Origin of the sequence: Sulfitobacter sediminis (assembly GCF_040811725.1) — a bacterium.
GTDB lineage: Bacteria > Pseudomonadota > Alphaproteobacteria > Rhodobacterales > Rhodobacteraceae > Sulfitobacter > Sulfitobacter sediminis.
In genome coordinates this window covers 443044-486107 of record NZ_JBFNXX010000001.1, presented here as the reverse complement: position 1 = coordinate 486107, position 43064 = coordinate 443044, and the positions used below count along the sequence as shown (strand labels likewise).

Here is a 43064-nt window from a genome sequence, read left to right as displayed (position 1 = left end):
GTCTTGCCGTGGTCAACGTGACCGATCGTGCCGATGTTCACGTGCGGCTTCGTGCGTTCAAACTTTGCTTTTGCCATGGTCGTAGCGCCCTTTGTAACTGAGGGGCCACCAAGGGCCCGGTCGTGGATATGGCGGGCCATGTATTGGGTCTGGTCGGTAAAATCAAGCGGGTTTCGGCACATTGCGTGCCGCAGCGCTACTCCGTCTCTTCAGCGCTGACCTCCGCGCTCGCGGCCCCGCCGTTGAACCAGCCTTCCTCGCGGTTTTTCTGCACCAGGAAGTTCTCGATCTGCTTGGCCGCGTTCTGCGCGAGGTTCTTGAGTTGTTCCTCGGCGGACTTGGTGTAGCCCGACCCGATCACAGGTCCCTGATCAAGGGACTCGAGCACCGTGATCTGGTGCGGCTTCGGAGTGAGCTTCTTGTTGGCCGCGTCGTCCCAGACCGTCAGGTTGATGATCAGGATCGACTTCGGGGCGAAGACAATCGGGATACCCGGCTGCGCCAGCACGTAGCCTTCGACGCTCATCCCGAAATGATAGCTGCGCGATCCGTCATAGCGACCGAAGCGCTCGGCGGTGGCATCGGTCAACGCCTTGGTAAGCTGCTCCTCGCTCACCTCGCGGCTGAGCGGGCCCTTTACCGCCTTCGGAGCAACGGCGATGTTGTGGACGAGCTTGAAATCGCCCAGCGGAACCGGCGGTTCGCCAAGGTCACGCGCACCGTTACAGGCGGCCAGCACCATTACGGACATCAGAACTGCGAGAAGACGGAGCTTTACCACGATCACCCTTTCCGGCTCGGATTATGCATCCGCGATACCCTACCCCCGCAGCAGGTGCAATCAACCGGGAACGGTGCGCTGGCGCGCGGGGAGGTGCAAGGGGCGTGACATCCCGCCGGATTTGGCGTCTCATCGTCTCATCGCCGAGCCCTTTATCCTCAGAGACGCAAGATGACCTCAGACCCGACCCAAGCCGACCTTGCCCGCGCCTGCTATCGCGTGCTTCTGGGACGCGAGCCCGAGAACGAGCGGGTCGTGGAGGAACGCACCGCGGCGGGGATGAGCCCCGAAGAGATGATGCTGTCCTTCATCCGCAGTGATGAGTACCGGAAGCATACGGCCGAGCAGATGATCCACGACTACCTAATGGCCAACCACGATTATGACAGCCTCGACATCGAGGTGGACGTGCCCGGGCAAACGCTTGCCCGCATGTTCGAGCGGATCAAGGCGGAATGGGCTGCCCTGGGTGAGACCGAGCCCTATTGGTCGGTCATCACAGCCGAGGAATTCCGGAGCGCGAACATCCGCAAGAACCTAGAGGTTTTCTTCCAGAGCGGGCAAACCAACATCCACTGGATGCAGAACCTCGCCCGGCGCAACGGGATCGAGACCGGCACCCACCAGACCTGTTTCGAGCTGGGCTGCGGCGTCGGGCGTCTGACCCTGCCGCTCAGCGAGCTTTTCGGCCATGTCACCGCCTTCGACATCTCGCCCGGCAACCTGCGGGAATGCGAGGCGCTGATCGCAGCGCGGGGACGGAACAACATCACGACGCGGCTGATGACCGAGATCGAGACGATTCACGAGGCACCGGAATTCGACGTGCTGTTTTCGATCATCGTTCTGCAGCACAATCCGCCACCGGTTCAGAAATACCTGCTCGACGTGCTGCTGTCCAAGATCAGGCCCGGCGGCATCGCTTATTTCCAGCTGCCCACCTACATCCCGCAGTACAGTTTCGCTGCTGAAGACTACCTTGCCTCGCCGCCCGGCGAGATGGAAATGCACGCCGTCCCGATGCGGCATGTGCTGGCGCTGCTGTCGCAGCATGGGTTCCGCCTGCTGGAGGTGCTGCAGGACCAGTTTACGGGCATGCCGGGTTCGCACTCGTTTCTCGCGGTCAGGGACGGCGCGGCCTAGTCACAGATCCTCAAAAGTGCGGCCCAGTCGGCGGCAGGCATTGAAGGGGAGTAGCTGGCCTCGGGGTCGACCTCGGCGCGGGCGGCCTCGATCCTTGTCCCAAGCGACGGATGGGTGAGGAAATGCGCAGTGACACCTTCGCTATCGCCGTATTTCTCCCGCATGCTGGCAAACATGTCGCCCAGTGCGCCGGGACTGATGCCAGCCTCGGCCAGTACCTCGTGGGCGAAGGCATCGGCGCCGGTCTCGGCCGCCTGCGAATACCGCGCCGAGATAAGTCGTTCGGTCAGAAAGAGCACCGCCGCCCCGCCCGCGAAATCGCCGAAAAGCAACCCCAACACTCCAATGGAGCCCGCCGAGCGGAGCGCATGGCGGGTGGGGTCGGCGCTGATCACATGGCCAATCTCGTGGGCGAGAACGGCGGCGACCTCGTCAGGACCATTCGCGGCCTCGATCAGCCCGCGAAAGAGGATCACGAAACCACCCGGCAGCGCAAATGCATTAACCATCTCGTGATCGAGAACGGAGACCGTGACCTGCTGGCCAAAGTCCCGCTCACCGCCCAGGCGCGCGATCAGCCGGTCGAGCGCCGCGACGCCCTCCGGCGCCTCGCAAATCGCGAGCGGGCTCATGCCCGTGTCGTCGAGCGCCTCACGGATCTGACCGAGGGTCGCCTCGCCGAGCGCGCGCTCGCCCTCGGGCGGGATGAACCCGGCAAGGTTGTCAGCCAGTAACGGCACCAGCACGAAGATCTGGAGGCCCACAGCTGCCACCGCCGCGACGGCCCAGGCCATCAGGCGGCCGCGCCCCTTGGGCGGGTTTCGCCGATTGCGCTGCGGCAGGTGATCCAGAAGGCTCAGGTCCGTCACGAAAAGCCGGGCCAGCGGATCGGAAACCCGGCGTAACACCGCCCCTTCCCGCCCCGCGACGTCGGGCAGTTGGCGCACCTCCTCGATCGGCCAGGACAGGCTGTCGCCCTCGGGGAACGAGAGGACCAGCGCGCCGCCACTGAGTGTCAGGCTGACACCCTGCGCTACCGGGCTGTCGCCATCGAAATAGGCACCCCTCATATCGCCGCTCCCAGATCAAGCGCCTCGGCAAAGCCTTCGGCCTCGGCGGCGGCATCCCGGCTGCGCTGGCTGATCAACGGGAGCCCGTCCGAAACAGGCAGACTGGTCGTGACCGCTATGTGGCGCATCAGCGGGAAGGTCACGAAGGTGTTGTAAAGCACACCCCAGAGCAGGAAGAACGTCAGATAGAGAAGCGCAAGCAGCAGCAGAGACGCCCAGCGGGGCAGTTGCGAGATCGTCTCGGTTCCGGGCAGGCCGGAGAGAAACCACAGATCGCCCGCGAACATGGTGATGGCAATCAGGACAAGGGCGACGATGCCCATAACCAGCGTCATGTAGGCGATGAAATTCCCCAGAACGTAGATCAGCGTGACCCGGAGCCCGCTGAGAACGGAGGCGAATCCGACACCCGGCGCGGTCTTGTGGTTCGCCATGATCCGCTTGGAAACCCAATTGTACCAGATCGCCCCAAAGAGCATCCCCGAGAGCGCCAGCGGGATCAGCAACAGCCGCTCGGGCGTCTTCCACGTTCCAAGGACACGCCCCCCATCGATCAGGATGTCAAGCGCGTCGGCGATTTCCTCTCCGCTGTCGATGCCTTCGGGAAAGACCGGGTCGAGCCGCAGCGTCCAGAGCAGCGCTGCGCCAAGCACCAGCAGGCTCAGCACGAAGGGCCAGGTGGCGGGCAGGAGCATCTTCCAGCTGCCCCCTTGTCGCAGGCGGGCCGAGCCGAAATAGGTCCGGTCGGTGCGGTACTTCTCAAGCAGGAAGGTCATGCGCGGCCAGAGCGTACCGAGGCTGATGATCGTCAGGAACCAGTACCACAGCGCACGCAGCGCGTAGCCCCAGGCCCCCTTTTCAAGACCAAAGCGCACCCCGCGCCAGCGTGTGCGCCCCAGCACGTAGCGCCGCGCGCGGTAGCGGGCATAGAACCATAGCGGCACCACCCCGGCAAAGCTGGCTAGATATCCGATGACGGAGGAATTGAAGACCGAAAAACTCACGAACATCAGCAAGAGGTTCACGATGCCGATGTAGAAGGTCAGGATCACGACCGCGATGAAAAAGCCCAGGAGCTTTTCGATTGGATCGCCCACGTATTCCATCGGATGCCCGCCGGGCCGGATCGCCGACCAGTACCAGCGCCTGAGCCGCGTCTTCATCCAAAAGCGGTAGAAACCCAGCGTCAGAACGGTTAAAGCCCCGGTCTTCAGCGCGAGCCAGAACAAAGCGGCCCGGTTTCCCGTAAACTCAACGGCCAGACCGTTTTTCGGCTCTGTCCCCGCGGGGACAGTTTCGGGCTGCGCGGTCTGACCCCATGGTCCGTTAACGATTGCTGTCTCACTCATCGGGACGCGCCCTAGGATGTGAACTTGTTGTCACGGGGGAACCCACGCGGAGCCATGCGGCCCGCCGAGGCCCGCTTGCCCGACCATTCGTCAAGTTCGGTTTCAGTCCGGGTGCGTCCCGCCGGATCGAGCCAGCTCAGACCTTCTTCCATATTGAAGGTGGTCGCATCGGACAGCCCGCCGTCCTTGTACTTCTGCAACCGCACGCCCTTGCCGCGTCCCATCTCGGGCAGTTCCTCGACCGGGAAAACCAGCACCTTGCGGTTCTCGCCCACCGTGGCCACCGTATCGCCCGCGACCGGCTTGCAGACCAGCGCCTGCACATCGCCGCGCACGTTCAGCACTTGCTTGCCTGCGCGCGTCTGGGCGACGACCTCATCCTCGGGCACGATAAACCCGTCGCCCGCGCTGGACGCGACCAGCAGCTTGCGGCCCGGCTGGTGGATAAACAGAGCTACGATCTGCGCCTCGTTTGGCAAGTCCACCATCAGGCGCAACGGCTCTCCCATCCCGCGCCCACCGGGCAGGTTAGACGCCGACAGGGTGTAGAACCGCCCGTTCGAGCCAAAGACCAGCAAGCGATCCGTGGTCTCGGCATGGAAGATAAAGCGCGGCCCGTCGCCGTCCTTGAACTTCAACTCGCGGCCGAGGTCGATATGACCGGTCATCGCCCTGATCCAGCCCATCTGCGAGCAGACCACGGTGATCGGTTCCCGGTCGATCATCGCCTCCAGCGGCACTTCCTCGATCTCGCCGGCTTCGGCAAAGGTCGTGCGCCGCGCGCCGCCTTCCCAATCCCTGCCGAACTGCTTCTTCGTGGCTTTCAGCTGATCGGTGATCGCCTGCCACTGTAGCTCTTCGCTTTCCAGAAGGTCCTCGAGCCCCGCGCGCTCTTCCATCAGCTCGGACTGCTCGCGCAGCAACTCCAGTTCTTCCAGCCGCCGCAAGGAGCGCAGGCGCATGTTGAGGATCGCATCGACCTGCAATTCGCTCAGCTCCCCCTCGCCCGGCGCAGGGCTGACGTAATCCTTCTCATCCGTCGCCCGCACATGGTCTTTCGACCAGTCCTCGCGCATCAGTGCCGCCTTGGGATCATCGTCATAACGGATGATGTCGATCACACGGTCGAGGTTGAGGAAAGCGACGATGAAGCCTTCCAGAACCTCCAGCCGATGGTCGATCTTTTCCATCCGGTGCGTCGAGCGGCGTTGTAGCACCTCGCGGCGGAAGTCGAGGAAGGCGCGCAGCACCTCCTTCATCGAGCAGACCTTCGGCGTCACTCCGTCGATCAGCACGTTCATGTTGAGCGAAAACCGCACTTCCAGATCGGTGTTGCGGTAAAGCATCCCCATCAGCACCTCGGGGTCCACGTTCTTGGAACGCGGTTCGAGGATCATGCGGATGTCGTCGGCGCTTTCGTCGCGCACATCTGCGAGGATCGGGATTTTCTTGGTCTGGATCGCCTCGGCGATCTTCTCGATCAGCTTGGATTTCTGGACCTGATAGGGAATCTCGGTGACGACAATCTGCCACTGACCCCGGCCCAGGTCCTCGACCTCGTACCGGCAGCGCAGGCGAAAGCCGCCCTTGCCGGTCCTGTAGGCCTGCGCGATATTCTCACCCGGCTCCACGATGATCCCGCCGGTCGGGAAATCCGGACCGGGTACGTAGTTCAGCAGCGTGTCGTCGCGCGCATCCGGCGTGCGGATCAGATGGATGCAGGCATCGCACAGCTCGGCGATGTTATGCGGCGGAATATTCGTGGCCATGCCCACAGCGATCCCGCTCGATCCATTGGCCAGAAGGTTCGGAAACTGCGCGGGCAGCACCACGGGTTCAGTCAGCGTGCCGTCGTAGTTGTCGCGGAAATCGACGGCGTTCTCGTTGAGCCCCTCCAGCATGGCCTCGGCCACCGCTGTCATCCGCGCCTCGGTATAGCGGGAGGCCGCCGGGTTATCCCCGTCGATGTTGCCGAAATTGCCCTGCCCGTCCACCAGCGGGTACCGGACGTTGAAATCCTGCGCCAGACGCGCCATCGCGTCGTAAATCGCGGCGTCCCCGTGGGGATGATAGTTGCCCATCACGTCGCCGGAAATCTTCGCCGACTTGCGGAAACCGCCCGTGGAATTCAACCGCAGCTCGCGCATGGCATAAAGGATGCGCCGGTGCACCGGCTTCAGCCCGTCGCGCGCATCGGGCAGCGCGCGGTGCATAATCGTCGACAGCGCATAGGTCAGATACCGCTCGCCCAGCGCGCGGCGAAGCGGTTCGGCGATGCTGTTCGGCTCGATCTCTGGCGGGTCGGTAACGTCGGACATGAAAGTGGTGTAGCCGCGCCGCGCGGGGGCGGCAAGCGGTCACTTCGGATGCATTTGCAATCATTGCGGCAGCCATGCCACGGGGAGCGGAAATCGGGATTTCCCCGCTCATATCCGCAATTAACCTTGATAATGGAACCAAGTCTGACTGTTTCATGTTAGGCTTGTAAGAATCGTACGGGGACGGGGATGACACGGTTTATTCTGATTTCTTTCGGCTTTCTGGGCTGGGCTTTCTACGAGATGAGCGGTGGGGCGGAATTCGACCCCAGCGACATCCGCGAGGCGCGCCTGGCTGTGTTGGAAGAGGAGAAACCCGCGTCCAAGCAGGCCACTCCGGCGCCGGAACAAATGCCCGTCGTCCTAGATAGCGCACCAAAGGTGATGGTGGACACCGATCCGCCCCGGCGGAACAGCACAGACGACAGCGAGGTGACACGCGTCTCGCTGAACCTGACCAGCCTGCAAAGCGTTCTCGAACCGGAATCAGACGAAGGCGCGGCGCCGGGTGCGGTATCGCAACCATCGGCAACTGCCGTGCCGCAAAATGCCCCGATCATCACCTCCTCCGCTGACACCCCGGCCATTATCCCCAGCCTCATCGCGCCGAACGACGGGCTTGTCATCGAAGCAAGCGAGCCGACCGAAGCCGAAGATATCCGGACCGTATCGGGCAACCGTGTGAATGTGCGCGGCGGTCCCGGCACGAACTTTGATGTCGTGGCCAGCCTTGTCCGCGGCGACGAGGTAATCGTTCTTGAAGACAACGGCGATGGCTGGGTGCGATTTGAATCGGTGGACGGCAACACGGGCGGCTGGCTTGCGGAGTTTCTTCTGGCGGGCGGTTAAACCCCAACGAGACCGGCGGTTGCCAAGACGCATGCAACACGCGATGTAGGGCCTCCGTTTCGGAGGCCTTTTTCATGTCTGCACCAACCCGGCCCAGAACCATCCTGATTACCGGCTGCTCAAGTGGTATCGGCTATGCAGCTGCCCATACGATGCGCGCTCGGGGCTGGCACGTCTTTGCCTCCTGCCGCACGGTAGAAGACTGTGAAAGACTGCGTGCGGAAGGGTTTGACGCCCCGCGGATCGACTACGCGGACGAGGACAGTATCGCAGATGGTCTGAGAGAAGTGCTTGCGGCGACGGGCGGGTCGCTGGATGCGCTTTTCAACAACGGGGCTTACGCCATTCCCGGCGCGGTCGAGGATCTGCCAAGCGATGCGCTGCGCGCGATCCTCGAGGCCAATCTGATCGGCTGGCACACACTGACCCGCGCAGTGCTCCCTGTGATGCGGGCACAGGGGCGCGGGCGCATCGTGCAGTGCTCCTCGGTCCTAGGACTGATCACTATGCCCTGGCGCGGCGCCTACAACGCGACGAAATTCGCGCTGGAAGGCCTGACCGACACGCTGAGGCAGGAAATGCGCGGCACGGGCATCGACGTGATCCTGATTGAGCCCGGCCCCATCACCTCGGACTTCCGGCGCAACTCGATCAAGCAGTTCGAGCGCTGGATCGATTGGCGTGCCTCGCCGCGCGCCGCGCAGTACGAGAGTGAATTGCGCCCGCGGCTTTACGATTCGGTCAAGAAGGCACGGTTCGAGCTGGGACCGGAGGCGGTGGTGACCAAGCTGATCCATGCGGTGGAGAGCCCCCGCCCCCGCGCGCGTTATTACGTCACGGCCCCCACCTATTTCGCGGGCCTGATGCGCCGCATCCTGCCCACACGCGTGCTCGACCAAGTCCTGGGCGGCTGAATGGGGTTGCCCCGCGGCCCTGAGCGGCTACATCTCGGCGTCAACGAAGGAAATACCGATGTTTGACGATCCACTTTTTACCTTTACCCTGCTTGCCGTTCTGGTCGTGCTGGTGATCCTGCTGATCGGGCTTGGCGGTTTCGCGGGCGGCGGGGCCTTTAACAAGAAACATGCCAACCGGCTGATGCGCTACCGGATCATCGCACAATTCATCGCGGTGATCCTGATCCTTGGCGTGGTATGGTGGCGGGGGAGCGGGAACTGATGGTTGTTCTGAACAAGATATACACGCGCACGGGCGATGCGGGCACGACGGCGCTTGGGAACGGTGAGCGGGTCGCCAAGCACGACGCCCGCGTCGAGGCCTACGGCACCGTGGACGAGCTTAACTGCTTCGTAGGCGTCGCGCGGCTGGAAGCGACCGGAGAGACGGATAAGGCGCTGTCGCGCATCCAGAACGATCTGTTCGATCTCGGTGCCGACCTTTGCCGTCCCGACATGGCCAAGGATGCCGATGCCGAGTATCCGCCCCTGCGCATGGCAACCGCGCAGGTCGAGCGGCTGGAAGCCGAGATCGACGTGATGAACGCTGCACTTGAACCCCTGCGCAGTTTCGTTCTGCCCGGTGGCGCAAAACTTGCCGCGCATCTCCACGTTTGCCGTACCGTGGCTCGCCGGGCTGAGCGGCTGGCGGTTTTGCTTGCAGGTTCGGAAGACGTGAACGAGGCGGCGGTGAAATATCTCAACCGGCTCAGCGATTGGTTCTTCGTCGCCGCGCGGGTCGCCAACAACAACGGCAAGGACGACGTCCTCTGGGTTCCGGGTGCCAACCGCTAGCGCGACACCGCCGATCTTTGCGCAGGTCCTGAGCGAAGCCTACGAGGTTTTCGCCTGTCCCGCCCCCTCAAATCTGAACGTCTGCACAAAGTGCTGCATGGACCTCGCGGATCACGACGCCATGCTGGCCTGTCATCCGTCACAAATAGAGGAAAAGCATCTCATCTCGTGGTTCAACGCGGCTTTCGTCTTGAGTGAATTCCCGCAAAGCGTCCGCACGTTCCTTGCCCCACGGATCATGGCGTTTGCAGCCGGGACGAACGACTATATCCATCACGAATTGATGTTCGAGCGGCTCCGGCTTGGGGATGCCCAGCTCTGGTCCGACGCCCAAAACGACGTGATCCGCGCGTATCACAGAACGTATTTCGACTGGTATCGGAGGCGGTCCGAGGACGATCCCTTCCTCGACGATATTCTGTGCACGTTCAGCCTCACCCATTTCCCCGCAGAAGACGGCATCGACTGCTTGAACCGCTGGCGCGATGAAGAACTGTTCGACCGCCTCTGGCTGGACAGCCAACATGCGGGAGGGGCCACACTTTGGCAATCGGTCTGGTGGGATTGGGATCCGGGCGGGATGCATCCATCCATTGCAGAGGCAAAACGGCAGATCGACGCGTGGTATTACGGACCGGTTCTGCGGGGACGGATCGACCGTTTCCTCGAAACCGCCGATCCAACGACCAACAGGTGGTCTCGCGCGGCGGAGCTTGAGGTTGCGCTGGCAAGAGGGCGCTAGTCGCTATGCGGCTCCCATAGCTCAATCGCATTCCCCTCGGGATCGTTGAGATGCGAGAACCTTCCGATACCCGGGACTTCGCCCAGTGAGCGTGTTTCAATGCCCGCGTTCTCAAGCTGGGCGCACATCGCGCCAAGGTCGGCGACGCGGAAATTCACCATGAACATCTTGCCCCGGGCGAAATAGTCTGTGTCAGCCTCGAAGGGTGCAAAAACCGTCGCACCGCCCTTGGCCATCCAGGGCTTGCCCGCCGAATCCGTCGGCACAAGATCGATACCCAGATGATCGCGATACCACTTGCCCAGGGCCTCGGGGTCCTTGGCACGAAAGAAGAAACCGCCGAATCCCAGAACCTTTTCCATTTGTCCCTCCCTTAATCACGCGCAAATGCACCCGGTTGGCGCTAACACCGACATGAACGTGACGTTCTACCGCGCAAATCGTGCGATTTTGCCCTGTTTCATAGCTTACGAAAGTTATATCACGCTCCAAGGTTTTTTGATTTGCCGGGTGCCCGGCGGAAGAAAGAAAATAGGAGAGTTACGCTCATGAAGGTGCTTGTACCTGTCAAACGCGTGATCGACTACAACGTGAAGGTCCGCGTCAAGGCGGACGGCAGCGGCGTCGATCTTGCCAACGTGAAAATGTCGATGAACCCCTTTGACGAGATTTCCGTCGAACAGGCGATCCGCCTGAAAGAAGCCGGTCAGGCAGACGAGGTCGTCGCGGTGTCCATCGGCGTGAAGCAGGCGCAGGAAACCCTGCGTACCGCGCTGGCGATGGGTGCCGACCGCGCGATCCTCGTGGTCGCAACCGACGACGTGCACAACGACATCGAGCCGCTGACGGTCGCCAAGATCCTCAAGGGCATTGTCGAGGAAGAGCAGCCGGGCCTCGTGCTCTGCGGCAAGCAGTCCATCGACAACGACATGAACGCCACCGGCCAGATGCTTGCGGCGCTTCTGGGCTGGTCCCAGGCGACCTTTGCCTCCGAAGTGGAGATCGCGGGCGACAAGGCCAAGGTCACGCGCGAAGTGGACGGCGGTCTGCAGACCATCGAGGTGGCGATGCCCACCGTCGTCACCGTGGACCTGCGCCTGAACGAGCCGCGCTATGCGTCCCTGCCCAACATCATGAAGGCCAAGAAAAAGCCGCTGGATGAAAAGACCCCTGCCGATTATGGCGTCGAGGTCGCGAACCGTCTGGAAATCATCAAGACCTCCGAGCCCGAAGAGCGCGCGGCAGGCGAGATGGTGCCGGACGTCGATACGCTGGTGGCGAAACTCAAAGAAAAGGGAGTTGTGTAATGGCTGTTCTTCTTCTTGCAGAGGTCACCGATGGCGAACTGTCCATGGACGCCACCGCCAAGGCCGTGACCGCCGCGAAACAACTGGGTGACGTGACCGTTCTGTGCGCCGGCGGCTCTGCCGCTGCCGCAGGCGAGGCCGCCGCGACCATCGACGGTGTCTCCAAGGTTTTGGTGGCCGAGGATGCCTCGCTGGGTCACCGCCTTGCGGAATCCACGGCGGCACTGATGGTGTCGCTGGCCGGTGACTACGAGCACATCGTCGCCCCTGCGACCACGGACGCCAAGAACGTGATGCCGCGTGTCGCGGCGCTTCTGGACGTGATGATCATCTCCGATGCCTCGGGCGTCGTTGACGGCAGCACCTTCGAGCGCCCGATCTATGCGGGCAACGCGATCCAGACCGTCAAATCCTCTGACAGCAAGAAGGTCGTGACCTTCCGGACCTCTACCTTCGACGCAGCGGGGACCGGCGGTTCGGCCCCGGTCGAGACCGTGAGCGCAGCAGCTGATCCGGGCCTGTCTTCCTGGGTCGAGGACAAGCTGGCCGCCAGCGACCGCCCCGAGCTGACCTCGGCCGGGATCGTCGTCTCCGGTGGTCGTGGCGTGGGGTCCGAAGAGGACTTTGCCCTGATCGAGAAGCTCGCCGACAAGCTGGGTGCCGCTGTCGGTGCCTCCCGCGCGGCGGTCGACTCGGGCTATGCGCCGAACGATTGGCAGGTGGGCCAGACCGGTAAGGTCGTGGCACCTGATCTCTATGTCGCCGTGGGCATCTCCGGCGCGATCCAGCACCTTGCCGGCATGAAGGACTCCAAGGTGATCGTGGCGATCAACAAAGACGAGGAAGCGCCGATCTTCCAGGTTGCGGATTATGGACTGGTGGCCGACCTTTTCGAGGCGGTACCGGAGCTGATGGAAAAGCTGGGCTAAGGTTCGCCCTAGCGCGCGTTTCATACAGGACGCGAAAGGCCCGCCCATCCGGCGGGCCTTTTTGCTTACATGATCTGCTTGATCACCTTCAACAACGCATCCGCAGCCTCCTGATGTGCCATCGGATTGAACATTTCCGCGGCGGCCGGCTCTTCCAGGTCGCTGAAATTCATGCCGTCGGTTCCGGCATCCAACGCTTCACGCGAAACAACGACCTCGACCACGGCGGTTGCCAGCGGGCTGATTTCCTCGATCATCTCGCGTGTCACGAAAAGCGGCTCGGTGCCGATCGTGTCGAAGAGAAACGGCAGCTCGTCTTCCGGAGCGTGATCGGAGAACCAAAGAAGCACGGATTTCCTCTGAATGCGTTTCAGCATTAGGCGCATCCGCGCCTTCCAGGCTTCCTGCAGTTCCCGCTGAACCGCCTCGAACCGGTCGGGTGACCTTTGCAGGAGCGTGCTCAGCATGTGCTTGTTGAAGTGGAAATTCGCGAAATCCACCTCTCGGTAGATGGTCTTGAGAAGGGTCGCTGCCTCGACGAAGCGGTCGTTCCGGCGCGGATGAACGGAATAGAACCGGTTGGTCATGTTATGAGCACCAAGGATCTGCACCACCGTCACCTCGGCCTGCGAGGCTGCCTCGAGCACGAAAGGGTCATAGGCAAAGGCATCAATGCCAGCGTTCATTTGCCCGAAGTTCACGCATGTCGTACCGATCACGTTCTCGATCAGATCCGGGAACGGTTTCGGAATGAACTTGCCGTAGGTCTCCGTCGATCCGATGAACGCGAGGTAGGGCTCATCAAGACTTTTCTTCGGCCCACGAAACATGAGCCGTGACGTGCCGTACCGGCACGGAAAATAGTCAAGCGCCCCGAGCGCCAGAATCTCCTGGAACATTTCACCCACCTTTTCACTACACCCGGACGGCACTATGGGCGGAACGACTTGCGGAATCGTTAACCCGCGAATTGGTGGAGATTTTTCATCGGCTCCCGCTCTTGCGGCATCCCCCTCGCTGGCCATATTGTGCGCGGGAATTGGGGAAAGGACGGGTGATGGACATCAAGACAATCGGCATCGTGGGCGCAGGACAGATGGGCAATGGCATCGCCCATGTGATGGCGCTGGCCGGCTACGATGTGAAGATGACCGATATCAGCGCCGAGGCGCTGGACAACGCCATGAAGACCATCGAGGCGAACATGGCGCGCCAGGCCGGGCGTGGCAAAATCAGCGACGATGAGATGACTGCAGCACTCAAGCGCATCGGGACAACCACCACGCTGACCGATCTTGGTCCCAGCGACCTGATCATCGAAGCCGCGACGGAGCGCGAGACGATCAAGCAAGCGATCTTTGAGGACCTGCTGCCGCATCTGAAGCCGGAGACGATCCTGACCTCGAACACCTCGTCGATCTCGATTACCCGGCTGGCCAGCCGTACGGACCGGCCCGAGAAATTCATGGGGTTCCATTTCATGAACCCCGTGCCCGTGATGCAACTGGTGGAACTGATCCGGGGCATCGCCACGAACGAAGAGACCTTTGCCGCCTGCAAGGACGTGGTCGACCGGCTGGGCAAGACCGCGGCGAGCGCGGAGGATTTCCCGGCCTTCATCGTCAACCGCATCCTGATGCCCATGATCAACGAAGCGGTCTATACGCTTTACGAAGGTGTCGGCAACGTGCAGTCCATCGACAGTTCGATGAAGCTGGGCGCGAACCATCCGATGGGGCCGCTGGAGCTTGCGGATTTCATCGGGCTCGACACCTGCCTTGCGATCATGAACGTGCTGCATGACGGGCTTGCGGATACCAAGTATCGGCCCTGTCCGTTGCTGACGAAGTACGTCGAGGCCGGGTGGCTGGGGCGCAAGACCCAGCGGGGGTTCTACGACTACCGTGGCGACACGCCGGTGCCCACGCGGTAGGCGTTGATCCAAACCGCAATTCCTGGCCGCGATGGCCGGATTTGAGTTGTATTGGAAAGATGAAGCCGGGCCTCAGTCCTTGAGGGCCAGCGTGTGTTCCCGCAGCCAGGCCATGAACTGACGCGGCTCGTCGGCGCGGGCCTCGATCTCGGACTGGGGGATTGGATGCCCGACCACCGGGGCCTGTGGCTTGTTGCAGGCCTTCACCACCTCGTGCAGCAAAAGTCCCTGGCGCAGCATCGGGCTGACCTGGTTGGCGATCTGGTAGGCGCGACTGTTCTGGCCCGGGAAACGCATCGGCACCACGGTCGCGCCGGAACGTCGGATGAGTTTGGCGGTGAAGACGTTCCATTCCGCCTCGACGGCGGGCCCCCACCATGTCTGCGAAGAAGCGACAACGCCCGACGGAAACAGAGCCACGACACCGCCTTCCTTGAGGTGCGTCATGGCGGCGGCACGCATTTCGACACCCTTGCGCTGCGCTTCGGGATCGTGCGGAAACGGCACGGGGATCATGAAACTGCCCGCCGCCTTGTCGATGTTCGTCAGCAGGGAGCGCGTGAGAATGCGGTAGTCGGGACGCACGCGACCGATCAGATCGGCAAAGATCATCCCGTCGACGAGCCCGTGGGGGTGGTTCGCCACAACGATCACCGGCCCGTCACTTGGAATGCGGTCCAGCTGCTCCTGCGGGGTGAGAAGGTCGATACCCATGGTGTCGAGCGCACCACGCCAGAAGGCCTGCCCCGTGGGCGCGCCCGCGCGTTCGAACTTTCGCACAAGGCGCAGGATGGTGAGTTTTCCGGTCAGCAGCTCTATGGCGCTGATCATCCGCGCCTTCCAGGGGTCCTCGAAGGTCGAGGCATACGAGAGACTGCTGCGATCGTACTTGAGCGGCGCGTCATCTGCGTCTGCCCCGCTGGCGCCGGAGATTGATTGTACGTCGTCCACCAAAAGGTTCTCCTCCCTCAGGTCGGCGGCGCGGGATCAGTTGCCCTCACCAAACTTGTCCGCCACGAGGGCGGTCAGGGCCTCGGCCAGCGCTTCCGCGTCCGGGCCAGAGGTTTCTATGTCAATAGTGCTTCCCCGGGCGGCTGCCAACATCAAAAGCCCCATAATGCTGTCGCCAGAGGCCGTCATGCCATCCTTGCTGACCTCGGCTCGGGCGTCAAACGCCTCGACCACCTCGACCAGCTTCGCCGAGGCCCGCGCATGCAGACCTTTCTCGTTCACGATCTTGAGGGAAATGCTGGTCATGTGAGGGGGCCTTTAGCTGACGCTGACGTTCTGGCTGTCGATGTACTTCTTACCGGCTTCCATCGCCGCGCGCACGGCGTCGGGCACATCCATCTTGCGGGATTTCGCCAGTTTGATCAGCATCGGAAGGTTCGCGCCATAGAGGATGCGGCGGTTTGCCGGTTGGCAAGCCATGAGAGAAAGGTTGGAAGGAGAGCCCCCGAAAAGATCGGTCACCACCACCACCCCGTCGCCCTGGTCGACCGCATCGGCGGCCGCGCAGATTTCGGCCTGCTTGGCGGCGCGGTCGTGGTCGGCTTGGATCGAGATGGCGCGAACGCCGTTTTGCGAGCCAACCACATGTTCGATGGCGGCGAGGTATTCCTTCGCCAGCCCGCCATGCGCGACTATCACGATCCCGATCACCTGCTCCCCTTACCCTTCGTTCCTGCGCCCAAGCTCGCGATGCCTAATTGACACCTGCCATCCCAGTTGCGCAAGGCGCAAAGCGTGGGCCTCCGCCATTGCGACAGAGCGGTGTTGCCCGCCGGTACAGCCGAAGGCGATCGTGAGGTTTGACTTGCCTTCCTCGCGGAAAGCCGGAAGCAGGAGTTTGCTGAGGTCAAGCACCTGTTCGGCAAAAGGCGCAAAGAGCGGATCCTCGGCGATGTAGGCAGCGACGCGGGCGTCGGTACCGTCCGCCTCGCGCAGCGTCGCGTCCCAGTGCGGGTTTCTCAGGAAACGACAGTCAAAGATCATGTCGACCGACCGGGGCAACCCGCGCTTGTAGGAGAAGGATTGCACCGACACGCTGAGGTGATGCTTGCCACCCGGGGCGAACCATCGTTCGACCTCGGCCCGCAGATCATGGACGTTGAGGCCGGTTGTGTCGATGAGCACATTCGCGCGCGCACGCAACGGCAGCAGCAGCCCCTGCTCCCGTTCGATGCCGGCGGAGGGCGGTCCGCCCTCGGCCATGGGGTGTCGCCGGCGTGTCTCCGAAAAGCGCCGCAAGAGAACCTCGGGTGCGCAATCAAGGTAGAGGAGTTCAGCAGCAAGATCGCTGCGCGCCTCAAGACGGTCGAGCAGGTCAAGCACACCGTTTGTGGAAAAATCCCGCGTCCGCGCGTCGATGCCGATGGCAAGTGACCGATCCGCCGCCTTGTCATCCAGAAGCGCCGGCAGAAGACGGAGCGGGAGGTTGTCAATCGCCTCGAACCCCGCATCCTCCAGCACGTTGAGCGCGGAGGAACGGCCAGCACCGGAAGGGCCGGTCACAAGCACGACACGATGACGTGTCGTGATCGGATTTTCTGCTGAATTCTGTTCGGGCACGTTCATTGCGCCGGACTTATGCTGCCCGTCAGAGATAGCAAGATGGCTGCGGCAAAATGCGGGCTCGGCGCGTTGAAAAGACACGGAAGCGTGATCCCCATCATCTCACGGCTATGCGGGTGCGGCAGGCGTTTTTCCTCGGAGCGTGCCAGATCGACGATAAGGGACACCGGGACGGGGCCCACCGGGTCGAGCCGGATAAGACCCACGCCGCGCGCTTCGATCAGCCCCGAGATGCTGCTTGGCGCTTGCGCCAAAAGAGCATCGTCTTCCAGACGCAGAAGTGTCCGGTCATCTGAAACGAGCCGTGCGCCGAGGGCGATCAGTTGGAGCGCAAGAGAAGATTTGCCCGATCCAGAGGGTCCAAGGATCAGCGCGGCCTTTTCCTGAACGGCGATGCAGGTGGCGTGCTGGGTCTGGGTATTCTCCGCCGCGCCCATGGCCGGGTCAGGTCGGCAGACCCACGACGAAACGTGCGCCCAGCGGTTCGGAAGTGATATCAGCCTCGGTCGGGCGAATGTTCTCGGCCCAGATCACGCCGCCATGGGCTTCGACGATCTGTTTGGAGATTGCCAGGCCAAGGCCGGAGTTGTTCCCGAAATGCTCTTCCGGGCGCTGGGAATAGAAGCGTTTGAAAATCTTCGAGAGCGCCTGTTCGGGGATGCCGGGACCGGTATCCTCGACCACCACGAGCACCCTGTTTTCACGCTTGCGCGCCCAGACCCGTATCGCATCGCCGTCCTCGCAAAAGGAAATGGCGTTGGTGATGAGATTGACGAAGACCTGCGCCAACCGCGCCTCGAGCCCGTGCACCAGGATCGGTTCGGCAGGCAGGTCGGTGATGAAGTCGATCCCTTTCTTCTCGGCGTCCTCGCCCAGGTACTGGCCGATATTGCCGACCATCTTCAGCAGGTCGAATTGCTCCTCTTCCTCTTTCACCAGCTCGGAATCGAGGCGCGAGGCATTGGAGATGTCGCTGACCAGACGGTCGAGCCGCCGCACGTCATGGTCGATCACGTCGAGCAGCTTCTCGCGCTGGTCTTCCCGGGTGACCATCCGCAGCGTGCCTACGGCGGACCGCAGCGAGGCTAGCGGGTTCTTGATTTCATGTGCGACGTCGGCAGCGAATTGTTCGTTACCGTCGATCCGGTTGTAGAGCGCCGAGACCATGCCGCGCAGTGCACCGGAAAGCCGACCGATTTCGTCGGGGCGGGCAGTGAGGTCGGGAATGCGGATGCGCCCCGGGTTCATCTTGCGATGGTTCTTGTCACGTCCCAGTTCGGCCGCGGCGGCAAGGTCTGCCAATGGATTGGCGATGGTAGAGGCGAGCACGAGGCTGAGACCGATGGACACCAGCGTGGCGATCACGAACATCTGCAGCACGCGCTCACGCTCGCTGCGGACGAGGCTGTCGATCTCGCCCTCGGCAGATGCGATGGCGACGACACCGACGGACGTGCCGTCCTGAACGATCGGGGTTAGCACGGTAAAGAGCGTGCCGCCGTCTGCGTCCACGGTGTTGTCGGTGCGGGTTCCATTGGCAAGCGTACCCGCGATCAGCGGGCGAAACTTGTCCTCAAGCGCGAGCGGTGGGTCTGCGTCGCCTGAACTGACCAGGCCGGAGAGCTTGTCATAGACCCAGTTAAGACCGTCGGTCAGGAGTGCGGGGCTCTCTCTTGTCCCTGTCCCTTCATCCTCGCCAAGGCGATTGCGGGACTGGCCGACTAGCGTCTCAGCAGGATCGAAGACGAAGACATCGATACCCCCACGCAGATCGATGGCGCCAAGCGTTGCGTTTACATCGATCCCATCACCCGTGGCGAGGCTCACGGGGGCGCCCGCGGGCAGCTTGGCCTCGATGACGTCAGCGATCAGTTCCGCCTCTGCCACGAGGGAAGCCGCACGCTGAACGGCAAGCGAATCCCGGGATGAATTCAGATAGAGAATGCCCGCGACAAGGATGTTGAGCGCGATCAGGTTGAAGGTGATGATCTTCCGCGTGAGCGGGGAGCCCCGCAGGGAAAAAAGGCCACGGCGCTCGCGATGGGCACGCAGTTCGCTCGACTCGGTTTTGTCCGGGGCGACCCAATCGTCGCCCAGAACAACATCGCCGTCGTGCGTGGATGTGCTCAGATCGCGCACAAAGTTCCTTTCGGCTATCGCCAACTTCTCGGCTTATTCTTCGTTATATCTGTAGCCGATCCCGTATAGCGTCTCAATCGCGGAGAATTCGTCGTCCGCCGTGCGCATCTTTTTGCGCAACCGCTTGATGTGGCTGTCGATGGTGCGGTCGTCGACATAGACCTGATCGTCGTAGGCCACGTCCATCAACTGATCGCGCGACTTCACAAAGCCGGGGCGTTGCGCCAGCGCCTGCAGCAGCAGGAATTCGGTCACCGTCAGGGACACGTCCTTGCCTTTCCAGGTCACCGCGTGGCGCAGCGGGTCCATCCGCAGATCGCCGCGCTCCATCACCTTGGTCTCTTCGGTGTCGCCTACCTCGCCCGATTCGACCGCGTCCTGACGGCGCAGCAGCGCGCGAATGCGCTCGACCAGCAGGCGCTGCGAGAAAGGTTTCTTGACGTAGTCGTCCGCGCCCATGCGCAGCCCCAGAACCTCGTCGATCTCGTCGTCCTTGGACGTCAGGAAGATGACCGGCATCGCGGTCTTCTGCCGAAGACGCTGCAGCAGGTCCATGCCGTCCATGCGCGGCATCTTGATATCCAGGACGGCCATGTCCGGGAGTTTCTTGTTGAAAGCGTCCAGCGCCGCCTGACCGTCGTTATAGGTTTCCACCTCGAAACCTTCGGCCTCGAGAGTCATCGACACCGACGTCAGGATGTTCCTGTCGTCGTCCACCAGTGCAATTTTTGACATTGCCCGTATCCTTCGTACTGCTCAATTATCGTTTTTGATTTTTTCGATATTGATCACCGTTTTGGCCCCTCGAATCAATCAATAAGTGCGAATCATCCGGATCCCTGGCCACATTTCCGCCATAATTTGGTTAGGAATGGCTAAAATGCCGCACTTTCCCGCGTCGGCGCGCATGCGTTTGGAACATGCGAAAACTGCTTCGCGGCCAAAGATTGCCATGATGGCGCTAACTGCGTCAAAGCCGCCTGTTCATCTGCGAAACCCTCGTGTTAAGAGGCGTTTTATGACCCGAAAAGGTCGTGACCGGATCGGTCGATTTCGTCAGCCTGCGCCCGAAACCGCGCGCTTACAGGAGAACATGGATGACATTTGGACGGGTAAACCCGCAGTTCCGCCTCGAAGATCAACAGATCAGCGGGCTGGGCAATGTCTATTACAACCTGATGGAGCCCGCGCTGATCGAAACCGCGCTGAAGCGCGGCGAAGGCACCCTTGGCAACGGTGGTGCCTTCCTGGTGACCACCGGCAAGTTCACCGGCCGATCACCGAAAGACAAGCACGTCGTCAAGACCGACAGCGTCGCCAGCAACATCTGGTGGGAAAACAACGCCGCCATGTCCCCCGAGGGGTTCGACGCGCTTTACGACGACATGGTTGCCCATATGCAGGGCAAGGACTATTTCGTCCAAGACCTCGTCGGTGGCGCGGACCCACGCCATTCGATCAACGTGCGCATGGTGACCGAGCTCGCCTGGCATGGCCTGTTCATCCGCCACATGCTCCGCCGCCCGGATCGTGCCGACCTGGACGAGTTCGTTGCCGATTTCACCGTGATCAACTGCCCCAGCTTCCAGGCGGACCCCAAGAAGCACGATTGTCGCTCCGAAACCGTGATCGCGATGAACTTCGACCGCAAGCTGATCCTGATCGGGGGCACCGAATACGCGGGCGAGAACAAGAAATCGGTCTTTACCCTGCTCAACTACCTGCTCCCCGAGAAAGGCATCATGCCGATGCACTGCTCGGCCAACCACGCCACGGGCAATCCGGTGGACACTGCCGTCTTCTTTGGCCTCTCGGGCACGGGCAAGACTACCCTGTCCGCAGATCCGGCGCGTACGTTGATCGGTGACGACGAACACGGGTGGTCGGATCACGGCACCTTCAACTTCGAAGGCGGCTGCTATGCCAAGACGATCAACCTCTCGCCCGAGGCAGAGCCGGAGATTTACGCCACGACCACGAAGTTCGCCACGGTCATCGAGAACATGATCTACGACGCGGAAACCTTCGAGCTGGATTTCGAGGATGACAGCCTGACGGCAAACATGCGCTGCGCCTATCCGCTGCACTACATCTCGAATGCCTCCAAGAAGGCGGTGGGCGGGCATCCCAAGAACATCATCATGCTGACCTGCGACGCCTTCGGCGTGCTGCCGCCCATCGCGCGGCTGACGCCCGCGCAGGCGATGTATCACTTCCTCTCCGGCTTCACTTCTAAGGTTGCCGGTACCGAGCGTGGTGTGACCGAGCCTGAGCCGACCTTCTCCACCTGTTTCGGCGCGCCCTTCATGCCGCGCCGTCCAGAGGTCTACGGCAACCTCCTCCGCGAGAAGATCGCCCAGCACGGGGCAACCTGCTGGCTGGTGAACACCGGCTGGACCGGCGGCGCCTATGGCACCGGAAGCCGGATGCCGATCAAGGCCACCCGCGCGCTGTTGACTGCCGCTTTGGAGGGCGATCTCGCAGATGTGGAATACCGGAAGGACGCGAATTTCGGTTTCGAAGTTCCGGTTTCCGTCGAGGGTGTGCCAGACATCCTGCTCGATCCCCGCCGCACCTGGGGCGATCCGGAAGGCTACGACCGACAGGCCGCCAAGTTGGTTGCGATGTTCTCGGAGAATTTCTCGCAGTATCTTCCGTTCATCGACGACGATGTGAAATCGGCCGCGATCGGCTGACAACCCGTATCAAACGCAAAAGGGCCGCAGAATTCTGCGGCCCTTCTTGTTTCTGCGCGGATCAGGCTGCCCGCTTGACCAGGTCTTCGACCGGGATATCGAGCAGGAACTTGGCATCCTCATCGCTCAGCCATGTCAGGAAGGCCTCGATCGGGTCCTCGCGCCCCGCGACCTGCCAATAGAGCGCACCTGGCTCGTTGTGGAAATAACCCATGCGCTCGGAAAAGCCCTTGAACGCCACCTGGCGCAGCATGAAACCGTAGATGAAGTCGGGGTTCCACCGACGCATGATTTCCAGAAGACCCGTACGCGCCAGCACGGTCGACAGGCCAGTGCCACGATAGGTGCCTTCCTCGGGGTGCATCCAGACCTCGCCGTGGTAGACGACATTACCCTTGATCCTGTGGGCGCCCGGTGTCGCACGGAATCGGGAGTTCTCGAGATCGACACCCGGAAGCGGGGGCGGGAACTTCTGGAAATTCGACATCAGGTGTGTGGCAAGATTGTCATCAGCCAGATGAATCTTTTTCGCCGCTTGCGAGTGAATCAGGTCACCGAATCTGTTTCTGCCGATCAGCCAGAAGGCATCAGCCTTGTTCAGTTCCTGCTTTTTGTAGTCAAAAGGCGCGCCCAGATTCTGAACCGTCCGTTCGGTGCGAATGATCTCGCTATATTCTTCAAAGTTACTACCTATGGTTAATTCAATCCCATGAGACCTCAAGATGTCGCGGCTCGTCGCAATGAATGGGGCGGCATCACGCGGGAATTGAATCGTCATCTGAAGTTCCTTTCACCAATCTTGGTAAAAGGTTAATACAAATGACAAAAAAACACCCGCCTTTTGACAAGTTCCTGCCCAGATTTTGCCGCAATCCTAATTCTGGTCGCTGATCATCCTCTCGAAACGGGCTTCTTCGGGGGGCAGTTCGATCACGTCGACGGGACCCAATTCGCTCATCTGACGCAGGTCGATGCCGGGGATATGTACCTCGTCCACGGGCACCACCAGCGACATGACAGCGGGCGATCTGTCGGGGAAAAATCCGCTCAGTATAAGACGTTGGTAGGCCACGGGCGTCAGCTCTCCCGCCTCGCCGCGGGGCATGCGGGTAAAGACGTGGTCGAGCCGCGCCATCTGCGCCGCCTGCACTTCTTCGAACGCCGCGTAGATCAGATGGGAGAATTCCTCGCCCGCCGGCATCTGGCTGATCGGACGCCCGATGCTGGAACGCGCGTAGTCCTGGCCGAACCAGTTCACGTAAACGGATTTCTGGCCGAACTCGACGCATATCCACCCCAGCTCGGACTGGCGATAGATGATCAGATAGGGACGCACATGGGCCAAGAGCGGACTTTCGATCTCGCCCCCCGCCATCGTCCAGGCACGAAAGGTCTCGCGCAGCAGAATCGAGGAATCCGTCCAGATATTTCCAAGCGGCTGCTGCTGCTGATAGAAATCCCAGTCCTGCACGCTGGCGTGAAGCTGCTGGAGGCCATTGAAAAAACGCGATTGCCCTCGCAGCCACAGCGCCCCCCGCGCCAGGATATCCTTGGCCGAGGGCAGCATGCTCTCTCCCAGCGCGCTCAGCTGATAGCGCCTGTCCTCGACCACGAACAGCGGCGCGCCCATGCATGCCTCAAGATGCGAGATGTGCCGCCGCACCGTCTGGCGTGTGCTGTTCAGTTCATGCACCGCATGACTGAGGTTCAGGGTTGAGGCAAGAGTCACGAACGACCGGATCATTTCGTAAAGCAGGGCGGGTGGCGCGTCGGTCGCGGCCACGGCAGCCATGTTTTCGATGTTCGTTGTTTGGTTCATCACAACCATTGGTAAACAAATCACCCATCAATGCAACAATTATCATCCATTTATGTGTGATTCGTTTCTCAAAATTGAAAAAATCTATGCAATTGAATGGAAACGGGAATCTGGCGATGAAGGTTTCATACACAACCAGAGGTTCTTTCCATGTCTCATCCCGTCGATCTGCACGTCGGACGTAAACTCAAGCAAATCCGTACCTTGCGTCGGCTGTCTCAGACCGACGTGGCACGCAAACTCAACCTGTCATTCCAGCAAATCCAGAAGTACGAGATCGGGTCGAACCGCGTCGCTGCCAGCCGCCTGTTCGAACTCGCCCAGGTACTCGACGTCGAACCCTCCTTCTTCTTCGAGGGCCTGCACGACAACGAAAACATGCCGCCCAAGAACGATGCCGGGCTTGAGATCGTGCATGCGCTTGCCGCGATCAAGGATGAGGATGTCAAATCCCGCATCGTCACCTTCATCGAAGACGTCTCGGGCATGACAGTGGCGCGCCGCGGCTGAAACCGACAGCTCAGAACAGGGACCGGCGGATGAGGTTGGCCCCTGCCACGGCCAGGACGATCAGGGTGGCGCGTCTGAACACCACCTGATCGATCCGGTTCACCACCTTCCCCCCGACCCACATGCCCAATACGGCCGGGGGAATAAGCAAAGCCGAGAATGGCGCCGTCTCGGCCCGAAGGACGCCCGACCCGACATGCGCCCCGACCAGCGCAACGGCTCCCATTCCGTAGATCACGCCCTGTACGCGCATCTGGTCATGTTTGGCGGTGTTCAATGCGGTGAGGTACATCACCGTCGGTGGCCCCCAGACACCAGCAAAGCCGCCCATCACACCGGCCAGCGCGCCCACCGCCGTTTCCAAGACGCGGTTCTGACTCGCAAGATGGAACCGCACCCCGCCAAGCTGCAGCGCAGCATAGCCAAGCGCAGGCACCCCGATCGCAAAAAGCAGCACCTCCTCTGGCACCACGCGCACCAGTTGCGCAGCAATCACCAGCGTGATGCCCCCCGCGATCAGGAAATAGCGGAATTGCGAGATGGATTGCCACGCCGCACGCGGCCCCTGCCCAAGGGCCTGCATGATGTTGGTGATCAGGGTGGGCAGGATCAGCCCGGCAAGTGCCAATTCGGGCGCCAGGAACAGCGTCAGCCCCGAAATGAGCACCAGCGGCATTGCAAAACCCACCACGCCTTTGACGAATCCCGAGCAAAAGGCGATACCCAGTGCAAGCAGCAGATAGACCGGTGATGAAAACGGCAGAAGAGCGTCCATGGCTCTTCTTAGCACCTCTGTTTCCGGGCGCACGGCCTAATTCGTCGCGCAATTTTCGAACAAATTGCCGCAGCAAAACGTATCTTTATTGTGCTGCACCTGCGAAGGCGCTATCTGCATGGCAGAGATTAAAAGGATGGATTCTATGGCACACGACGGTCAGGACATGACGATGGCGCAGGCCCCGGTGATACTGGACGATCTGCTTGGGTTGACCGCGGCTGCCGTGCCCCCGGTCGAGGCGATCCTTGAGAAGGCCAAGACATCCGTGCGCGGAATGGTCAGCGCCGATGGTCGCGTCTCCGCCGCATTGATCGAAGCGCACCAGACTGCCGCCCATGGTCTTGCCTGGCTTGCGACCTATGCGCAGTCGCTCAAGGAAATGCAGCGCTGGGCGCTGGCGCTCAATGAACAAGGCAAGTTCGGCGAGACCGAGCAACTGATCCACCAGATCGCCTTTGGTGAATACCTCTGGCAGATCTACGGCGGCATCCAGATGAACCAGGGCGAGATCCTGCGCCTTCAGGACCTTGGCATGTCGCAGGACGACATGCGCGGCATGATGGAGCCCGCGATCCAGACCCTGACACAGGGCGGCAACACGCAAGCGGCGCGCACCCGACTGGTCGAGTTGATGCAGGAGCATTCCGCCAACATCACCGTCGGCGCCTCCGGCCTAGACGAAGAGCTTGAGATGATCCGAGAGCAGTTCCGCCGCTACGCCGTGGAGAAGGTCGAGCCCTTCGCCCACGAGTGGCACCTCAAGGACGAACTGATCCCGATGGAGGTGATCAACGAACTGGCCGAGATGGGTGTGTTCGGCCTCACGATCCCCGAGGAATTCGGCGGCTTCGGCCTCTCCAAAGCCTCCATGTGCGTCGTCTCCGAGGAACTGTCGCGCGGCTATATCGGCGTCGGCTCGCTCGGCACCCGCTCCGAAATCGCCGCCGAACTGATCATCGCGGGCGGTACGGACGAGCAGAAAGCCAAGTGGCTGCCGCGCATCGCCTCTGCCGAAACCCTGCCCACGGCGGTTTTCACTGAACCCAACACCGGCTCCGACCTCGGCAGCTTGCGCACCCGCGCGGTCAAGGACGAGAACGGCGACTACAAGATCACCGGCAACAAGACATGGATCACCCATGCCGCGCGTACCCATGTGATGACCCTGCTGGCACGCACCGATCCGTCGACGACCGATTACAAGGGCCTGTCCATGTTCCTCGCCGAAAAGACCCCCGGCGATGATGCAAACCCCTTCCCCACCGAAGGCATGACCGGCGGCGAGATCGAGGTGCTGGGCTATCGCGGCATGAAGGAATACGAGCTGGGTTTCGACAACTTCCATGTGAAGGGCGAGAACCTCTTGGGCGGTGAAGAAGGCAAAGGCTTCAAGCAGCTCATGGAAACCTTCGAATCCGCCCGCATCCAGACCGCCGCCCGTGCCATTGGCGTGGCGCAATCCGCGCTCGATATCTCCATGCAATACGCGCAGGACCGCAAGCAGTTCGGCAAGGCGCTGATCAACTTCCCCCGCGTGTCGTCGAAACTCGCCATGATGGCGGTCGAGATCATGGTGGCGCGTCAGCTGACCTACTTCTCTGCCTTCGAAAAAGACGAAGGCCGCCGCTGCGACGTCGAGGCCGGCATGGCAAAGCTGCTCGGCGCCCGCGTGACTTGGGCTGCCGCAGACAACGGTCTGCAAATCCACGGCGGCAACGGTTTCGCGCTTGAGTACAAGATCAGCCGCGTTTTGTGCGACGCCCGCATCCTGAACATCTTCGAAGGTGCCGCCGAGATTCAGGCACAGGTCATCGCGCGGCGCATTCTGGGTTAACCGACGCCGGAAATTCGGGCACCACGAAACATGTGGTGCCTGCTCGGCTTCAATACGCTCAAATAACGCAGGGCGGCGCTTGCGCCCATGCCCGTGCGGGCAGTATCAGGCCTTATGCCACGCAACCGACTCTCGCCTGAGAAATGGATCGATGCTGGCCTCGACGCGCTTGCCGCCTCGGGGCCCGCCGCTCTCGCCGCCGAGCCGCTGGCCCGCAGGCTTGGCACGACCAAGGGGTCTTTCTACTGGCATTTCAAGGACGTGCCGGCATTTCAGTCGGCGTTGATCGACACCTGGCGCACACGCGCTGTGTCGTCGCTCGCGCAGGCCGTGGCAGGCAGTGACAGTCCCGATCAACGTCTCCGCACGCTTGGGCGCAAGGTTCTGCAGGACCGCCAGGAGGCCGCGCTGCGAATCTGGGCGCTCAGCAGCAAGGACGTGGCCGGCATGCTTTCCGAACTGGACACGGAACGGGTCACTTATATCTCGCTCCTGTTGCGCGAGCTTGGCCTCGGCAACCGTGACTTCGCTGTTGCGATGCAGGCCACGCTCGCCGGTTTGCCGCATCTTCCGGCGACAAAGACGCAGGCCCAGCTCGCCGTTTTCGACACGCTGGTCGATACTGTGCTGGCCCTGTCGGAATGAAGCGCGCGCGGTACCTGAGCCTTTGGCTGCCAGCCGCCTTGATGCTTGCCGCGTGCTTCGGGGATGAGACGCTCTATTCCTACGGGGCAGCAGGCAAGACTTGGCGGTTGGTCGAGTTGCGAGACGCGCCCTTTACGTCCGGCGCAACGCTGACCTTTCCGGAACCCGGCCGCATCAGCGGCCAGGCCCCCTGCAATCTTTTCAACGCCACGCAGGAGGCTCCCTACCCCTGGTTTGCTACCGGACCTATCGCCGCAACCCGCATGGCCTGCCCCGATCTGGAGGACGAGCGGGCGTTTCTCGACGCCCTTGCCGCGGCGAGTCTTTCCGAGGTTCTCGGGGATACGCTGATCCTGTCCAATGACGATGGCGTGCTGCTGACCTTCAAATCCGACGGCTGATCGCATCGACAAGACGCGCCCGCGCCTCGGGCAGCGGTTTGTCACCAAGGTTCGCGGCCAGATGTGCGCTCAGGAAATGCCCCGTGGTTTTCAGCGCCAGCGCGATCTCGGCATCTTCGGCGTCCCCCTCGCCCCGCAGCACGTCCGGCAGCGGCAGCAACCTGTCGGCCCATTCCCCCGCGCCTTCGGCCGAGACTGCCCGCCCCGATTTCGGCGAGACAAAGATCAGCCCCTCGGTCGCCCCGGTCACCGCGCAGGAGGACAGATCAAGGCCATAGCCCATCTCTTCCAGCAGCGCCTGTTCCCATTGCAGATAGGCCAGCGGCCAGATGTCCCCCTGCCCCAGAAGATCAAGCAACGCCTCGGTACGTGCATAAAGCGCCGGATGCGGCTCCCTTTCGGGCAGGCAAAAGGACAGGAGCGCCGTCACGGCGTTGAGCCCCGCCAAAGCAAGGCGATCGCCCATCGCGGCAGCAGCGCGGCTGCGCACGGGTTCAACGGTGAAACTGCCGATGTGATCCTCCAGCCGTGCCCGCCAGCTGACGTCCAGTTGTGCACCGGGCTGCAGCATCGGCGCGATCCTGCGGCTTGTCCCTCCCCGCACGACACCGACATGACGCCCCCGCGCGGGCGTGAACATCTCGATGATGGCGGAGGTCTCTCCATGTCGGCGCGTGGCCAGCAGGATGCCCTGATCCCGCCATTCCATCAGGCGAGGCCCTCTTCGTCCAAAAGATGCCTGCCATGCCTGTCCTCGACCTCGATGACCCAGAGATCGGGATCGAAACCGCGCTGGCGGTTGATAACCTCGTCCATATCCGGCTCCGCACCCCTGGCCAGTTCGACCCATCTGCGCTCCCCGCTCATCAGATCGAAGGAGCGCTGAAACACGACCGCCTGACCATCCAGCGTGGACAGCTTGACCAGGACCGCGCCGCCGGTGTCATCGCCATGCGCCACCACGAAGGCAGGGATACCCTGCAAGGACAGCCGGGCCAGATAGGCATCCACCCAGAACCGCGTCGTCAGTCTTGGCACAGCCCCTGCCCTTCATCTTTCCAATACAACTCCGGTCCGACGCCCCGAACAGGCGCCACGCCGGGGCGGCCCCTCACCCGTTCCCGTCGCGGAAATCCAGCCCCATCTCGGCATACCGCTCCGCCTCGTCGAGCCAGTTCGGCCGCACCTTGACCTGAAGGAACAGATGCACCCGTCGCCCCAGGAATTCTTCCAGCTCTTCCCGCGAGGCCTTGCTGATCGCCTTGATCGTCTCGCCGCCCTTACCCAGCACGATCCCCTTGTGCCCGTCGCGCACCACATAGATCACCTGGTCGATCCGCGCCGAGCCGTCCTTGCGCTCTTCCCAGTTCTCGGTCTCGACCGTCAGCTGGTAGGGAAGTTCCTTGTGGAGGCGCAGGGTGAGCTTTTCGCGGGTCATCTCGGCCGCGATCATCCGCATGGGGAGATCGGCGATCTGATCCTCGGGATAGAGCCACGGGCTCTCAGGCAATTCAGCCGCAAGCCACTTGCGCAGCGCATCGACGCCGTGGCCGCGCTCGGCAGAGATCATGAAGGTCTCCTCGAAGGGAAAGCGGTCGTTCAGATCCTTCGTCAACGCCAGCAATGCCGGCGCTTCGACCTTGTCGATCTTGTTGATCGCCAGCGCCACCCGGCGCCCCTGCGCCACGTCGCCCAGGCCCTCAAGGATGCGTTCAACCCCTTCGGTCACACCGCGATGCGCCTCGACCAGCAGGACGATGATATCGGCGTCCGCAGCTCCGCCCCATGCAGCCGCCACCATGGCGCGGTCCAGACGGCGGCGCGGTTGGAACAGGCCCGGTGTATCGACGAAAACGATCTGGCTGTCACCCTCTATCGCGACGCCCCGGATGCGTGCGCGGGTGGTCTGGACCTTATGCGTGACAATCGACACTTTCGCGCCAACCATAAGGTTCAGTAGTGTGGATTTGCCCGCGTTCGGCTCTCCGATCAGGGCCACGAAACCGGCGCGGGTGGTCATGCATCATTCTCCAGTTGCGCCAGCAATGTGCTGGCCGCCGCCTGTTCAGCGGCCCGTTTGGACGCCGCAGTCGCCTGCGCCTCTGTCCCGTTCTCCAACCGCGCGGCAATGGTGAACTGCGGTGCGTGATCCGGGCCCGTGCGTTTGATCTGAACGTACTTCGGCGGGTTCAGCTTGCGCGCCTGCGCCCATTCCTGCAAGGCCGTCTTGGCATCGCGTGCGTCGTCCTCGACCGATGCGATCCGTTTGCCCCATAGCCGCAGCACCAGCGCCCGCGCCGCTTCGAACCCGCCATCGAGATAGACCGCCGCGATCACCGCCTCGATGGCGTCGCCCAGCAGCGCCTGCTTGCGCCTGCCACCCGAAATCATCTCGGACCGGCCCAGTTTCAGGACCTTGCCGAGATCGATCTCGCGCGCCACGTCCGCGCAGGTTTCCTTGCGCACCAGCGCATTGAATCGCGGGGCAAGCTGACCTTCCGAGGCATCGGGATCGACCTCGATCAGCGCCTGCGCCATGACGAGGCCCAGGACCCGATCGCCCAGAAATTCAAGTAACTGGTTGTCGTCGCGGTTGGCAGAAGACATGGAGGCGTGGGTCACCGCGCGGCTCAGAAGCGCAGGGTCGGCAAAGCTGTGTCCGATGCGCCCTTCGAAGGCCTTGAGATCCGCGCTGAGCTTCATTCAACCGCTTTGAAGAAACGGTCGCCGCGCCACGTCCAGAAGAACAGCATAGAGCGCCCGGCAGAGCTGAACATGATCCGATCAGCCCGGCCAATGAGGTTTTCGTAAGGCACGAAACCGACGCCACCCACCTGCTGCGCAAGACGGCTGTCGGCGGAGTTGTCGCGGTTGTCCCCGATAAAGAAGTAATGACCTTCTGGTACCGTGTAGAGGCCGGTGTTGTCGGACTGCTGGTTGGCGATGTTGAGAATCGGGTAAGAGACGCCGTTGGGAAGCGTTTCGATCTGGCGCGACTTGATGCAGGTCCCGCCCTCACCCACCGGTCCGTTCTCGCACCTTGGCCGCAGACGTTGCGGGCCCTGCGCCGCCATCTCTTCTTCGAAAGTGCCGTCATCCTCGAGCCTGACCGCTTCCCCGTTTATATAGGTCACACCCTGCGTGACCTGCACGGTGTCGCCGGGCATCCCGATCAGCCGCTTGATGTAGTCACGGCCCGAAACGGGATGACGGAAGACGACGACATCGCCGCGCTCCGGTTCACCTCCCCAGAGGCGGGAATTGTCGCCATCGGCGAAACCGCAGATGTCCTTGGCATCGATCTCGATACCGATGCTGGGCAACATCAGGCTGGGACAGGAAGCATATGAATAGCCGTAGGCCATCTTGTTCACGAAAAGGAAATCCCCGATCAGCAAGGTTTCCTTCATCGACCCGGAAGGGATCCAGAAAGGCTGAAAGAACAGCGTACGGAAGATGCCCGCAATCAGCAGCGCGTAGACGATCGTCTTGATCGTCTCGATGAAGGCGTTGCCCGATTTTTCCTTGTCGGCCATGCGGCGTCCCTTCCGTGGAAATTTAAGCGTACATGCGGGTGGGGGGCGATACTGTCAAGGTGGGGAAGGCGATGGACGCTGCGCGGCTGCGGGGCAGACTGGCCTGGCACCAAGCGCCGAAAAGGGGATGTCTCTGCCCACTACCTGTAGGCCATGAATCTGCCATGATCCCTGTCATCATCCCAGCCCGATGGGTCGCGCCTCAATCAGAACAAATGCCTGCGCCCAGGGGTGATCGTCAGTCAGCGTGACGTGGATGATCGCCTCGTGCCCCGGCGGTGTCATCTGGTCCAGCCGCTCACGCGCCCATCCGGTAACCTCCATCACCGGCTGGCCCGTGCGAAGGTTGCTGACCGCCATGTCCTTCCAGGCGATGCCCATGCGCAGGCCGGTGCCCAGCGCCTTGGAGCAAGCCTCCTTGGCCGCCCAGCGCTTGGCATACGTCCCCGCCACATCGCGGCGCCGCTCGGCCTTCCGCTGCTCGACTTCGGTAAAGACGCGGTTTCGAAAGCGGTCGCCGAACCGGTCGAGGGTGTTCTGGATACGCTCGATATTGGCGAGGTCGGTGCCGATGCCGAGGATCATGATCGGCCTCTAAGTGACGTTTCTACATCCCGGCTTTGGTGCAACACGCCGATGACGTCTATGCCTCCGTCTCGCACCAAGAAGAAAACCGCGTGAGAGCCTTCGACGAAGCAGCGATATCCTGGGGTGATGTCATCTCTCTTTCTTCCCAAGTCCGGGTTCTCGGCAAGCCAGGTGAAACGCTCATCGATCTTTCTGAGGTAGACCTCCATCTGCATCTCGCCCCAAGCGTTCAATGTGTAAGCCGCTATCTCATCGAGATCGGCAGCGGCCCGGGAGGTGACGTTGTAAGACGACGTCATACGGGTGACTTGGCCCGGTCCTTCGCACGGGTAATGACATTTTCAATGGAGAAGTCCTCAACGAACGCCACAGCTTCTGCCTGCCTCTGACCTTCGGCGAGGTGATCGCGCAATGCCTGAAGCTTTTGCGCCTCATCCTCCATCCGGCGCAGCGCCTCGCGGACGACCTCGCTGGCCGAGCCGTAGCGGCCTGTCGCAACCTGCTGTTTGATGAATTCGTCCCAGTGCGGTCCGAGGCTGAAGCTGGTGGTGGCCATGTTGCGTTCTCGAGAAGTTATTCATTTTGAATATACGCCCTGACCGGCCCCGGTTCAATCGTCCAGCCGGTAGAGGTGGTTCACCATCTCGGCATGCACCCCGCCCGCGTAGTCGAAGGCCGCGCCGCAGGCGGCGTGGAACTGGGCGAGGCTCAGGTCGGGAAAGCGGAACATCTCGGCGTCGATGTCTTCTTTGCGGGCGGCAAAGATCACGCGGTCGATACCGGCCCAGCGCATCGCGGCAAGGCACATTTCGCAGGGCTGGCAGGAAGCCAGAAGCGTGCAGCCCGACAGGTCGCGACCGCCCAGCGCAGCACCGGCCTTGCCGATGGCGACAACCTCGGCATGGCGGGTGGCGTCCTGGTCCTGGCCCACGGTGTTGCGGCCGCGCACGATCTCGCGGTCGTCCCTGAGGATCGCGGCGGTGAAGGCGGGTTTACCTTCGGACGCGCCGATCTCGACGGCCCAGGCGTTGATTTCGGCGATGATCCGGCGCTCGGTCTCGGTCGGGGTGACCGTGCCGGTCACGCGCGGGCCTCGTCCATCAGGCGGCGCATCTCGCGGATCGCGGGCTTGAGGCCAAGGAAGATCGCCTCGCCGATGAGGAAGTGACCGATGTTCAGCTCGCGCACTTCCGGGAAGGCGGCAACGGGAGAGACGGTGTCGTAGGTCAGGCCGTGGCCCACGTGAACCTCAAGCCCCAGAGAATGGGCGTAGGCGGACATCTCACGCATTTTCTCCAGTTCAATATCCGCCTCGTTGAAGCGGCCCTCGGCGTAGGCGTCGCAATAGGCGCCGCTGTGCAGTTCGATGACCTGCGCGCCGATGCGATGTGCCGCGTCGATCTGGCGCTGATCTGCGGCGATGAAGATCGACACGCGGCTACCCGCCTCGCGCAGGGGGGCGATGAAATGGGCCAGCCGGTTTTCCTCGCGCGCGACCTCAAGCCCGCCTTCGGTGGTCTTTTCCTCTCGCTTTTCGGGCACGATGCAGACGGCGTGGGGTTTGTGGCGCAGCGCGATCTGCTGCATTTCCTCGGTCGCGGCCATCTCGAAGTTGAGCGGGACGGTCAGCATGTCGATCAGCCCTTCGATATCCGCATCCGAGATGTGGCGGCGGTCTTCGCGCAGATGCGCAGTGATGCCGTCGGCGCCCGCCTCTTCGGCCAGTTTGGCGGCGCGCAGGGGGTCGGGGTAGTCGCCGCCGCGCGCGTTGCGCACGGTGGCCACGTGGTCGATGTTCACACCAAGCCGAAGTTTGTCGGATGCAGACATGGCGTTCTCCTATTTGACTTTTTCCGCCTTGCGCTTGGCCTCGGCCTTGGCGGCGGTTTTCTGTTTCAGCGCCTCGAACTTGGCCTTGATCAGGCCCCGGCGGCGTTTCTGGTAGGCGTGCAGGATCGGCACCATCAGGTAATAGGCCGCGGTTGCGCAGATGACGCCAGGGATGATGCCGCCGATAAGGTAGGGGTAGAACACCTCGCGCGAGAAAATAGCGAGGCCGGACCAGTCCATCCGAGCATCGGTGAAGATGGCGATGAAATTGTGCCAAAGGTCGCTGCCGGCATCTGCGAACTTGCGGCTGAGCGCGCGCAGCTCGCCCTCCTCAAGTTCGGTGCCAAGGATCAGGTGACCTGTCTTGAGCGAGGCCAGGGCAATGAAGACAAACGTCAGCGGGTTGCCGACGAAGGTTGCCATGAGCGAGGCGAGGATATTGCCCTTCATCAGCCGGGCGAGGACGGCGGCGACGACAAAGTGCAGACCGAAGAGCGGGGTAAAGGTGACGAAGACACCAGCCCAGACACCGCGCGCGATGCGTTCGGGGCTGTCGGGGAGCCGCTTCATCCGGTGCTTCACGTAGTGAAACGCACGCGTCCAGCCGCCGCGGGGCCAAAGGAATTCGGCCACCGCACGCAGGGTCGGTTTCGGATCGCGGCGTTTGAAAATCAAGTCAGGCTTCCAGTGTTCGTCTCGTCTCGGCCTCAGGGGGCTTAGGCAATGTATCGGTCATCTCGCGGGCGATTGCGCGTCAATTTTGCGATACCTCGAGATGTCCGCCACGTCGCTTTCGGCCTCTAGCGTCAGCATCAGGGAATGAAGATGCGCAACATCCCGTAATGCGACATAGATCAAGAGCCTGTAAAAGTCAGGCTTGCGTTCCAAAAAATGCAAGTCTGAAATATTGGCGGAGGCTTCGCCGATCAAGGTGCAGATACGGCCCAGCACCCCGGCGCCATTGCCGATGGTCAGGTCAATCACCGATTCGTAGACGGCCGGGTGGTTGCCCTCGTGCCAGCGCAGGTCGATCCAGCGTTCCGGCTGGTCCTCGTAGCTGGAGAGCTTCTCGCAGTCGATGGCGTGAACGGTCACGCCCTCTCCGCGGAAGGTGATGCCGACGATGCGTTCCCCCGGCAGGGGGCAGCAGCAGGGGGCCCGGTTGAAGGACTGGCCGGGTTCGAGACCGACAACGGCGCGCTTTTCGTCGATCAGCTCGCCCTCTTTCGGGGCCAGATCGGGGTAGACCGATTGCACCACCTCACGACCCGTGATCTCGGAACTGCCGAGGCTGGCGAGCAGGTCTTCGCCGCCCTTGAAGCGCAGTCGGTTGGCGGCAGTGCGCAGCGCCTTGTCGGTCGCGCGCTTGCCCACTTGGGCAAAGGCCGAACGCGCCAACTCGCGCCCCAGCTTGACGAAGCGCGCGCGGTCTTCCTCGCGCAGGGAACGGCGGATCGCGGATTTCGCCTTGCCGGTGGTCGCGATGTCGAGCCAGGTGGGTTGGGGCGTCTGGCCCTGCGCCCGAATGATCTCGATCGACTGGCCGTTCTTGATGCGCGTCCAGAGCGGCACGCGCATCCCATCAACCTTGGCACCCACGCAGGAATTGCCGATGCGGGTGTGGATCGCGTAGGCAAAGTCGATGGGCGTGGCGCCACGAGGGAGTTTCACCACATCGCCCTTTGGCGTGAAGCAGAAGACCTGGTCGGCGTACATCTCGAGCTTGACGGCCTCGAGGAAATCCTCGTGGTCTTCCTCGGCGTCGAACTGCTCGCTAAGCTGACTGATCCACTTGGCGGGGTCGACGGCGAAGGGGTTCTTGGAGCGCACGCCGTCACGGTAGGACCAGTGCGCGGCCACACCGGTTTCGGCCACGTCGTGCATCTGCTGGGTTCTGATCTGCACTTCGACGATCTTGCCGTCGCGGCCCGACACGGTGGTGTGGATCGACCGGTAGCCGTTCGACTTGGGCTGGCTGATGTAGTCCTTGAACCGCCCCGGCACCGCGCGCCAGCGTTTGTGGATTGCCCCCAGGGCGCGGTAGCAGTCCTCGTCCGAAGCGGTGATGATGCGAAAGCCGTAGATGTCGGAAAGGCGGGAAAAGCTCAGCTCCTTTTCCTGCATCTTGCGCCAGATCGAATAGGGCTTCTTGGCACGGCCGAAAACCTCTGCCTCGATCCCCGCCTTGTCGAGCTCAAGGCGCATGTCGCCGGTGATGCGCTGGATCACGTCGCCGGTTTCCCGCTGGAGCGTGATGAACCGTCGCATGATGCTGGCGCGGCCTTCGGGATTGAGGACCTTGAAGGCCAGGTCCTCAAGCTCTTCGCGCATCCATTGCATACCCATGCGGCCCGCAAGCGGCGCGTAGATATCCATCGTCTCGCGCGCCTTCTTGGCCTGCTTCTCGGGACGCATCGCCTTGATGGTGCGCATGTTGTGCAGACGGTCGGCCAGCTTGACGAGGATGACGCGCAGATCCTTCGACATCGCCATGAAGAGTTTGCGGAAATTCTCGGCTTGCTTGGTCTCTGTCGAGGTCAGCTGCAGGTTGGTCAGCTTGGTGACACCGTCGACAAGCTCGGCCACCTCGGTGCTGAACATACGCTCGACGTCGGGATAGGAGGCACGGGTATCCTCGATCGTGTCGTGCAGCAGCGCGGTGATGATCGTCGCGTCATCGAGGTGCTGTTCGGCCAGAATGGCCGCCACGGCGACGGGATGTGTGAAATAGGGTTCGCCCGAGTGGCGGAACTGGCCCTCGTGCATCTCGCGGCCGAAATCATAGGCCGCGCGGATATGCTTGTCGTTGGTCTTCGGGTTATAGGCGCGGACCAGGGCCACGAGGTCGTCGGCAGTGATTTCAGTGGTATCCAGCATACTGCCTCACGCGTCCCGCTTTGGGGCGCGGGGTCAGCCCTGCCCCTGTGCTGCCATAAGCTGACGCAGCAGCATCTCTTCGGACATGCTGTCCTCTTCGGGCTTGTCCTGTTCGGCCCCCATGAGAAGCGCCATCGCGTCCTCTTCGGGCTCGTCCACTTCGATCTGGCTCTGGTTGCTTTCGATCAGGCGCTCGCGCAGGTCGTCGGCGGCCTGGGTTTCCTCGGCAATCTCGCGCAGGGAGACGACGGGGTTCTTGTCGTTGTCGCGATCCACGGTCACGGGAGAACCGGCAGAGATTTCACGCGCACGATGCGCGGCAAGCATGACAAGCTCGAAGCGGTTCGGAACCTTGTCTACGCAATCTTCGACGGTGACGCGGGCCATGGAAATCTCCAATATCTCAAAAAGCGGTCAGAAGACTGCTATCTAGGGCGCTTTGGCCCGATTTACAAGCCGTTATTCCAGGCGTTTGACCGCTGCGACATCGGCCGGATCGAGCGCTGCACACATCTTGCGAACGCTCTGGCCCAGAACCGGATGCACCCAGTCGGGCGCGATGTCGGCAAGGGGGACGAGAACGAAGGCGCGGTCCTGAAGGCGGGGGTGCGGGAGGATCAGTTCGTCGGGGGCGAGGCTGCCCTGTTGATCGGGGGGCAGGTTGCGCCAACGGGCATGTGTTTCAGGGTCGGGCAAGACGGTATCGCCGAACGCGATGAGATCGAGGTCGAGTGTGCGCTGGCCCCAGCGGGTGCTGCGGGTACGGCCGAGATCGGCCTCGACCGCGTGGAAAATGTCCAGCGTTTCCCGAGGCGACCAGTCTGCGCTGATACTTGCCGCCGCGTTGACGAAATCAGGTCCGTTCCCCGCCGGATAGGCGGGCGTGCTATAAAAGGCACTGACAGCGCGAATCGCCGCGCCTTTTTCGGAGAGTTGGTTCAGCGCCGCCCGCAGGGTTTCAGCGGGCGCGCCCGCAGGTGACGCAAGGTTAGCGCCGAGAGCTAAGTATATGCTTTCCTGTTTAACGGGCATTTTTGCGACCATTTTCCCCGTGATCCGGGCTTGCAGCACTGTCAAAAATCACTAGGTAAGCGCACGTGTGTGCGAACCTGATTTACATTTATGCGTTTTAACGGTCCTGCACCACGTCCGATAAAGTGTGAACGAGTGACGGCAGTACCGCCGAGAGGATAGTTTATGTTTTACAAAGATGAGCGGCTCGCGCTCTTTATTGACGGCTCCAACCTTTATGCCGCCGCCAAGACATTGGGCTTCGACATCGACTACAAGCTTTTGCGGCACGAATTCATGCGCCGCGGCAAGCTGTTGCGCGCTTTCTACTACACCGCTCTCCTCGAAAACGACGAATACTCACCCATCCGTCCGCTGGTGGACTGGCTGAACTACAACGGCTTCACCATGGTCACCAAGCCGGCCAAGGAATACACCGACAGCATGGGCCGGCGGAAGGTGAAGGGGAACATGGACATCGAACTGGCTGTCGATGCGATGGAACTGGCCCCTCATGTCGATCACATCGTGATCTTTTCAGGTGACGGCGATTTCCGCCCGCTGGTGGAAAGCCTGCAGCGCCAGGGTGTGCGCGTGTCCTGTGTGTCCACCATTCGCAGCCAGCCGCCGATGATTTCGGACGACCTGCGGCGCCAGGTCGACAATTTCATCGAGTTGGAAGACCTGCGCGAGGTGATCGGCCGCCCGCCCCGCGACCAGGACAGCAGCCGCGACGATTGATCCCGCCCCGCCAAGCGATTAGGTCTGGTTCGAGCGAAGGAGCCCGACCATGACAAAGCCCCCTTTGACCCTCTATCTTGCCGCACCGCGCGGATTCTGCGCGGGCGTTGATCGCGCGATCAAGATTGTCGAGATGGCGCTGGAAAAATGGGGCGCGCCCGTCTACGTGCGCCACGAGATCGTGCACAACAAGTTCGTTGTGGATGGCTTGCGCGACAAGGGCGCGGTTTTTGTCGAAGAGCTGAGCGAATGCCCCGACGACCGGCCGGTGATCTTTTCCGCCCACGGTGTGCCCAAATCCGTCCCCCAAGCGGCGCAGGCGCGCGAAATGGTGTTTGTTGACGCCACCTGCCCGCTGGTCAGCAAGGTGCATATCGAGGCGCAGCGCCACGCCGACAACGGTTTGCAGATGATCATGATCGGCCACGCGGGCCACCCCGAAACCATCGGCACGATGGGGCAATTGCCCGATGGCGACGTGCTTCTTGTGGAGACACCCGAGGATGTCGCCACCGTCAAGGTGCGCGACCCCGAGAGGTTGGCCTATGTGACCCAGACGACGCTCAGCGTCGATGACACCGCCGAGGTGGTCGCGGCCTTGCAGGCGCGGTTTCCGGCCATCGTCGGGCCGCACAAGGAAGACATCTGCTATGCCACCACCAACCGGCAAGAGGCCGTGAAGGCCATGGCACCCAAGTGCGACGCGATGCTGGTCGTGGGCGCGCCGAATTCGTCGAACTCCAAGCGGCTGGTGGAGGTGGGCACGCGCGCCGGATGCGGCTATGCGCAGCTGGTCCAGCGGGCGGATGACATCGACTGGCGCAGCCTTGAAGGTATTCGCAGCGTCGGGATCACGGCGGGTGCCTCGGCGCCCGAGGTGCTGATCGACGAGGTGATCGACGCCTTCCGCGCGCGCTATGACGTGCGCCAGGAGCTGGTGGAGACCGTCAAGGAAAACGTCGAGTTCAAGGTGCCAAGGGTGCTGCGTGAGCCTGCCTGAGGACTTCGCGGGTGCCATCGTCTGGGAATGGCAGGACGGCACCTTTGACCGTGCGCGGTTCGACCTGACCCCGACCGGATGGGACATAACGGGGCGGCACGGTGAGACCCGCTATGTGATCAAGCTTAACACCGACCACGAGCCGACCTCCCTCGAAGCGACCTGCGGTGACCGGACATTGAGCCTGCGAAGGACCGCCGGGGGCTGGCGCGACGACGACGGCACGCTGCTGCCAAACAGTGCCGGCGCGCGAGACCTTGACCTGGGATGGACGGCTGTCACCAACAGCTTTCCGATCCGCCGTCTGATGGCACGGCGACGGGGTCACGGCCGGTTCGACGTCCTTCTGGTTGCGCTTCCTGATCTCGACACGCGTATCGTGCGCCAAAGCTACGCGCGGGAGGGGAAATTCTGGCTTTACGTGAACCATGACAGCGGATTTTCCGCCCGGCTGGAGGTGGACAATCACGGTCTGGTGATCGACTATCCGGGACTGTGCACCAGACGGGACTGACCATGATTACACTGCAATTTCTCTTGATGGCACTGGTGGCCATCGTGGTCCCCGGGACCGGTCTGGTCTACACGTTAACCCCTGCCCTTGGTGGTGGGTGGCGGGCTGTGCCCAGGGCCGTCATTCCCGAACGCTCTGCCATCGAACTCGCCTGAGGCCCGCTTTATGATCCGTATCCCGCCCGCTGCCCTGCTTCTTGGTTTTGCTGGCCTCGTCCCCTTCGTCTGGGGGGCTATCCTCGTGCTCGATTTTCCGGGCCCCGCCAACGCGCCGCTGCCGGAGGTCCTGCTGGGTGACGGGCGGCTGATTATGATCCGTTACGGCGGTATCATCCTGCCCTTCATGGCCGGTGTCCTTTGGGGGTTTGCGACCAAGGCCAGCGGCGCACAGGCCGCCGTCGGATATATCCTGTCGGTGATACCGGCGCTCTGGTGGTTCTTCATGCCCGGTTCCGGCGTGACAAGCGCACTCACAAATCTCGCCACCGGTTTCGTGGGCGTTCTGCTCATCGATTACGCCTTTCACCGCTGGGAACTCGCACCGCCCTGGTGGATGACGCTGCGCATCCAGCTGACGGTAATCGTGGTGATCTGCCTTGGCATCGGGATATTCATGTGAGCGACAGAGGCACGCTCAACGTTTACGCGCGCAAGGCGGAGGAATACCTGGAGGTGACCCGCGAAGCGGCTACCGCCGACCCGCTCCTTGCCGCTTTCATTGCCGATCTGCCCGACCGGTCGAGGGTGCTTGACCTGGGCTGCGGACCCGGTCTTTGTGCGGCCGCGATGGCGGCGGCGGGACATGAGGCCATCGCCATGGACGCGGTGCCCGAGATGGTGGCCCTTGCCGCAGAGCATCCCGGTGTCAACGCACGCATTGGCACCTTCGACGACATCGAGGGCGACGGAGCCTATGACGGTGTCTGGGCCAATTTCAGCCTGCTGCATGCGCCACGTGCGGATCTGCCCCGCCACCTGGCCGCGATCCGCCGCGCCCTGAAGCCTGGGGGACTGTTCCACATCGCGCTCAAGACCGGGACGGGCGAGAAACGGGACGATCTGGGGCGGTACTATGCCTACTACACCAGCGACGAACTTACCGCTCTGCTTGAGAAGGCAGGCTTTACCGTGACCGGCCACTCTACCGGACGCGACCGTGGCCTTGACGGGGCGCTGTCAGACTGGGTGGCGCTGCGCGCCCATGCCTGAGCTTTACGCCTATACCGACGGGGCCTGTTCGGGCAATCCCGGACCGGGGGGCTGGGGCGTGGTCATGCAGGCCAAGGAGGGCGACAAGGTCGTCAAGGAGCGCGAACTGAACGGCGGAGAGGCGGAGACGACCAACAACCGGATGGAACTGCTGGCCGCGATCAATGCGCTGGAGGCGCTAGCGCGGCCCTCGAAGATCACGATCGTCACGGACAGCAACTACGTCAAGAACGGGATCACCGGCTGGATTTTTGGCTGGAAAAAGAATGGCTGGAAGAACGCGGCGAAGAAGCCCGTGAAGAACGCCGAGCTCTGGCAGCGGCTCGATGCCGCGAACGCCCGGCACGAGGTGACATGGGAATGGGTGAAGGGCCACGCAGGCCATCCCGAGAACGAGCGCGCCGACGAACTGGCGCGCGCGGGCATGAAGCCTTTCAAGCCATGAGCCTTATCGCCCTTCTCGACTACGGATCGGTGCTGATCTTTGCAATCACCGGCGCGCTGGTCGCGAGCCGCGCGCAGCTTGATCTGGTGGGCTTTGCCTTTATCGCGAGCCTCACGGCGCTGGGCGGCGGGACGATCCGCGATCTGCTTCTGGACCGCAACCCGATCTTCTGGATCGCGAACCCCACCTACCTGGCTGTCGCGGCGGCGGCGGCGCTGGTGATCTTCTTTACCGCCCATCTGCTGGAAAGCCGTCTGCGCACGCTGATCTGGCTGGACAGTTTCGCGCTGGCCATTGCCGTGGCGGCGGGGGCCGGTGTCGCCATCGCGCAAGGTCAATCGGCGGTGATCGTGATCCTGATGGGGATGATCACCGGCTGCATGGGCGGGCTGATGCGCGACGTGGTGGTGGGGGATGTGCCAGTGGTGCTGAAACAGGGGGAGCTCTACGTCACCGCCGCCTTCGCAGGGGCGGGAACGGCCGCGCTGGCCAAGCTCTACCTGATCGAAACTCCGCTGGCCCTGCTCGCCTGCGCAGCCGTCACATGGGTTCTGCGCGCAGGCTCCCTGTTCTTCGGCTGGCACCTGCCGGTCTACAAGAGCACACCGCCCAAGAGTTGAGCGGCACCCTCTCGCTTCATTTTTCCAATACAACTCCGACGGATCATCTCCGCCAGTGAAACGGCACGATGATAAGCGCCCCGATGGAAGACACGATGGCGTTCATGCCCGGCGAGGCAAACCCAACGCCGAACATGATACGGACAAAGTAGAACAGGAAGGCCCCGCCGATGCAGATGATGATCGACTGCAGGTAGCCGTTGTGGGTCCAGCCGGTCTTTTCCGACGTGTAGCCCACGATGCCCGCGATGACGACGGTGCCGAAGAGGGTGAGGAACATCGCTAGTCTCCGTTCAGGCGGGTGCCGGGGGCGATCCGTGCGCCGCTTTTGAAGGTCTGCGCATCCTGCGCCGCCTTGCCTGCCCGTTGCAAGCGGTTGAGTTGCACCGCACCCGTGCCGCAGGCGATGCGCAGATCGGTGTCGAGCACCTCTCCGGGGGTGCCATCGCCGCGCGCAAGTCTCGAACCAAGCACCTTGATCCGGGTGCCGTCGAGGTCGAACCAGGCGCCGGGGAACGGGGAGAGGCCCCTGATCTGGCGGTCGATCTCGACCGCCGGGCGGTGCCAGTCGATGCGGGCCTCAGATTTGTCGATCTTCTGGGCGTAGGTGACGCCTTCTTCCGGTTGCGGCGCGGGGATGAGGGTGTCCAGTGTCGCAAGCGCCTCGACGATGGCCTTGGCACCCATGGCGCTCAGCCGGTCGTGGAGGTCAGCAGTGGTTTCGGTCGCGCCGATGTCGGTTTCTCGGCGCAGCAGCACAGGGCCGGTATCGAGACCGGCCTCCATTTGCATGATGCAAACACCGGTTTTTGCGTCGCCCGCCATGATCGCCCGGTGGATGGGGGCGGCCCCGCGCCACCGGGGCAGGAGGCTCGCGTGAATATTGAGGCAGCCGCGCGCGGGGGCATCGAGGATCGCCTGCGGCAGGAGCAGGCCGTAGGCGACGACGACGGCGGCTTCCGGCTGAAGCGCCGCGAAGTCCGCCTGCGCCTCGGGGCTTTTCAGCGAGGCGGGGTGGCGCACCGTCAGGCCCAGTGCCTCGGCGCGGGACTGGACAGGGCTGGGACGGTCCTTCTTGCCACGGCCCGCGGGGCGCGGGGGCTGGGTGTAGACGGCGGCGATCTCG

Annotated in this window: 54 protein-coding genes (1 of these 54 running past the window's edge); 22 read left to right on the top strand and 32 right to left on the bottom strand. The window is 62.3% G+C overall.

Annotation, left to right across the window (positions count from 1 at the left end; all coding sequences use genetic code 11):
- Positions 1 to 196 precede the first annotated feature (196 nt).
- A complete protein-coding gene (locus AB2B41_RS02510; RefSeq protein WP_367876160.1) occupies positions 197 to 781 on the bottom strand; it encodes a hypothetical protein in 585 nt (194 codons plus the stop codon).
- A gap of 171 nt (positions 782 to 952) precedes the next feature.
- Here AB2B41_RS02510 and AB2B41_RS02505 point away from each other — a divergent pair, with 171 nt between their 5' ends.
- Positions 953 to 1924: a class I SAM-dependent methyltransferase gene (locus tag AB2B41_RS02505; RefSeq protein WP_367876159.1), complete on the top strand. Its 972-nt coding sequence runs from the start codon at positions 953 to 955 to the stop codon at positions 1922 to 1924.
- On the opposite strand, the gene AB2B41_RS02500 is transcribed toward AB2B41_RS02505, so the two are convergent.
- From AB2B41_RS02500 to parC, 3 genes are read right to left on the bottom strand one after another with little or no spacing between them, the layout of a single operon-like run.
- On the bottom strand, positions 1921 to 2994 hold the full coding sequence (locus AB2B41_RS02500; RefSeq protein ID WP_367876158.1) for a M48 family metallopeptidase: 1074 nt from the start codon (positions 2992 to 2994) through the stop codon (positions 1921 to 1923). The genes AB2B41_RS02505 and AB2B41_RS02500 overlap by 4 nt on opposite strands.
- The gene (locus AB2B41_RS02495; RefSeq protein ID WP_367876157.1) at positions 2991 to 4343 is read right to left on the bottom strand and encodes a DUF898 family protein; all 1353 of its coding nucleotides are present in this window, start codon (positions 4341 to 4343) and stop codon (positions 2991 to 2993) included. The genes AB2B41_RS02500 and AB2B41_RS02495 overlap by 4 nt, the downstream gene beginning before the upstream one ends.
- Positions 4344 to 4354: 11 nt before the next feature.
- Positions 4355 to 6661, bottom strand: a complete 2307-nt coding sequence (gene parC / locus AB2B41_RS02490; protein ID WP_367876156.1) for a DNA topoisomerase IV subunit A — start codon at positions 6659 to 6661, stop codon at positions 4355 to 4357.
- A gap of 189 nt (positions 6662 to 6850) precedes the next feature.
- Here parC and AB2B41_RS02485 point away from each other — a divergent pair, with 189 nt between their 5' ends.
- The 5 genes from AB2B41_RS02485 to AB2B41_RS02465 all read left to right on the top strand — a co-directional run bounded on the left by AB2B41_RS02485 (position 6851) and on the right by AB2B41_RS02465 (position 10003).
- Entirely contained in the window at positions 6851 to 7510 is a 660-nt protein-coding gene (locus tag AB2B41_RS02485) for an SH3 domain-containing protein (protein ID WP_367876155.1), read from the top strand.
- Between the two features lie 74 nt (positions 7511 to 7584).
- Positions 7585 to 8424 (top strand): SDR family NAD(P)-dependent oxidoreductase, encoded by an 840-nt coding sequence (locus tag AB2B41_RS02480; protein ID WP_367876154.1) that lies wholly within the window; start codon positions 7585 to 7587, stop codon positions 8422 to 8424.
- 58 nt (positions 8425 to 8482) lie between these two features.
- The gene (locus AB2B41_RS02475; protein ID WP_367876153.1) at positions 8483 to 8689 is read left to right on the top strand and encodes a twin transmembrane helix small protein; all 207 of its coding nucleotides are present in this window, start codon (positions 8483 to 8485) and stop codon (positions 8687 to 8689) included.
- On the top strand, positions 8689 to 9261 hold the full coding sequence (locus tag AB2B41_RS02470; protein ID WP_367876152.1) for a cob(I)yrinic acid a,c-diamide adenosyltransferase: 573 nt from the start codon (positions 8689 to 8691) through the stop codon (positions 9259 to 9261). The genes AB2B41_RS02475 and AB2B41_RS02470 overlap by 1 nt, the downstream gene beginning before the upstream one ends.
- Positions 9248 to 10003, top strand: a complete 756-nt coding sequence (locus AB2B41_RS02465; protein ID WP_367876151.1) for a hypothetical protein — start codon at positions 9248 to 9250, stop codon at positions 10001 to 10003. The genes AB2B41_RS02470 and AB2B41_RS02465 overlap by 14 nt, the downstream gene beginning before the upstream one ends.
- Here AB2B41_RS02465 and AB2B41_RS02460 read toward each other — a convergent pair.
- The gene (locus AB2B41_RS02460) at positions 10000 to 10365 is read right to left on the bottom strand and encodes a VOC family protein (RefSeq protein ID WP_367876150.1); all 366 of its coding nucleotides are present in this window, start codon (positions 10363 to 10365) and stop codon (positions 10000 to 10002) included. The two genes, AB2B41_RS02465 and AB2B41_RS02460, sit on opposite strands and share 4 nt — an antisense overlap.
- A gap of 186 nt (positions 10366 to 10551) precedes the next feature.
- Between AB2B41_RS02460 and AB2B41_RS02455 the strand changes: the two genes are divergently transcribed.
- Both AB2B41_RS02455 and AB2B41_RS02450 read left to right on the top strand, forming a co-directional pair.
- On the top strand, positions 10552 to 11310 hold the full coding sequence (locus AB2B41_RS02455) for an electron transfer flavoprotein subunit beta/FixA family protein (protein WP_367876149.1): 759 nt from the start codon (positions 10552 to 10554) through the stop codon (positions 11308 to 11310).
- Entirely contained in the window at positions 11310 to 12239 is a 930-nt protein-coding gene (locus tag AB2B41_RS02450) for an electron transfer flavoprotein subunit alpha/FixB family protein (RefSeq protein ID WP_367876148.1), read from the top strand. Before AB2B41_RS02455 ends, AB2B41_RS02450 begins: the two co-directional genes overlap by 1 nt.
- Before the next feature lie 65 nt (positions 12240 to 12304).
- Here AB2B41_RS02450 and AB2B41_RS02445 read toward each other — a convergent pair whose 3' ends face one another.
- On the bottom strand, positions 12305 to 13138 hold the full coding sequence (locus AB2B41_RS02445) for a DUF6473 family protein (protein WP_367876147.1): 834 nt from the start codon (positions 13136 to 13138) through the stop codon (positions 12305 to 12307).
- A gap of 158 nt (positions 13139 to 13296) precedes the next feature.
- Between AB2B41_RS02445 and AB2B41_RS02440 the strand changes: the two genes are divergently transcribed.
- The gene (locus tag AB2B41_RS02440; RefSeq protein WP_367876146.1) at positions 13297 to 14172 is read left to right on the top strand and encodes a 3-hydroxybutyryl-CoA dehydrogenase; all 876 of its coding nucleotides are present in this window, start codon (positions 13297 to 13299) and stop codon (positions 14170 to 14172) included.
- 72 nt (positions 14173 to 14244) lie between these two features.
- Here AB2B41_RS02440 and AB2B41_RS02435 read toward each other — a convergent pair whose 3' ends face one another.
- The 7 genes from AB2B41_RS02435 to AB2B41_RS02405 are packed head-to-tail and all read right to left on the bottom strand — an operon-like array spanning position 14245 to position 19620.
- Positions 14245 to 15105 (bottom strand): lysophospholipid acyltransferase family protein, encoded by an 861-nt coding sequence (locus AB2B41_RS02435; protein ID WP_367876171.1) that lies wholly within the window; start codon positions 15103 to 15105, stop codon positions 14245 to 14247.
- A gap of 54 nt (positions 15106 to 15159) precedes the next feature.
- Positions 15160 to 15429, bottom strand: a complete 270-nt coding sequence (locus AB2B41_RS02430; protein WP_367876145.1) for an HPr family phosphocarrier protein — start codon at positions 15427 to 15429, stop codon at positions 15160 to 15162.
- Positions 15430 to 15441: 12 nt separating this feature from the next.
- On the bottom strand, positions 15442 to 15834 hold the full coding sequence (locus AB2B41_RS02425) for a PTS sugar transporter subunit IIA (RefSeq protein ID WP_367876144.1): 393 nt from the start codon (positions 15832 to 15834) through the stop codon (positions 15442 to 15444).
- 9 nt (positions 15835 to 15843) lie between these two features.
- Positions 15844 to 16749 carry an RNase adapter RapZ gene (gene rapZ / locus AB2B41_RS02420; RefSeq protein WP_367876143.1) on the bottom strand — a complete coding sequence of 302 codons (906 nt, stop codon included), beginning with the start codon at positions 16747 to 16749 and terminating at the stop codon, positions 15844 to 15846.
- Positions 16746 to 17183: an HPr kinase/phosphorylase gene (locus AB2B41_RS02415; RefSeq protein WP_367876142.1), complete on the bottom strand. Its 438-nt coding sequence runs from the start codon at positions 17181 to 17183 to the stop codon at positions 16746 to 16748. Before AB2B41_RS02415 ends, rapZ begins: the two co-directional genes overlap by 4 nt.
- Before the next feature lie 7 nt (positions 17184 to 17190).
- Positions 17191 to 18885 (bottom strand): sensor N-terminal transmembrane domain-containing protein, encoded by a 1695-nt coding sequence (locus AB2B41_RS02410; protein WP_367876141.1) that lies wholly within the window; start codon positions 18883 to 18885, stop codon positions 17191 to 17193.
- Positions 18886 to 18918: 33 nt separating this feature from the next.
- On the bottom strand, positions 18919 to 19620 hold the full coding sequence (locus AB2B41_RS02405) for a response regulator transcription factor (RefSeq protein ID WP_367876140.1): 702 nt from the start codon (positions 19618 to 19620) through the stop codon (positions 18919 to 18921).
- A gap of 362 nt (positions 19621 to 19982) precedes the next feature.
- Here AB2B41_RS02405 and AB2B41_RS02400 point away from each other — a divergent pair, with 362 nt between their 5' ends.
- Positions 19983 to 21581: a phosphoenolpyruvate carboxykinase gene (locus AB2B41_RS02400; RefSeq protein ID WP_367876139.1), complete on the top strand. Its 1599-nt coding sequence runs from the start codon at positions 19983 to 19985 to the stop codon at positions 21579 to 21581.
- A 61-nt stretch (positions 21582 to 21642) separates the two neighbouring features.
- Here AB2B41_RS02400 and AB2B41_RS02395 read toward each other — a convergent pair whose 3' ends face one another.
- Both AB2B41_RS02395 and AB2B41_RS02390 read right to left on the bottom strand, forming a co-directional pair.
- The gene (locus tag AB2B41_RS02395) at positions 21643 to 22359 is read right to left on the bottom strand and encodes a hypothetical protein (protein WP_367876138.1); all 717 of its coding nucleotides are present in this window, start codon (positions 22357 to 22359) and stop codon (positions 21643 to 21645) included.
- Positions 22360 to 22455: 96 nt separating this feature from the next.
- Positions 22456 to 23400 (bottom strand): helix-turn-helix domain-containing protein, encoded by a 945-nt coding sequence (locus AB2B41_RS02390; protein WP_367876137.1) that lies wholly within the window; start codon positions 23398 to 23400, stop codon positions 22456 to 22458.
- A 150-nt stretch (positions 23401 to 23550) separates the two neighbouring features.
- Here AB2B41_RS02390 and AB2B41_RS02385 point away from each other — a divergent pair, with 150 nt between their 5' ends.
- The gene (locus AB2B41_RS02385; protein WP_367876136.1) at positions 23551 to 23910 is read left to right on the top strand and encodes a helix-turn-helix domain-containing protein; all 360 of its coding nucleotides are present in this window, start codon (positions 23551 to 23553) and stop codon (positions 23908 to 23910) included.
- A 10-nt stretch (positions 23911 to 23920) separates the two neighbouring features.
- Here the strand turns inward: AB2B41_RS02385 and AB2B41_RS02380 are convergent, their stop codons facing one another.
- Positions 23921 to 24685, bottom strand: a complete 765-nt coding sequence (locus tag AB2B41_RS02380) for a sulfite exporter TauE/SafE family protein (RefSeq protein ID WP_367876135.1) — start codon at positions 24683 to 24685, stop codon at positions 23921 to 23923.
- 145 nt (positions 24686 to 24830) lie between these two features.
- Between AB2B41_RS02380 and AB2B41_RS02375 the strand changes: the two genes are divergently transcribed.
- From AB2B41_RS02375 to AB2B41_RS02365, 3 genes are all read left to right on the top strand, one after another.
- A complete protein-coding gene (locus tag AB2B41_RS02375) occupies positions 24831 to 26522 on the top strand; it encodes an acyl-CoA dehydrogenase family protein (protein ID WP_367876134.1) in 1692 nt (563 codons plus the stop codon).
- Between the two features lie 114 nt (positions 26523 to 26636).
- Complete coding sequence (locus AB2B41_RS02370) at positions 26637 to 27167, top strand: TetR family transcriptional regulator (RefSeq protein ID WP_367876133.1); 531 nt, start codon at positions 26637 to 26639, stop codon at positions 27165 to 27167.
- The gene (locus AB2B41_RS02365) at positions 27164 to 27568 is read left to right on the top strand and encodes an META domain-containing protein (RefSeq protein WP_367876132.1); all 405 of its coding nucleotides are present in this window, start codon (positions 27164 to 27166) and stop codon (positions 27566 to 27568) included. The genes AB2B41_RS02370 and AB2B41_RS02365 overlap by 4 nt, the downstream gene beginning before the upstream one ends.
- On the opposite strand, the gene recO is transcribed toward AB2B41_RS02365, so the two are convergent.
- The 14 genes from recO to folK all read right to left on the bottom strand — a co-directional run bounded on the left by recO (position 27552) and on the right by folK (position 37431).
- Entirely contained in the window at positions 27552 to 28277 is a 726-nt protein-coding gene (gene recO / locus AB2B41_RS02360; RefSeq protein ID WP_367876131.1) for a DNA repair protein RecO, read from the bottom strand. The genes AB2B41_RS02365 and recO overlap by 17 nt on opposite strands.
- Entirely contained in the window at positions 28277 to 28606 is a 330-nt protein-coding gene (locus AB2B41_RS02355; RefSeq protein WP_367876130.1) for a DUF1491 family protein, read from the bottom strand. Before AB2B41_RS02355 ends, recO begins: the two co-directional genes overlap by 1 nt.
- 73 nt (positions 28607 to 28679) lie before the next feature.
- Positions 28680 to 29588 carry a GTPase Era gene (gene era / locus AB2B41_RS02350; RefSeq protein WP_367876129.1) on the bottom strand — a complete coding sequence of 303 codons (909 nt, stop codon included), beginning with the start codon at positions 29586 to 29588 and terminating at the stop codon, positions 28680 to 28682.
- Positions 29585 to 30271 carry a ribonuclease III gene (rnc, locus tag AB2B41_RS02345; protein WP_367876128.1) on the bottom strand — a complete coding sequence of 229 codons (687 nt, stop codon included), beginning with the start codon at positions 30269 to 30271 and terminating at the stop codon, positions 29585 to 29587. The genes era and rnc overlap by 4 nt, the downstream gene beginning before the upstream one ends.
- Positions 30268 to 31104 (bottom strand): signal peptidase I, encoded by an 837-nt coding sequence (gene lepB / locus AB2B41_RS02340; RefSeq protein WP_367876127.1) that lies wholly within the window; start codon positions 31102 to 31104, stop codon positions 30268 to 30270. Before lepB ends, rnc begins: the two co-directional genes overlap by 4 nt.
- 177 nt (positions 31105 to 31281) lie before the next feature.
- Positions 31282 to 31689 (bottom strand): holo-ACP synthase, encoded by a 408-nt coding sequence (acpS, locus tag AB2B41_RS02335; protein WP_367876126.1) that lies wholly within the window; start codon positions 31687 to 31689, stop codon positions 31282 to 31284.
- A complete protein-coding gene (locus AB2B41_RS02330; RefSeq protein WP_367876125.1) occupies positions 31686 to 31991 on the bottom strand; it encodes a type II toxin-antitoxin system RelE/ParE family toxin in 306 nt (101 codons plus the stop codon). Before AB2B41_RS02330 ends, acpS begins: the two co-directional genes overlap by 4 nt.
- Positions 31988 to 32248, bottom strand: a complete 261-nt coding sequence (locus AB2B41_RS02325) for a type II toxin-antitoxin system ParD family antitoxin (protein ID WP_367876124.1) — start codon at positions 32246 to 32248, stop codon at positions 31988 to 31990. Before AB2B41_RS02325 ends, AB2B41_RS02330 begins: the two co-directional genes overlap by 4 nt.
- 54 nt (positions 32249 to 32302) lie before the next feature.
- The gene (locus AB2B41_RS02320) at positions 32303 to 32776 is read right to left on the bottom strand and encodes a nucleoside deaminase (RefSeq protein WP_367876123.1); all 474 of its coding nucleotides are present in this window, start codon (positions 32774 to 32776) and stop codon (positions 32303 to 32305) included.
- Complete coding sequence (locus tag AB2B41_RS02315; protein ID WP_367876122.1) at positions 32773 to 33522, bottom strand: pyridoxine 5'-phosphate synthase; 750 nt, start codon at positions 33520 to 33522, stop codon at positions 32773 to 32775. Before AB2B41_RS02315 ends, AB2B41_RS02320 begins: the two co-directional genes overlap by 4 nt.
- 9 nt (positions 33523 to 33531) lie before the next feature.
- On the bottom strand, positions 33532 to 34197 hold the full coding sequence (locus AB2B41_RS02310; protein ID WP_367876121.1) for a DUF2062 domain-containing protein: 666 nt from the start codon (positions 34195 to 34197) through the stop codon (positions 33532 to 33534).
- 57 nt (positions 34198 to 34254) lie between these two features.
- The gene (locus tag AB2B41_RS02305) at positions 34255 to 36399 is read right to left on the bottom strand and encodes a RelA/SpoT family protein (RefSeq protein ID WP_367876120.1); all 2145 of its coding nucleotides are present in this window, start codon (positions 36397 to 36399) and stop codon (positions 34255 to 34257) included.
- Positions 36400 to 36432: 33 nt separating this feature from the next.
- Positions 36433 to 36786 (bottom strand): DNA-directed RNA polymerase subunit omega, encoded by a 354-nt coding sequence (gene rpoZ / locus AB2B41_RS02300; protein WP_367876119.1) that lies wholly within the window; start codon positions 36784 to 36786, stop codon positions 36433 to 36435.
- 72 nt (positions 36787 to 36858) lie between these two features.
- A complete protein-coding gene (folK, locus tag AB2B41_RS02295; RefSeq protein WP_367876118.1) occupies positions 36859 to 37431 on the bottom strand; it encodes a 2-amino-4-hydroxy-6-hydroxymethyldihydropteridine diphosphokinase in 573 nt (190 codons plus the stop codon).
- A gap of 165 nt (positions 37432 to 37596) precedes the next feature.
- On the opposite strand from folK, the gene AB2B41_RS02290 reads away from it, so the two are divergent.
- Genes AB2B41_RS02290 through AB2B41_RS02255 form a run of 8 tightly spaced genes read left to right on the top strand, consistent with a single transcriptional unit; the run spans position 37597 to position 41938 of the window.
- Positions 37597 to 38151, top strand: a complete 555-nt coding sequence (locus AB2B41_RS02290; RefSeq protein ID WP_367876117.1) for a LabA-like NYN domain-containing protein — start codon at positions 37597 to 37599, stop codon at positions 38149 to 38151.
- Between the two features lie 49 nt (positions 38152 to 38200).
- Positions 38201 to 39151, top strand: a complete 951-nt coding sequence (ispH, locus tag AB2B41_RS02285; protein ID WP_367876116.1) for a 4-hydroxy-3-methylbut-2-enyl diphosphate reductase — start codon at positions 38201 to 38203, stop codon at positions 39149 to 39151.
- The gene (locus tag AB2B41_RS02280) at positions 39138 to 39665 is read left to right on the top strand and encodes a putative glycolipid-binding domain-containing protein (protein ID WP_367876115.1); all 528 of its coding nucleotides are present in this window, start codon (positions 39138 to 39140) and stop codon (positions 39663 to 39665) included. The genes ispH and AB2B41_RS02280 overlap by 14 nt, the downstream gene beginning before the upstream one ends.
- A 2-nt stretch (positions 39666 to 39667) precedes the next feature.
- A complete protein-coding gene (locus AB2B41_RS02275) occupies positions 39668 to 39820 on the top strand; it encodes a hypothetical protein (RefSeq protein WP_367876114.1) in 153 nt (50 codons plus the stop codon).
- Between the two features lie 10 nt (positions 39821 to 39830).
- Positions 39831 to 40283: a DUF3429 domain-containing protein gene (locus tag AB2B41_RS02270; protein ID WP_367876113.1), complete on the top strand. Its 453-nt coding sequence runs from the start codon at positions 39831 to 39833 to the stop codon at positions 40281 to 40283.
- Positions 40280 to 40873, top strand: coding sequence for a class I SAM-dependent DNA methyltransferase (locus AB2B41_RS02265; protein WP_367876112.1), 594 nt, complete (start codon positions 40280 to 40282; stop codon positions 40871 to 40873). The genes AB2B41_RS02270 and AB2B41_RS02265 overlap by 4 nt, the downstream gene beginning before the upstream one ends.
- Positions 40866 to 41318: a ribonuclease HI gene (rnhA, locus tag AB2B41_RS02260; protein ID WP_367876111.1), complete on the top strand. Its 453-nt coding sequence runs from the start codon at positions 40866 to 40868 to the stop codon at positions 41316 to 41318. The genes AB2B41_RS02265 and rnhA overlap by 8 nt, the downstream gene beginning before the upstream one ends.
- Positions 41315 to 41938: a trimeric intracellular cation channel family protein gene (locus AB2B41_RS02255; protein ID WP_367876110.1), complete on the top strand. Its 624-nt coding sequence runs from the start codon at positions 41315 to 41317 to the stop codon at positions 41936 to 41938. Before rnhA ends, AB2B41_RS02255 begins: the two co-directional genes overlap by 4 nt.
- A gap of 43 nt (positions 41939 to 41981) precedes the next feature.
- On the opposite strand, the gene AB2B41_RS02250 is transcribed toward AB2B41_RS02255, so the two are convergent.
- Positions 41982 to 42218, bottom strand: a complete 237-nt coding sequence (locus AB2B41_RS02250) for a hypothetical protein (protein WP_367876109.1) — start codon at positions 42216 to 42218, stop codon at positions 41982 to 41984.
- A 2-nt stretch (positions 42219 to 42220) separates the two neighbouring features.
- Positions 42221 to 43064, bottom strand: the 3' portion of a protein-coding gene (fmt, locus tag AB2B41_RS02245; RefSeq protein WP_367876108.1) for a methionyl-tRNA formyltransferase. Its footprint extends 71 nt past the window's final position; only the last 844 of its 915 coding nucleotides appear in the window; its start codon lies beyond the right edge, outside the window — the gene reads right to left on this strand; its stop codon occupies positions 42221 to 42223.

Coding starts and splice junctions, on each gene's coding strand:
- AB2B41_RS02405 (WP_367876140.1), bottom strand. CDS start 19,620: ATGTCAAAAATTGCACTGGTGGACGACGACAGGAACATCCTGACGTCG.
- AB2B41_RS02315 (WP_367876122.1), bottom strand. CDS start 33,522: ATGTCTGCATCCGACAAACTTCGGCTTGGTGTGAACATCGACCACGTG.
- AB2B41_RS02480 (WP_367876154.1), top strand. CDS start 7,585: ATGTCTGCACCAACCCGGCCCAGAACCATCCTGATTACCGGCTGCTCA.
- rapZ (WP_367876143.1), bottom strand. CDS start 16,749: ATGAACGTGCCCGAACAGAATTCAGCAGAAAATCCGATCACGACACGT.
- AB2B41_RS02400 (WP_367876139.1), top strand. CDS start 19,983: ATGACATTTGGACGGGTAAACCCGCAGTTCCGCCTCGAAGATCAACAG.
- AB2B41_RS02370 (WP_367876133.1), top strand. CDS start 26,637: ATGCCACGCAACCGACTCTCGCCTGAGAAATGGATCGATGCTGGCCTC.
- AB2B41_RS02450 (WP_367876148.1), top strand. CDS start 11,310: ATGGCTGTTCTTCTTCTTGCAGAGGTCACCGATGGCGAACTGTCCATG.
- AB2B41_RS02475 (WP_367876153.1), top strand. CDS start 8,483: ATGTTTGACGATCCACTTTTTACCTTTACCCTGCTTGCCGTTCTGGTC.
- AB2B41_RS02495 (WP_367876157.1), bottom strand. CDS start 4,343: ATGAGTGAGACAGCAATCGTTAACGGACCATGGGGTCAGACCGCGCAG.
- AB2B41_RS02415 (WP_367876142.1), bottom strand. CDS start 17,183: ATGGGCGCGGCGGAGAATACCCAGACCCAGCACGCCACCTGCATCGCC.
- ispH (WP_367876116.1), top strand. CDS start 38,201: ATGACAAAGCCCCCTTTGACCCTCTATCTTGCCGCACCGCGCGGATTC.
- AB2B41_RS02290 (WP_367876117.1), top strand. CDS start 37,597: ATGTTTTACAAAGATGAGCGGCTCGCGCTCTTTATTGACGGCTCCAAC.
- AB2B41_RS02395 (WP_367876138.1), bottom strand. CDS start 22,359: ATGACGATTCAATTCCCGCGTGATGCCGCCCCATTCATTGCGACGAGC.
- AB2B41_RS02305 (WP_367876120.1), bottom strand. CDS start 36,399: ATGCTGGATACCACTGAAATCACTGCCGACGACCTCGTGGCCCTGGTC.
- AB2B41_RS02455 (WP_367876149.1), top strand. CDS start 10,552: ATGAAGGTGCTTGTACCTGTCAAACGCGTGATCGACTACAACGTGAAG.
- AB2B41_RS02270 (WP_367876113.1), top strand. CDS start 39,831: ATGATCCGTATCCCGCCCGCTGCCCTGCTTCTTGGTTTTGCTGGCCTC.
- AB2B41_RS02430 (WP_367876145.1), bottom strand. CDS start 15,429: ATGACCAGCATTTCCCTCAAGATCGTGAACGAGAAAGGTCTGCATGCG.
- rnhA (WP_367876111.1), top strand. CDS start 40,866: ATGCCTGAGCTTTACGCCTATACCGACGGGGCCTGTTCGGGCAATCCC.
- AB2B41_RS02500 (WP_367876158.1), bottom strand. CDS start 2,994: ATGAGGGGTGCCTATTTCGATGGCGACAGCCCGGTAGCGCAGGGTGTC.
- AB2B41_RS02470 (WP_367876152.1), top strand. CDS start 8,689: ATGGTTGTTCTGAACAAGATATACACGCGCACGGGCGATGCGGGCACG.
- AB2B41_RS02325 (WP_367876124.1), bottom strand. CDS start 32,248: ATGGCCACCACCAGCTTCAGCCTCGGACCGCACTGGGACGAATTCATC.
- AB2B41_RS02255 (WP_367876110.1), top strand. CDS start 41,315: ATGAGCCTTATCGCCCTTCTCGACTACGGATCGGTGCTGATCTTTGCA.
- AB2B41_RS02365 (WP_367876132.1), top strand. CDS start 27,164: ATGAAGCGCGCGCGGTACCTGAGCCTTTGGCTGCCAGCCGCCTTGATG.
- rpoZ (WP_367876119.1), bottom strand. CDS start 36,786: ATGGCCCGCGTCACCGTCGAAGATTGCGTAGACAAGGTTCCGAACCGC.
- recO (WP_367876131.1), bottom strand. CDS start 28,277: ATGGAATGGCGGGATCAGGGCATCCTGCTGGCCACGCGCCGACATGGA.
- AB2B41_RS02505 (WP_367876159.1), top strand. CDS start 953: ATGACCTCAGACCCGACCCAAGCCGACCTTGCCCGCGCCTGCTATCGC.
- AB2B41_RS02385 (WP_367876136.1), top strand. CDS start 23,551: ATGTCTCATCCCGTCGATCTGCACGTCGGACGTAAACTCAAGCAAATC.
- AB2B41_RS02485 (WP_367876155.1), top strand. CDS start 6,851: ATGACACGGTTTATTCTGATTTCTTTCGGCTTTCTGGGCTGGGCTTTC.
- parC (WP_367876156.1), bottom strand. CDS start 6,661: ATGTCCGACGTTACCGACCCGCCAGAGATCGAGCCGAACAGCATCGCC.
- acpS (WP_367876126.1), bottom strand. CDS start 31,689: ATGATCCTCGGCATCGGCACCGACCTCGCCAATATCGAGCGTATCCAG.
- era (WP_367876129.1), bottom strand. CDS start 29,588: ATGACCACCCGCGCCGGTTTCGTGGCCCTGATCGGAGAGCCGAACGCG.
- AB2B41_RS02330 (WP_367876125.1), bottom strand. CDS start 31,991: ATGACGTCGTCTTACAACGTCACCTCCCGGGCCGCTGCCGATCTCGAT.
- rnc (WP_367876128.1), bottom strand. CDS start 30,271: ATGAAGCTCAGCGCGGATCTCAAGGCCTTCGAAGGGCGCATCGGACAC.
- AB2B41_RS02440 (WP_367876146.1), top strand. CDS start 13,297: ATGGACATCAAGACAATCGGCATCGTGGGCGCAGGACAGATGGGCAAT.
- AB2B41_RS02380 (WP_367876135.1), bottom strand. CDS start 24,685: ATGGACGCTCTTCTGCCGTTTTCATCACCGGTCTATCTGCTGCTTGCA.
- AB2B41_RS02445 (WP_367876147.1), bottom strand. CDS start 13,138: ATGTTCCAGGAGATTCTGGCGCTCGGGGCGCTTGACTATTTTCCGTGC.
- folK (WP_367876118.1), bottom strand. CDS start 37,431: ATGCCCGTTAAACAGGAAAGCATATACTTAGCTCTCGGCGCTAACCTT.
- lepB (WP_367876127.1), bottom strand. CDS start 31,104: ATGGCCGACAAGGAAAAATCGGGCAACGCCTTCATCGAGACGATCAAG.
- AB2B41_RS02275 (WP_367876114.1), top strand. CDS start 39,668: ATGATTACACTGCAATTTCTCTTGATGGCACTGGTGGCCATCGTGGTC.
- AB2B41_RS02460 (WP_367876150.1), bottom strand. CDS start 10,365: ATGGAAAAGGTTCTGGGATTCGGCGGTTTCTTCTTTCGTGCCAAGGAC.
- AB2B41_RS02375 (WP_367876134.1), top strand. CDS start 24,831: ATGGCACACGACGGTCAGGACATGACGATGGCGCAGGCCCCGGTGATA.
- AB2B41_RS02390 (WP_367876137.1), bottom strand. CDS start 23,400: ATGAACCAAACAACGAACATCGAAAACATGGCTGCCGTGGCCGCGACC.
- AB2B41_RS02250 (WP_367876109.1), bottom strand. CDS start 42,218: ATGTTCCTCACCCTCTTCGGCACCGTCGTCATCGCGGGCATCGTGGGC.